Source organism: Lacticaseibacillus yichunensis (assembly GCF_003946405.1).
Lineage (GTDB): Bacteria > Bacillota > Bacilli > Lactobacillales > Lactobacillaceae > Lacticaseibacillus > Lacticaseibacillus yichunensis.
The window spans coordinates 1-53,886 of record NZ_RHOG01000015.1; the positions used below are offsets into that span (position 1 = coordinate 1).

General features: G+C 56.0%; 48 protein-coding genes, 1 tRNA gene and 2 pseudogenes. 40 read left to right on the top strand and 11 right to left on the bottom strand.

The window, feature by feature from the left end; genetic code table 11:
- Positions 1-186: 186 nt before the first annotated feature.
- Complete coding sequence (locus EKM95_RS05935; protein WP_125696932.1) at positions 187-387, top strand: cold-shock protein; 201 nt, start codon at positions 187-189, stop codon at positions 385-387.
- Positions 388-490: 103 nt separating this feature from the next.
- Here EKM95_RS05935 and EKM95_RS05940 read toward each other — a convergent pair whose 3' ends face one another.
- Complete coding sequence (locus EKM95_RS05940) at positions 491-1,465, bottom strand: Gfo/Idh/MocA family protein (RefSeq protein ID WP_125696933.1); 975 nt, start codon at positions 1,463-1,465, stop codon at positions 491-493.
- Positions 1,466-1,575: 110 nt separating this feature from the next.
- Between EKM95_RS05940 and EKM95_RS05945 the strand changes: the two genes are divergently transcribed.
- From EKM95_RS05945 to purB, 7 genes and pseudogenes are all read left to right on the top strand, one after another.
- Positions 1,576-2,079 (top strand): hypothetical protein, encoded by a 504-nt coding sequence (locus EKM95_RS05945; RefSeq protein ID WP_125696934.1) that lies wholly within the window; start codon positions 1,576-1,578, stop codon positions 2,077-2,079.
- A gap of 72 nt (positions 2,080-2,151) precedes the next feature.
- Positions 2,152-2,778, top strand: coding sequence for a glycoside hydrolase family 73 protein (locus EKM95_RS05950; protein ID WP_125696935.1), 627 nt, complete (start codon positions 2,152-2,154; stop codon positions 2,776-2,778).
- A gap of 91 nt (positions 2,779-2,869) precedes the next feature.
- Positions 2,870-3,550 (top strand): hydrolase, encoded by a 681-nt coding sequence (locus EKM95_RS05955; RefSeq protein ID WP_125696936.1) that lies wholly within the window; start codon positions 2,870-2,872, stop codon positions 3,548-3,550.
- A 191-nt stretch (positions 3,551-3,741) separates the two neighbouring features.
- Positions 3,742-4,317 (top strand): xanthine phosphoribosyltransferase, encoded by a 576-nt coding sequence (locus EKM95_RS05960; protein ID WP_125696937.1) that lies wholly within the window; start codon positions 3,742-3,744, stop codon positions 4,315-4,317.
- A gap of 12 nt (positions 4,318-4,329) precedes the next feature.
- Positions 4,330-5,655 (top strand): annotated as a pseudogene (locus EKM95_RS05965) (nucleobase:cation symporter-2 family protein); the annotation flags it as partial.
- A 142-nt stretch (positions 5,656-5,797) separates the two neighbouring features.
- On the top strand, positions 5,798-6,913 hold the full coding sequence (locus tag EKM95_RS05970) for an ATP-grasp domain-containing protein (protein ID WP_125696939.1): 1,116 nt from the start codon (positions 5,798-5,800) through the stop codon (positions 6,911-6,913).
- 320 nt (positions 6,914-7,233) lie between these two features.
- Positions 7,234-8,532, top strand: a complete 1,299-nt coding sequence (gene purB, locus EKM95_RS05975; protein ID WP_125696940.1) for an adenylosuccinate lyase — start codon at positions 7,234-7,236, stop codon at positions 8,530-8,532.
- An 88-nt stretch (positions 8,533-8,620) separates the two neighbouring features.
- On the opposite strand, the gene EKM95_RS05980 is transcribed toward purB, so the two are convergent.
- The gene (locus tag EKM95_RS05980; RefSeq protein WP_125696941.1) at positions 8,621-9,340 is read right to left on the bottom strand and encodes an RNase H family protein; all 720 of its coding nucleotides are present in this window, start codon (positions 9,338-9,340) and stop codon (positions 8,621-8,623) included.
- Positions 9,341-9,765: 425 nt separating this feature from the next.
- On the opposite strand from EKM95_RS05980, the gene EKM95_RS05985 reads away from it, so the two are divergent.
- From EKM95_RS05985 to EKM95_RS06035, 12 genes are all read left to right on the top strand, one after another.
- Complete coding sequence (locus EKM95_RS05985; RefSeq protein WP_125696942.1) at positions 9,766-9,996, top strand: DUF1858 domain-containing protein; 231 nt, start codon at positions 9,766-9,768, stop codon at positions 9,994-9,996.
- A complete protein-coding gene (locus tag EKM95_RS11985) occupies positions 9,989-10,741 on the top strand; it encodes a DUF438 domain-containing protein (protein ID WP_379897158.1) in 753 nt (250 codons plus the stop codon). Before EKM95_RS05985 ends, EKM95_RS11985 begins: the two co-directional genes overlap by 8 nt.
- 93 nt (positions 10,742-10,834) lie before the next feature.
- Positions 10,835-11,542 (top strand): PAS domain-containing protein, encoded by a 708-nt coding sequence (locus EKM95_RS11990; RefSeq protein ID WP_379897157.1) that lies wholly within the window; start codon positions 10,835-10,837, stop codon positions 11,540-11,542.
- A gap of 431 nt (positions 11,543-11,973) precedes the next feature.
- On the top strand, positions 11,974-14,244 hold the full coding sequence (gene pcrA, locus EKM95_RS05995) for a DNA helicase PcrA (protein ID WP_125696943.1): 2,271 nt from the start codon (positions 11,974-11,976) through the stop codon (positions 14,242-14,244).
- Between the two features lie 12 nt (positions 14,245-14,256).
- Positions 14,257-16,278 (top strand): NAD-dependent DNA ligase LigA, encoded by a 2,022-nt coding sequence (gene ligA, locus EKM95_RS06000; protein ID WP_125696944.1) that lies wholly within the window; start codon positions 14,257-14,259, stop codon positions 16,276-16,278.
- 9 nt (positions 16,279-16,287) lie between these two features.
- On the top strand, positions 16,288-17,442 hold the full coding sequence (locus tag EKM95_RS06005) for a CamS family sex pheromone protein (RefSeq protein WP_125696945.1): 1,155 nt from the start codon (positions 16,288-16,290) through the stop codon (positions 17,440-17,442).
- Positions 17,443-17,540: 98 nt separating this feature from the next.
- Positions 17,541-17,837, top strand: coding sequence for an Asp-tRNA(Asn)/Glu-tRNA(Gln) amidotransferase subunit GatC (gene gatC, locus EKM95_RS06010; RefSeq protein ID WP_125696946.1), 297 nt, complete (start codon positions 17,541-17,543; stop codon positions 17,835-17,837).
- Positions 17,838-17,839: 2 nt separating this feature from the next.
- A complete protein-coding gene (gatA, locus tag EKM95_RS06015; protein WP_125696947.1) occupies positions 17,840-19,291 on the top strand; it encodes an Asp-tRNA(Asn)/Glu-tRNA(Gln) amidotransferase subunit GatA in 1,452 nt (483 codons plus the stop codon).
- Complete coding sequence (gene gatB, locus EKM95_RS06020) at positions 19,291-20,721, top strand: Asp-tRNA(Asn)/Glu-tRNA(Gln) amidotransferase subunit GatB (protein WP_125696948.1); 1,431 nt, start codon at positions 19,291-19,293, stop codon at positions 20,719-20,721. Before gatA ends, gatB begins: the two co-directional genes overlap by 1 nt.
- Positions 20,722-20,737: 16 nt before the next feature.
- Complete coding sequence (locus EKM95_RS06025; protein ID WP_125696949.1) at positions 20,738-21,745, top strand: diacylglycerol kinase; 1,008 nt, start codon at positions 20,738-20,740, stop codon at positions 21,743-21,745.
- A gap of 501 nt (positions 21,746-22,246) precedes the next feature.
- Positions 22,247-23,623 (top strand): 23S rRNA (uracil(1939)-C(5))-methyltransferase RlmD, encoded by a 1,377-nt coding sequence (gene rlmD, locus EKM95_RS06030; RefSeq protein WP_125696950.1) that lies wholly within the window; start codon positions 22,247-22,249, stop codon positions 23,621-23,623.
- Between the two features lie 38 nt (positions 23,624-23,661).
- Positions 23,662-24,078 carry a UPF0158 family protein gene (locus tag EKM95_RS06035; RefSeq protein ID WP_125696951.1) on the top strand — a complete coding sequence of 139 codons (417 nt, stop codon included), beginning with the start codon at positions 23,662-23,664 and terminating at the stop codon, positions 24,076-24,078.
- A gap of 82 nt (positions 24,079-24,160) precedes the next feature.
- Here EKM95_RS06035 and EKM95_RS06040 read toward each other — a convergent pair whose 3' ends face one another.
- The gene (locus EKM95_RS06040) at positions 24,161-25,084 is read right to left on the bottom strand and encodes an SPFH domain-containing protein (protein WP_125696952.1); all 924 of its coding nucleotides are present in this window, start codon (positions 25,082-25,084) and stop codon (positions 24,161-24,163) included.
- A 27-nt stretch (positions 25,085-25,111) separates the two neighbouring features.
- Positions 25,112-25,303 carry a hypothetical protein gene (locus EKM95_RS06045; RefSeq protein WP_125696953.1) on the bottom strand — a complete coding sequence of 64 codons (192 nt, stop codon included), beginning with the start codon at positions 25,301-25,303 and terminating at the stop codon, positions 25,112-25,114.
- Between the two features lie 382 nt (positions 25,304-25,685).
- Here EKM95_RS06045 and EKM95_RS06050 point away from each other — a divergent pair, with 382 nt between their 5' ends.
- The gene (locus EKM95_RS06050) at positions 25,686-26,432 is read left to right on the top strand and encodes a GH25 family lysozyme (RefSeq protein WP_164510108.1); all 747 of its coding nucleotides are present in this window, start codon (positions 25,686-25,688) and stop codon (positions 26,430-26,432) included.
- Between the two features lie 66 nt (positions 26,433-26,498).
- Complete coding sequence (locus EKM95_RS06055; RefSeq protein ID WP_125696955.1) at positions 26,499-26,861, top strand: YxeA family protein; 363 nt, start codon at positions 26,499-26,501, stop codon at positions 26,859-26,861.
- Between the two features lie 69 nt (positions 26,862-26,930).
- On the opposite strand, the gene EKM95_RS06060 is transcribed toward EKM95_RS06055, so the two are convergent.
- A complete protein-coding gene (locus tag EKM95_RS06060) occupies positions 26,931-27,323 on the bottom strand; it encodes a DUF4828 domain-containing protein (protein ID WP_125696956.1) in 393 nt (130 codons plus the stop codon).
- Between the two features lie 135 nt (positions 27,324-27,458).
- Here EKM95_RS06060 and EKM95_RS06065 point away from each other — a divergent pair, with 135 nt between their 5' ends.
- Together EKM95_RS06065 and EKM95_RS06070 are read left to right on the top strand one after the other, a co-directional pair.
- On the top strand, positions 27,459-28,436 hold the full coding sequence (locus EKM95_RS06065; RefSeq protein WP_225423196.1) for a Gfo/Idh/MocA family protein: 978 nt from the start codon (positions 27,459-27,461) through the stop codon (positions 28,434-28,436).
- 9 nt (positions 28,437-28,445) lie between these two features.
- Positions 28,446-29,762, top strand: coding sequence for a DEAD/DEAH box helicase (locus EKM95_RS06070; protein ID WP_125696958.1), 1,317 nt, complete (start codon positions 28,446-28,448; stop codon positions 29,760-29,762).
- A 4-nt stretch (positions 29,763-29,766) separates the two neighbouring features.
- Here EKM95_RS06070 and EKM95_RS06075 read toward each other — a convergent pair whose 3' ends face one another.
- Positions 29,767-30,078 carry a DUF2316 family protein gene (locus tag EKM95_RS06075; protein WP_125696959.1) on the bottom strand — a complete coding sequence of 104 codons (312 nt, stop codon included), beginning with the start codon at positions 30,076-30,078 and terminating at the stop codon, positions 29,767-29,769.
- A 152-nt stretch (positions 30,079-30,230) separates the two neighbouring features.
- Here EKM95_RS06075 and EKM95_RS06080 point away from each other — a divergent pair, with 152 nt between their 5' ends.
- From EKM95_RS06080 to EKM95_RS06095, 4 genes are all read left to right on the top strand, one after another.
- Positions 30,231-30,665: a DUF3284 domain-containing protein gene (locus EKM95_RS06080; protein ID WP_125696960.1), complete on the top strand. Its 435-nt coding sequence runs from the start codon at positions 30,231-30,233 to the stop codon at positions 30,663-30,665.
- 63 nt (positions 30,666-30,728) lie between these two features.
- A tRNA-Arg gene (locus tag EKM95_RS06085) sits at positions 30,729-30,802 on the top strand.
- A gap of 66 nt (positions 30,803-30,868) precedes the next feature.
- On the top strand, positions 30,869-31,552 hold the full coding sequence (locus EKM95_RS06090; RefSeq protein ID WP_125696961.1) for a hypothetical protein: 684 nt from the start codon (positions 30,869-30,871) through the stop codon (positions 31,550-31,552).
- 728 nt (positions 31,553-32,280) lie between these two features.
- Positions 32,281-34,608 carry an ABC transporter ATP-binding protein/permease gene (locus tag EKM95_RS06095; protein WP_125696962.1) on the top strand — a complete coding sequence of 776 codons (2,328 nt, stop codon included), beginning with the start codon at positions 32,281-32,283 and terminating at the stop codon, positions 34,606-34,608.
- A gap of 107 nt (positions 34,609-34,715) precedes the next feature.
- Here EKM95_RS06095 and EKM95_RS06100 read toward each other — a convergent pair whose 3' ends face one another.
- Positions 34,716-35,948, bottom strand: a complete 1,233-nt coding sequence (locus EKM95_RS06100) for an aminopeptidase (RefSeq protein WP_125696963.1) — start codon at positions 35,946-35,948, stop codon at positions 34,716-34,718.
- Positions 35,949-36,377: 429 nt separating this feature from the next.
- Here EKM95_RS06100 and EKM95_RS06105 point away from each other — a divergent pair, with 429 nt between their 5' ends.
- The 4 genes from EKM95_RS06105 to EKM95_RS06120 all read left to right on the top strand — a co-directional run bounded on the left by EKM95_RS06105 (position 36,378) and on the right by EKM95_RS06120 (position 42,407).
- Positions 36,378-36,977 (top strand): TetR/AcrR family transcriptional regulator, encoded by a 600-nt coding sequence (locus tag EKM95_RS06105; protein ID WP_125696964.1) that lies wholly within the window; start codon positions 36,378-36,380, stop codon positions 36,975-36,977.
- A gap of 393 nt (positions 36,978-37,370) precedes the next feature.
- A complete protein-coding gene (locus EKM95_RS06110) occupies positions 37,371-38,744 on the top strand; it encodes a DUF2252 domain-containing protein (protein ID WP_225423198.1) in 1,374 nt (457 codons plus the stop codon).
- 155 nt (positions 38,745-38,899) lie between these two features.
- A complete protein-coding gene (locus EKM95_RS06115; protein ID WP_125696965.1) occupies positions 38,900-40,612 on the top strand; it encodes an ABC transporter ATP-binding protein in 1,713 nt (570 codons plus the stop codon).
- A gap of 1 nt (position 40,613) precedes the next feature.
- Complete coding sequence (locus EKM95_RS06120; RefSeq protein WP_125696966.1) at positions 40,614-42,407, top strand: ABC transporter ATP-binding protein; 1,794 nt, start codon at positions 40,614-40,616, stop codon at positions 42,405-42,407.
- Positions 42,408-42,451: 44 nt separating this feature from the next.
- On the opposite strand, the gene mgsA is transcribed toward EKM95_RS06120, so the two are convergent.
- Positions 42,452-42,880 carry a methylglyoxal synthase gene (mgsA, locus tag EKM95_RS06125; protein WP_125696967.1) on the bottom strand — a complete coding sequence of 143 codons (429 nt, stop codon included), beginning with the start codon at positions 42,878-42,880 and terminating at the stop codon, positions 42,452-42,454.
- Between the two features lie 641 nt (positions 42,881-43,521).
- Between mgsA and EKM95_RS06130 the strand changes: the two genes are divergently transcribed.
- The 4 genes from EKM95_RS06130 to EKM95_RS06145 all read left to right on the top strand — a co-directional run bounded on the left by EKM95_RS06130 (position 43,522) and on the right by EKM95_RS06145 (position 47,235).
- Positions 43,522-43,881: a hypothetical protein gene (locus EKM95_RS06130; protein WP_125696968.1), complete on the top strand. Its 360-nt coding sequence runs from the start codon at positions 43,522-43,524 to the stop codon at positions 43,879-43,881.
- 95 nt (positions 43,882-43,976) lie between these two features.
- Entirely contained in the window at positions 43,977-45,143 is a 1,167-nt protein-coding gene (wecB, locus tag EKM95_RS06135) for a non-hydrolyzing UDP-N-acetylglucosamine 2-epimerase (RefSeq protein WP_125696969.1), read from the top strand.
- The gene (locus EKM95_RS06140) at positions 45,140-46,045 is read left to right on the top strand and encodes an isoaspartyl peptidase/L-asparaginase (protein ID WP_125696970.1); all 906 of its coding nucleotides are present in this window, start codon (positions 45,140-45,142) and stop codon (positions 46,043-46,045) included. The genes wecB and EKM95_RS06140 overlap by 4 nt, the downstream gene beginning before the upstream one ends.
- Before the next feature lie 131 nt (positions 46,046-46,176).
- On the top strand, positions 46,177-47,235 hold the full coding sequence (locus tag EKM95_RS06145) for a YihY/virulence factor BrkB family protein (protein WP_125696971.1): 1,059 nt from the start codon (positions 46,177-46,179) through the stop codon (positions 47,233-47,235).
- Between the two features lie 95 nt (positions 47,236-47,330).
- On the opposite strand, the gene EKM95_RS06150 is transcribed toward EKM95_RS06145, so the two are convergent.
- Complete coding sequence (locus tag EKM95_RS06150; protein WP_125696972.1) at positions 47,331-47,807, bottom strand: glutathione peroxidase; 477 nt, start codon at positions 47,805-47,807, stop codon at positions 47,331-47,333.
- A gap of 105 nt (positions 47,808-47,912) precedes the next feature.
- Entirely contained in the window at positions 47,913-48,371 is a 459-nt protein-coding gene (locus tag EKM95_RS06155) for a flavodoxin (protein WP_125696973.1), read from the bottom strand.
- 564 nt (positions 48,372-48,935) lie between these two features.
- Between EKM95_RS06155 and map the strand changes: the two genes are divergently transcribed.
- The 3 genes from map to EKM95_RS06170 all read left to right on the top strand — a co-directional run bounded on the left by map (position 48,936) and on the right by EKM95_RS06170 (position 51,952).
- The gene (gene map, locus EKM95_RS06160; protein ID WP_125696974.1) at positions 48,936-49,730 is read left to right on the top strand and encodes a type I methionyl aminopeptidase; all 795 of its coding nucleotides are present in this window, start codon (positions 48,936-48,938) and stop codon (positions 49,728-49,730) included.
- A gap of 386 nt (positions 49,731-50,116) precedes the next feature.
- On the top strand, positions 50,117-51,193 hold the full coding sequence (locus tag EKM95_RS06165; protein WP_125696975.1) for a phosphomevalonate kinase: 1,077 nt from the start codon (positions 50,117-50,119) through the stop codon (positions 51,191-51,193).
- Positions 51,194-51,379: 186 nt separating this feature from the next.
- Positions 51,380-51,952, top strand: a complete 573-nt coding sequence (locus tag EKM95_RS06170) for a TMEM175 family protein (protein WP_125696976.1) — start codon at positions 51,380-51,382, stop codon at positions 51,950-51,952.
- A gap of 154 nt (positions 51,953-52,106) precedes the next feature.
- Here the strand turns inward: EKM95_RS06170 and EKM95_RS06175 are convergent, their stop codons facing one another.
- Positions 52,107-52,931: an aldose epimerase family protein gene (locus EKM95_RS06175; RefSeq protein ID WP_164510109.1), complete on the bottom strand. Its 825-nt coding sequence runs from the start codon at positions 52,929-52,931 to the stop codon at positions 52,107-52,109.
- A 441-nt stretch (positions 52,932-53,372) separates the two neighbouring features.
- On the opposite strand from EKM95_RS06175, the pseudogene EKM95_RS06180 reads away from it, so the two are divergent.
- Positions 53,373-53,886 (top strand): annotated as a pseudogene (locus tag EKM95_RS06180) (RNA-guided endonuclease InsQ/TnpB family protein); the annotation flags it as partial.

Sequence of the window (53,886 nt, forward strand, 5' to 3'; positions counted from 1 at the left end):
GACGGGCAAACCTATCGTTTCCGGTACAAATTTACTACCAGCACCAAGAATATGGTGGCCTAGTTGAACAGCCACTAAGTACTTTTTGGCGGGTCATGGTCTGATCGTTCCGAGAGCGTTCTCCCATAGGCACCAATCAGAAAATGCAATTATTAATATGCGCACTGCGCAAGGAGGATGTTTCTAATGGAACATGGGACAGTAAAGTGGTTTAACGCTGATAAAGGGTATGGTTTTATCACACGTGAGGATGGCAGCGATGTCTTCGTTCATTTCTCAGCGATCCAGGGCGACGGCTACAAGACGCTTGATGAAGGCCAATCTGTGACTTTCGAAGTTGAGCAGGGTGACCGCGGCGCACAAGCTGTGAACGTTAACAAAGACTAATTGATACGAAATGGCATCGCACACTCGACTTCGGGTGCGCGATGCCATTTTGATTCCGCAAAAATCGGGATGATTCAAGGTCATGAGCAGGTGAGGATTTCACTCATAGATCCGTTTCATCCGGATAGGTCACGCCCCATGCTCGGCGCGCCGCGGTGATGATAGTCATTGTGTCGCGGGTCCAGCGCAGTGTCGGGTCGCTGCCGGTCGTCACCGCGCTGGCCATGTCTTCGATCTCGTAGACAAAGGCCAGACTGTTGTCGCCGGCTTCGATCTGCTGGGTCTTGCCATCCAGGCCGGTGAAGATTGCGGTGGTGGCCCGGCCGTAATCGGTGATCGTCAGATAGCCATTTTCATAAGCGACCACGCCGCGGTTCGGCAGATTGGTCTGAAGCGCCAGAGCAATCTGAGCCTGTTCCTGATGCGCAGTGGTCAGCAGCAGGCTCGAGCGGTCATCGACGCCGGTAGCGGTGGGCACCATTTGCGTGGCGAGGAGGGTCGGCGACTCGGTCATGAAGCGCCGGGCAAAACTCAGCGCATAGATCCCGATATCCAGCATGGCCCCGCCGGCGAGTTGCGGATTGAGCAGGCGGTCTTCTGGGTCATTGGGAACATGGGTGCCGAATGCGACCTGAATCATTTTTGGCCGGCCAAGTTGGTGCGCGGCTTTGAATTCATCCAGCGTCTGATACAGCGGCATGTGATAAATGGTCTGCGCCTCCATCAAGATCAGACGGTGTTGGGCGGCCAGCAGCACCAAGTCATCCAGCTGGGCCTCGTTGAGGGTGATCGCTTTTTCGGCAAGGACATGCTTGCCTGCGTTCAGCGCCGCCTTGATATTGTCATAATGAAAATTGTGCGTTGTCGCGACATACACGATGTCGATCGCCGGGTCAGCCAACAGACTCGCGTAATCTGGATAGGCGTGCGCCACATGGTGTTTGGCCGCAAATGCCGCGGCCCGGCCGTCGTCCTTGTGCGCGGCGACGCCATAAAGCTGTTGACTGGCCGGAAAGACCTCGGCAAAATAGTCGGCGATCCGACCCGTTCCAATAATGCCCCATTTATAACTTGTCATGATCAAACGCTCCTTTGTTTTCGTCCCGTCTATCGTAGCACGCCCGCAACCGCTTGCGGCACTATTTTCTTCAGGCGCGCTTCTGCTACAATATAGAGGAGGTGAGGAAGATGAATGATCAAACATTAGTTGAACTAGCCATCTTAACGACCCAGCAGCAATACGGCGCCAGCAGCACTTATCTGACCGATACGCTGTACATCCCAGTGGGCGCGGTGCTGCGCGGCCATGCCCAGCTGACAGCCAAGCAGCGCGAGAAGTTACGCTTCCTATTTACTGATTACGAGTGGATGCTCGCGCAAAAAATCGCGGTGCTAGCCGCCAGTGACCCGGATATCCGCAATGTGGCGTGGCGCTATCAGGATGCAAAATTGCAGATCGCTAAAAAGTGGCTGACATCGCCGCTTTTGGCCACGAGCTATTCAAAACAGCCCCGCGCCAACGGTACTGTCAGCGTGCACCTGCAGCTGCGCCTGCAATATGGCGACCACGGCTTGGAGGATATCCTGGACTTCGTGGTGTCCAGCCAAGAAGCCAAGCAATTGCAAAACGACAAACTCGATCTGCTGACCTGGACGAACCAGCAGATCGCGGATAATGCGAGTAGTAAATAATTAGCCGCCAGCGCGAAGCCTGAACGCCGGCCAAAGAACTTGCACCAAACCAAAACGGAAAGAGGCGAGACAATGGCGCGGAAGAGTCATCGGAGACATAAATTGAAACTGCCGCGCGTGATCTGGATCTTCTTGCTTCTTTTCATCGCGGCGATTGGGGTGGTGGGCGGCCAGATTTTGAGTCAGCGCGCACAGATTGCCGATGAGGCTCGCGCGCAGTCAGAAGCCACGGCCAAGCAAGAGGCATTTATTTCGCGACTTGCCCCATATGCGCAAGAGCTCCAGCAGGTCTATGGCGTTTTGCCCAGTATCACGTTAGCCCAGGCGATTCTTGAATCAAATTGGGGCACCAGTACCTTGGCGGCCAACTACCATAATCTTTTTGGCATCAAAGGCACCGATCCGGCGACCAGCCGCATCATGACGACCAAGGAATATCAAAATGATCAGTGGGTCACGGTCCGCGCACGCTTTCGTGTGTATGCCAGTGACCAGGAGTCGATGAAAGATCATGCCTTGCTGTTGGTGAATGGCACCGATTGGAATGCAAAGCAGTATGCGGCGGTCTTGGCGGCCAAAGACTATGTCACGGCGGCCAAGGCGCTGCAGACGGCTGGCTACGCGACGGATCCGGATTATCCCAGTAAGTTGATCGCGCTGATTCAGCAGTGGCATCTCGCGCAGTACGACGGTAATTGAGGCGCAACATTGCCTCAGCGCTGGCTGGTGGACAACTGCAGGTCCAATTTTTCCCACAACACCACGACATCGTAAAACAGGAGGCGATCTGATGACAGTTCCGGAGATCATGACTACACTGCGGCAAGACATTGTGCGCGTGCCGAAGATCATGCATGAAGCGCCTGGCCTCAAGGTGCTTGGCCATACAATTCACACGCTGTTGTTCAGCACCGATGTCGCCCTGATTCGCAACACAGATGCCGATGGGGTGATCGCCGTTTATCCGTTCACGCCGCATCCAGCAATCATTCAGGCGATCTGCCAGGTCGCCGACATTCCGGTTTTTGCCGGGATCGGCGGGGGCTTGACCTCGGGCAAGCGCTCGGCAGATATTGGGCTGCTGGCGGAGGCGAATGGCGCGATCGGCATGGTCGTCAACGCGCCGACGACGCTGCGGACCGTTCAGATGATCAAAAAAACGGTCGATTCGCCGCTGGTGCTCAGCGTCGTGGCCGTCAACCAGGAGATCGATGCGTATCTTGAGGCTGGCGTCGCGTTAGTCAATGTGTCGGGCGGCCCGCACACACCCGAAATCGTGGCGCGTTTGCGGCGGCAATATCCGGACTTGCCGATCATTGCGACTGGCGGGCCGACGGATGACTCGATTCGCGCGACGCTGGCGGCTGGCGCAAATGTCCTGACGTACACGCCGCCGACCAATGGGGAACTGTTTCGCCACAAGATGGACCGGTATCGCGAGCAGATTGCCAATGACTCAAAATCCGAATGATCGAAGATTCGCAGCGATGCGGATCTTTTTTTGATTCGCCGGTCAAAACAGGCGGCCGCGCGACTTTCGCTGGAAAATGCCAGAAAATGGTCACGTAAAAAGTCACACATTCACGCTGTTTCGTATTGTTCGAGTGCGTGATTAATGGTAGAATTTGTGAAACTCGAATCTTGAAAAGGGATGTGGCAACGGTGAAGTTATTGGAAGACCGGATCGAAAAGGATGGGCGCGTATTAGGTGAAGATGTCTTAAAGGTGGACAGTTTTCTCAATCATCAGATCGACCCAGATCTGATGGTCGCCTTGGGCAATGAATTCTACGCCCGTTTTAAGGATGAACCGATCACGAAGATCTTGACGGTGGAAAGTTCCGGCATCGCCCCGGCGCTGGCGGCAGGCATGGCGTTTCATGTGCCAGTCGTGTTCGCGCGCAAGCACAAGAGCCTCACGCTCAAGGACAACTTATACACTTCAGAGGTCTATTCGTTCACGAAGAAGACCGCCAACCAGATCGCGATCGCTGAGAAATTTCTTTCCAGCGATGACAAAGTGCTGATCGTCGATGATTTTCTCGCCAATGGCCAGGCTGTTGAAGGCTTGATCGATATTATCGGCCAGGCTGGCGCCACGCTTGAAGGCGTTGGCATCGTCATTGAAAAAACGTTCCAGAAGGGTCGCCAGCTCCTCGATGACCGGCACATCCGGGTGGAGTCACTGGCGCGCATCGCAGCGTTTGAAAACGGCCACGTCGTTTTCGCCCAAGACTAAAGAGGAGGAGTCATGCAAAAATCTGCGGATATCTCGAATCCAAAAGCCGCTGTGCTGGGCCTCCAGCACTTGCTTGCCATGTATTCCGGCTCTGTGCTCGTGCCGATTCTGATCGGTAACGGACTGAATTTTAATGCGGAGCAGATGACGTATCTGGTCTCTATCGATATTTTCATGTGTGGGGTCGCCACGGCCCTTCAGGTATTCGCAAATAAGTTCTTTGGCATCGGCCTGCCAGTCGTCCTTGGCTGTGCGGTCCAGGCGGTCACGCCGCTGATCATGATCGGCCAAAAATATCAGATTCAAACAATGTATGGCGCAATCATCGCCGCTGGGATCTTCGTCTTTTTGATCAGCGGGGTCTTCGCGAAAATTCGGCGGCTGTTTCCGCCATTGGTCACTGGGACGTTGATCACGGTGATCGGGTTGTCGCTGATTCCAGTCGCTTTTCAAAATCTTGGCGGCGGGGATACAGCCGCGAAAAGTTATGGCAGTCTGGCCAACCTGGGTATCGGTGTGTTCACCGTGCTGTTGATTCTCGCCCTCAATGTCTGGGGCCGCGGCTTCATTCGCTCGATCGCGATCTTGATCGGGCTTGTCGCAGGCACGTTGCTCGCAGCGGCCTTTGGAATGGTCAGCTTGACGCCTGTTGCCGAAGCGAGCTGGTTCCATGTGCCAACGCCATTTTATTTTGGCACGCCACATTTTGAGCTCAGCTCGATCGTGACGATGATCTTGATCTCCTTGGTTTCGATGGTCGAAAGCACCGGCGTCTTTTTTGCCCTCGGCGATGTCGTCGGGCGTAAGATCGGCGAAGAGGACTTGAAAAAGGGTTACCGTGCGGAAGGGCTGGCGGTCCTTCTTGGCGGGATCTTTAACACCTTCCCATACACCACATTCTCGCAAAACGTTGGCCTTGTGCAGCTGTCCGGCATCAAGACGCGCAAGCCGGTCATTTACTCAGCAGGCTTTCTGATTCTGCTGGGGCTTTTGCCAAAGGTCGGCGCGCTGGCAACAATCATTCCGTCGCCGGTGCTGGGCGGCGCGATGCTGGTGATGTTCGGCATGGTGGCGGTCCAGGGCATTCGGATGTTGCAACAAGTCGATTTTCATAATGATAAAAATCTGTTGGTTGCCGCGATTTCGATTGGCCTCGGCCTGGGCGTCACAGTGCAGCCAGACATCGTGCAGTTTTTGCCGAAAACGCTGCAACTGTTCCTGTCATCTGGCATTTTGATGGCCAGCCTCAGCGCGGTGGTCCTCAATTGGTTGTTCAATAATAAGGAACCACAGCCTGAGCTTGAGACGGCAGACGGGCTGAACGAACGCGACGACGAGGACGGGGCAGGCGCCGGGGCGACTGAACGCGTTGCGGGCGCCGCGGCACAGGTCGCGCTGCTCGCCGAGACGCCGGATGCGGCGCATCAGGATGTCCCGCAACACACGGAAGACACTAAAGAGCAGTAAAGGAGCGATTTGCGTGGCACAATTCATCGAACCCGGAAGCGTCGTTGGCATCATCGGTGGGGGTGTGTTGGGGTACCGGTTGGCGCTGGCTGCCCGGCGGCTCGGCATGCACACGGTGGTGCTGGCGGGGCAGGGAGATGTCGCGCTTCAAGCCGCCGACATGAGTTTGGCTGGCGAGATCAACAACGAAGAGAACTTGAAGCGCTTGGCCAGTTTGGCGACGGTGATCACGTACGCCGATGAGACGATCGATGGAACCTTGCTCAGTCGCGTGGCGCGGCCGGAGCAGTTGCCATCCGGGACCGACATTTTGGCTGTCACCCAGGACCGTTATCTTGAAAAAGTGTACCTGGATGACTTGAACATGAACATTTTGCCCTATGCCCAGGTGGTCACCCCAAACGATATCGCCAAGGCCGTCGAAACGGTTGGCTTCCCTGCATTGCTCAAGCCGATTCAAAAAGGGGTCGGCGTCGATCAACAATTGCGATTGACACAGCCGCAAGATGTAGAACGGGCAGCTCAGCTCTTGCAGCAGCGGCCTTACATTGTCGAGGCGTGGCTCGATCAGCCGGAAGAGTTCTCCGTGCTGGTGGCCAAGGTCGATGATCAGGTCACTGTCTTGCCCGTGGTGCAGAATTTCTTCGACCATCACCAGTTGACCGCCTCGTTGGTTCCGCCGGCGTGCGACGACGCGGTTCAACAGGAGATTCAACGCGTGGCCGGGGTTTTGGCGAAAAAAATGGCCTACAACGGTGTCTTCGGCGTGGAGCTATTTTTGACGAAAAATAGGACGCTTTATGTGAAGCGTCTGTATCCTGGCCCACAATTGTTCGGGGATGTCCTCGAGCACACGACGGGATATTCGCCTTATGAGCTCCATCTCCGCGCGCTGCTGGGATGGCCGCTGCCAACGCCCGTTGTGACGCGACCAGGCGCCTTATTGCCCCTGCGGCTGGGTGATCGAACCGCCGCAATGACGCAGGTGCAGATCAAACCGGACTGGCAATTCCATTTCTTCCCAGAAGGCGCGTCGCTGATCGGGGAGATCGCGGTGTTCGGCGAGTTGGCCGAGCTCAACAGTAGCATCAACGCCACGGAACATTTTCATATCGGCACTGGAAACTAGGGCACTTGCGAAATGGCGGGACCATCCCGCGGGTTGCCACACCCTGATAGTTGGGTTCCAGCCCGCATGGCGAGGCCATCTAACCGACTCGTGCACTCGATGGCCGAGTGCGCCATCAAGCACCCGAGCCAGGTTAGCTGGCTCGCCATCCCGCGGGTTGCCACACCCTGATAGTTGGGTTTCAGCCCGCATGGCGAGGCCATCTAACCGACTCGTGCACTCGATGGCCGAGTGCGCCACCAAGCACTCGAGCTTGGTTAGCTGGCTCGCCATCCCGCGGGCTTCCACACCCTGTCTTATAATAGGAGGAGAACACACCAATGATCGATCGATACAGTCGGCCAGAGATGGCCAGTGTTTGGACTGAAGAGAACCGTTACAAGGCATGGCTCGAGGTCGAGATTTTAGCGGCAGAGGCCTGGTCGACGCTCGGCGAGATTCCAGAAGCGGATGTCAAAGCCTTGCGGAAAAACGCGTCATTCACCGTCGATCGCATTCACGAGATCGAGGCCGTGACGCGCCATGACGTGGTGGCCTTTACCCGGACCGTCTCCGAGAGCCTTGGCGATGAGAAAAAATGGGTTCATTTTGGCCTGACGTCAACGGATGTTGTTGATACGGCGCAAGGCGCTGTTCTCAAGCAGGCAAACGCGATTTTACGCGGGGACATTGAGGCGTTGCTGACGGTGCTGGCGCGAGTGGCCAAACAGTACAAGCACACGGTCATGATGGGCCGGACCCATGGCGTGCATGCCGAGCCCACAACCTTTGGCCTGGTCGTTGCGACCTGGTACTCCGAGATGAAACGCGATCTGGCGCGCTTCAATGAGGCGGCCGCGGATGTTGAAGCTGGGAAGATCTCTGGGGCGGTCGGCACCTTTGCCAACACGCCGCCAGCTGTCGAAGCCTATGTGTGCGAACATCTCGGCCTGCGCGCCCAAGAGATCTCGACGCAGGTGTTGCCGCGCGATCTGCACGCCCATTACATTGAGATCCTTGGCCTGATCGCGACGTCGATCGAACGCTTTGCGCTTGAGGTACGCCACTTGCAACGGACCGAAGTGCATGAAGTCGAGGAACACTTCAATCCTGGGCAAAAAGGTAGTTCCGCGATGCCGCATAAGCGTAACCCGATCAGCTCGGAAAACGTGACCGGCTTGGCGCGTGTCATTCGCGGATATATCACCCCGGCGCTGGAAGACGTCAGCCTCTGGCACGAGCGCGACATTTCCCACAGCTCCGCGGAACGGATGATTTTGCCGGATGCGACCGGCCTGCTGGATTATATTTTGCACCGCTTCACGGGCATCATTGACACGTTGGATGTTTTTCCCGACACCATGCTTGCGAATATGCAAAAGACGCACGGCTTGATTTTCAGTCAGCGTGTGATGCTCAAACTCATCGAGACCGGCCTCAGTCGCGAGGCTGCCTACGACCTTGTGCAACCAAAGACGGCTCAAGCCTGGGATGAGCACCGCGATTTTCGCCAGTTACTGGAAGCGGATCCGGCTGTCACGGATCGCCTCACGAAGGCTACGCTGGATGATGCCTTCGATTATCATTATCACCTTCGCCATGTCGATGAGATCTTTGACCGGATTGGGCTTGGCGACTGATTCCGCTGATCGACGACGCCAGTGGACGCAAAGAGGGGTCGGAACGATTTTCGTTCCGGCCCCTCTTGATGTATTCAAAGCTTGGTCCTTACAGTGACATGTAGCTGGTTGGCAGGCTCGTTGTGATTGGCAGATCTGCGGGCCAGGTGGTCGTCAACGTCGGGTTGGGGTGCATCTCACTGGAAACCGCGTTGCGCGCCATTTGGTCGGCCCATTCGTTGAATTTGACCCCGGTGTGGCCCCCGACGTTATGGAAATGGACATCGATGCCAGATGCCGCTTGTGGCAGCAATTTTGCATATTCAATGGAAACGGGACTATTTTGGCCCCAGCCATAAGGGGTCGCAACGGTGCCGACATAATCATGCACGAGGTCAACGCGGTCATAGCCGTTCGCCTTCGCCCACTGAATGGCGATCAGCGCGGCATTCAGCTCGCCGGTGATCTGGTTGGAGGTAGAAAATGTGGTGTTGGTGATGGAAAATGCCTGAATCGCGACGCCATCTTTGACCAAGATCACGCCGGAGCCGGAGTTGGCCACGCCTTTTGTGAAGGAGCCATCGATGAATGCGAACAGCCCTTTGGTGTGGTCAAAAGGACTGAAGAATTCTTTCAGCTGAGGACTGTTGACGAACTTGTCGGCCTCGGCTTTTTGCGACTGCGTGAAGCTTTGGATGATCGTGTTGTTCTTGCCATCGCGACTCGTTGCCTTTAATGCCTTGATCTTCGCCTGACGTGCCGGGTTGCTTGGAAAAAGTCCGGTGAAGTTCTCCCCAGCCAGTGCATAGTAAAATGGTTTCTGTGCCATTGTGTGACCTCCCAGAATTTAACTTGTTTGATGGGTCAATTATACCTGATATTAACTATTTTTCGAGGATTTTGAACAGTGTCTGCGCGTGCCGCTTTTTTCTTATATCTAGCCTAGTTGCTCGACCATCCCGCGCACCTGCGCACCTTAATCGGGCTCCGGTGCGCATGAGTGAGACGTCTAACTGTGCTGTGCACTCGGTGGCCAAGTGCGCCACCAAGCACCCAGCCCAAGTTAGCCGTTCACTCATCCCGCGCACCTGCGCACCTTTAACTGGGCTCCGGTGCGCATGGCGGAAGCATCTAGGCAACTCGTGCACTCGATGGCCAAATACGCCATCAAGCGCACGAGCCGACCTAGCTGTTCCACCATCCCGCGCACCTGCGCACCTTGTTTGTTATACTATGGTGAAGGAGCTGATGGTGATGACGAAGATCAGTTTACAGACGCCGGTGCGCGAACTTGTTCAAGCGCATCCGGAGGTCGTGCCGGTGATGGTCAAGATGGGCCTGTCCGGGGTGACCGATCCGGCCCTACTCAACACGGTGGGCCGGTTCATGACACTTGAAAAGGGTGCCCGCATGAAGCACATCGCGCTGGCTGACTTACTGGCGGCGCTGACTGCGGCAGGATTTGAGGTGGAAAATAATGACTGAGACACATGCGACTGATAGGCAAAAAAAAATCGTGGAAATTCTTCAGATGCTGCACCAAGGCGGCAGTTTTGAGGACGCGAAAAAGATCTTCGACGAGACATTTGACGGCGTGGATGTTGCCGAGATCACAGGCGCAGAGCGAGAACTGATTGCCAGCGGCCTGAACCCGATGGAGATTCAAAACCTCTGTAATGTCCACGCGGCTGTTTTTCGCGGCAAGATCAATGACCATGCAAAAACGCCGATGGAAGAGACCCCAAGCCATCCCGTTCAAGTGATGAAGCTTGAAAACGTGGTGTTGGAGAGCCTTCTGAACGATGAGCTTTTACCGAGCCTGAAAAAATGGCAACAACAAGACCCCGCACAACCGGCCGGCCCAGATGATGCGATCTTACTCGCCCGGATCAATAACGCGCTGGCTGATCTAACAACCATCAATAAGCATTATCAGCGGAAAGAGAATCTGATTTTCCCGTTGATGGACAAATATGGCATCACCGCGCCGCCCAAGGTCATGTGGGGCGTTGATGACGAGATTCGCGGCTGGATCAAAGACGCCCAACAACTCGCTTCCGCACCGGTCATCCCGGATCGCTATGCAGTCGAGGCGGCGATTCAAAAAGCGGCCAAAGAAGTCGACGAGATGGTCTTCAAAGAAGAGGAGATCATGTTGCCGATGGTGCTTGAAGTCTTCACTCCAAGCGACTGGGGCATGATCGCCAAAGAATCGGACCCGATCGGCTAAACCCTGATCCCAGACCCGCTGCCGTGGCAGCCGACCGCAGAGGAGCTGGCCCAACAACCAAAACCATCCGCGCTGGCCAAGGAGCTCAACGAAATGGCCCAGCAATTGGCCGATAGCCAGCAATTGGGCTCTGCACGGCAAAATCAGACCTCAGAGCGCGATGTGATCAATGCCATTCACCAGGATACCCCGATGCCGGTGGCGCCGCCTGAAGTGATGGCAAAATTGCAGGCGGCCAAGGCCGCAGACGCTGGCGCAATGACCACTCGTGCGCCACTTGCGGCCGGGGACAGCAACGCCCCGCGCATCAACGTCGCCCGGCCAGCCCAGCAACCAGCCGCCCTAGCCAGCGATGCGACATCTGGCACAGAGGAAGGCCGCATCGCAATCGATGGCATCAACCCAGCCAAGATTCTCTTGCCGACTGGGAGCTTTGACTTGGATCAGCTGACCAACGTCTTGCGCCTTTTGCCGCTGGACCTGACATTTGTCGACAACACCGACACTGTGCGCTGGTTCTCAGACTCTGGCAGTCGCGTCTTTCCGCGCACCACAGCCGTGATCGGGCGCTTGGTGCAGAACTGCCATCCGCCAAAGTCTGTGGACAAAGTCGAAAAGATTCTCGCTGATTTTCACAGTGGCAAGGAGACTCACGCCGATTTTTGGATCGACATGCACGGTAAAATGGTTTACATCCGCTATTTTGCTATCACCGACCCAAGCGGCCACTATCTCGGCTGTCTCGAAGTCACGCAAGACATCACAGGCATCCGCGCCCTAGAAGGCGAAAAACGCTTGTAGCAACGAACGGCTTCACAGAGTGCGATAATCTGTGAGGCCGTTTTGCTGTATAAGTTGTGTAAAGCTAGACCGGTTTCTCGCAAGGTTTTGGTTGACCAGGGAGGAAAATCACGTTCTTAAGAATAGTCAAGGTGCGCGTTGTGCATTATTGGGAGGCGGCATCTAAGTTAATGTGGACTGATTGGGCTGAATATAAGGGTAGGCTTTGGCCAGAAATGGCTCAGCCCCTCGTCGTTGTAAGCTTTATGACCGCGACCTCTGCGGGCATAAAGTTACTTGTCCGCACTACTCCGGTCGCCGGCCGTTTATGGCCAGAGCATACCCGGGGCGTTACAGTTTAGTCCAGTCCACCACGCTGGCTCGCTACCGACCAAGTGCGGTTTCTGGTACAATGGGAAGGACTCAAACGCGTTTTAGAAAGGACGTTATCAATGCCAGCACCGATGCTTAAAGGAATGAACGACAAACAAACAGAAGCGGTCCTCGCCACTGAAGGACCGGTCCTCATCATGGCAGGAGCTGGCTCCGGGAAGACGCGGGTGCTGACTCACCGCATCGCTTATTTAATAGAAGAAAAAAACATTAACCCATGGCGCATCTTGGCTATCACCTTTACCAATAAGGCGGCACGCGAAATGAAAGAACGTGTCGGCAAGCTTCTCGATGCCGAGCTTGCCCAAGACGTGTGGGTCTCGACCTTCCATGCGCTCTGCGTGCGAATCTTACGGCGCGATATTGAAAAACTCGGCATGAGCCGCAGCTTCACCATCGCCGATCCCGCCGAACAGCGCACGTTGGTCAAACATATTCTGAAGGATCTGAATCTCGACCCGAAGCGTTTTGATCCAAAGGCCTTGCTCAGCGCGATCTCCAATGCGAAAAATGACCTGCTGACCCCAGAGGACTATGCAAAAACGGCGTCCTCGCCTTTTGCCCAAACGGCGGCCATCGTCTACAAAGAATATCAAAAACGGCTCCGCGGCGACCAAGCCATGGATTTTGATGACCTGATCATGCAGACGATCGTGTTGTTCCAGCAAGACCCAGAGACGCTGAAGTTTTACCAAAACAAATTTCAATACATTCACGTCGATGAGTATCAGGACACCAACGAAGCCCAGTATCAGCTGGTGCACCTGCTGGCCGACCAGTGGCAGAATCTGTGCGTCGTCGGGGATGCCGACCAGAGTATCTACGGCTGGCGTGGCGCGAACATGCAGAACATCCTGGACTTCAAGAAGGATTACCCCAAGGCGCAGGTGATCTTGCTGGAGCAGAATTATCGTTCGACCAAGACCATCTTGGGCGCGGCCAATGATGTGATCAAAAACAACACCAAGCGCCAGGTCAAAACGCTGTGGACGGAAAATAAATCCGGTGAAAAGATCACCTATTATCGGGCCCAAAGCGAAATGGATGAGGCTTATTTTGTCATCCGCAACATTGAAAAACAGATGCGGGAGCACCATCGGCGATTTGGCGACTTCGCCATTTTGTATCGGACCAATGCCCAGTCTCGCACGATTGAGGAAGCGTTCATCAAGAGTAGCATTCCTTACAAGATCGTTGGCGGCCACCGGTTCTACGATCGCAAAGAGATCAAGGATGCGCTCGCGTATTTTCGCCTGGTGGTCAATCCGGACGACGACATGAGTTTCAATCGCATCGTCAATGAGCCCAAACGCGGCATCGGCAATGGCAGTCTGGAAAAATTGCAGGAATTTGCCAACCAGAATAACTGGTCGCTGCTCACCGCCGCGCAAAACGCCGAGCTGTCGAATATTGGTGGCCGCGGGCGCCAGGCACTCAGTGATTTTGGCTTCATCATCAAGCAATTGCAGGCAAAAAAAGAGGCCGGCAGTGTTACGGACTTGATGCAGGCGATCTTGACGGATACCGGGTATCTTCCGGCGCTGCAGATGCAAACGGAAAGTGTCGAGGCCGAGACCCGCGTCGACAACTTGAACGAATTGTTGTCGGTGACGCAAAATTTTGACAGCCGTTATGAGCCTGAAGACGAAGACAGCGATATCGATGCGGACTTTTTGGCCGAGTTGTCGTTGCTATCGGACCAAGACGAGATCGAAGAGGAAGCCCAAGAGGTCACCATGATGACGCTGCATGCGGCGAAAGGGCTGGAGTATCCCGTGGTGTTCCTCGTTGGCATGGAAGAGGGCATCTTCCCGCTGAGTCGCGCGGCCATGAATGAAAGTGACCTCGAGGAAGAGCGTCGCCTGGCGTATGTCGGTATTACCCGAGCCAAGGACAAGCTGTTTTTGACCAACGCTTATGCCCGCATGTTGTATGGTCAGCGGCAAAACAATCCGGAGAGTCGCTTCATCGCGGAGATCGACGAGGGCCTGCTGGAAACGGCCGGCAGTGCGGCGGCTCCGCGGACTGGGGTACCGTTCGTTGATCGGACGCGCGAAGCCGTGACTCCGGTGTATGGGGTGCATAGCCGCGAAACGGTCAAGACGCGCGGCGCCAAGACCGTGGTCACCCATTCGGTCGCACCGCAAACGCATGCCGGGCAAACCAGCTGGGCGGTTGGTGACAAGGTGGCGCACCGCAAGTGGGGAGAAGGCACCGTGGTCCGGGTGGCTGGGACAGGCGACGACCAGGAACTGGACATCGCGTTTAAGGCGCAAGGCATCAAACGGCTGTTGGCCGCCTTTGCGCCGATCGTGAAGGCCGAATCTTAGGAGGAACGAGCGATGGCAGAGCAAGCAAAAAATGATCACGAAGTCGCAGCCGCCAAAGTGCGCGACCTTGTCACTCAGCTCAATGGCTGGCGCACGCAATATTACGATCAGGACGCGCCAACGGTAGAGGATCATGTTTACGATGAGACCTACCGCCAGTTGCAGGATCTTGAAGCAGCTTATCCGGACCTGATCACGCCTGAGTCGCCGACCCAGGCCGTGGGCGGCACCCCAAGCGGCGATCTGCCAAAGGTCCCGCATCCGATTCCGATGTTGTCCATGGGGGATGTGTTTTCCCTGACCGAGTTGAAGGATTGGGCGCAGCGGCTGGAAGCTGGCGTGGACACCCCGGTGGCGTATAATGTCGAGCTCAAGATCGATGGCCTTTCCCTGTCGCTTGTGTATGAGCAGGGCCGCCTGGTGCAGGGCTCGACGCGCGGCAATGGCCGCATCGGCGAAGATGTCACGGCGAATGTACGGACCATCGCATCGGTGCCCCAAACCCTGCCGGAGCCACTGGACATCGAGGTGCGCGGGGAATGCTACATGCCCAAGGCCGCGTTTGCCACGCTCAACGCCCAACGGGAAGCCGACGGGGCGCCGACCTTTGCCAATCCGCGTAACGCTGCGGCCGGGTCACTTCGGCAACTCGATTCCAAGGTGACCGCCAGTCGGCAACTTGACACTTTCATGTATACGGTGATCGACCCAGAACGCTTTGGCATCGCCACCCAGCACGAGGCGCTCGCGTTTATGGCCAGGCTGGGTTTCGCCACGAATCCGACCGCAATCGTTGCCGAAGATCTGAACACGATCGACGATTACATTACAGCCCAAACCGCCGACCGCGACAGTTTGGCTTATGGTATCGATGGTATTGTCGTGAAGGTCAATGACCTCGCGCTCCAGGAAGAATTGGGCAACACGGTGAAGGTGCCGCGCTGGGAGATCGCGTATAAATTTCCCGCTGAGATCGCCAAAACCGTGGTGCGCGATATCGAATGGACGATTGGGCGCACGGGGGTCGTCACCCCAACAGCCGTGATGGATCCCGTTGCGCTGGCAGGGACGACGGTCAGCCGCGCGACGTTGCACAACGCCGACTTGATCGCTGCCAAGGACATTCGCATTGGCGACACCGTGCTGCTTTACAAGGCCGGCGACATCATTCCTGAAGTGTCGGAAGTGGTGCTTGCGGACCGGCCAGCGGCAAGCGTGCCGGCTGCGGCGCCGACCCACTGTCCGTCTTGCGGGGAGCCGCTCGTTCATTTGGATGAGGAAGTGGCGCTGCGCTGCGTCAATCCGCGCTGCCCGGCGCAGGTGCAGGAACAGCTGACCCATTTTGCCTCGCGCAATGCGATGAATATCGACGGCCTCGGTCCGAAGATCATCGGCCAATTGCTGGCAAAAAAGATGGTCGAAGATGTGGCGGATCTTTATCAATTGACCGAACCGCAATTGTTGACACTTGAAAAATTTAAAGAAAAGTCCGTTAATAATTTGTTAAAGGCCATCGATGCGAGTCGGCAAAACTCCCTTGAACGGCTACTATTTGGGTTAGGGATTCGCCATGTTGGCAGCAAAGCCGCGCAGTTGTTGGCGGCACAGTTCGGCGACATGCCAACACTGATGGCGGCCGACGAAGCGACGATCGCCGACGTGCCAAACATCGGGCCAACGATCGCGGCAGCCCTGGTGACCTATTTTGCCAGTGCCGGCGCCCAGCAGTTGATCGCCGAATTGACCGCGGCCGGGGTGAACATGGCTTACACGTCAGGCGCTGTGACGCCAATCGCGATGGATAGTTTCGTGGCTGGAAAAACAGTGGTGATCACTGGCAAGTTTTCGGCGTTCAGCCGGCCAGACCTGACGAAGCGGCTCGAGTCGTTGGGCGCCAAGGTGACTGGGTCAGTCTCCAAGAAGACGGATCTGGTGGTGGCCGGTGACGACGCCGGCTCCAAGTTGGCCAAGGCACAGACGCTGTTAGTGCCTGTGATGAATGAGACAGAATTGATGCAGAACCTGGAAAAGTGAGGCTTATTGATGAAGCGTTTTTGGATGGCGGTGACGCTACTTTTGACCGCTGGCGTGCTTGGCGCGTGCAGCAATCTTGGATTCAATGATTCAAGTGAAAGCACGGCGAGCTCTGGCACGAAAACAGCGACCTACCAAACGACAGGAACCGTGGACTCCGGCATGTACCAAGGGGTGATCAAAAACGGGCGCTACCAGACCAGCAAAACGCGCGGGCTGGCCACGTCGACGAACACCCAAAGCGGGACCTATAACATCAAGAGCATGGAAAACGGGCTGCTCGATCTGGCCAAAAAACAATTTTCCACGTCGAAGTATGTCTTCCAAGAAGGCCAGCTGATCACCGAAGCAACTGCGGAAAACTGGCTGGGCCGGAAAAGTAAGGACAACGCCAATGGCCTCAATCCGGCCAGCAATGGCAAGCTCGATGAGGACACCCGTGCGCCGATCTACCTGCAAACGTTGCTTGAACAGGATTTTATGACCCAAAGCGGCAGCAAGCTCCAGCTCGGCGGGATCGCGATCGCGCTGGGCATGAACGAATACGATTACTACCAGAAGGTCAAATACGGCGCGACGTACACCACGCATATTAGCGATGCCAAGCTCGTCTCAGAAGGCGAAAGCATGGCGGCTGAGATCGTGGCGCGGCTCCGGCGACTGTCAGGGGTCGGCAAAAACGTCCCGATTCTCGTCACACTGTATAAAAATGCCGGATCAGACGCCCTGGTCGGCGGGACCTTTTTCCGCTCGGTCTTGTCCACGAGTGGCAGTGACCTCGGCAAATGGTCGACCATCGATCAGCAAAATGAGACACTGCCGACCGTGAACAATGCAAAGCCGCTCGACAGCAATGTCTCGACTGATTTCTCGGATTTTTCCGAACAGATTGAGAATTTCTTCCCGACGCTGGCCGGGGTCACGGCTCAGGCGCATTATCAGGATGGGTCGTTGGCTGGGCTCAACATCTCGATCAACACCCAGTTTTACAGTGAAACCGAGATCATGAGTTTCACCCAGTATGTCGCGACCACCGCGCAGAAATATTTGCCTGATGGCGCGAAGATCGAGATCACGATCGCCTCGACGGCTGGGACTCAGGCACTGATCACACGTGAGGCAGGCGCCAAGGGATTTTACACCCATGTGTTTGGAAGCTATTGATTTATGTTAAACTCATAATGGTTTCGCGCAGAAACAGGGCTTGCCGTCATGCGCGGCGGCCCTGTTTTGCCAATTTAAGCGAAGAAAGTAGGGAGCACATGATCACCAAAGATAGTGTGGCACATGTTGCCGATCTTGCCCGCCTCAGTTTCACGGACGACGAGCTTGAGCAATACACCAGTCAGCTCGACGAGATCTTGAACATGGTCGACCAACTGGCAGAAGTTGACACGGAAGGCGTGGCGACCACCACGCAAAGCGTCCATCTGGAAAATGTGATGCGCGCGGATGTCGCCGTAGCCCAGGCCGACTTGACGCCGATTCTGGCCAATGTTCCGACGCATAAGGGAACACTGATTCAGGTGCCGGCAATCATCGACAAGGAGGAGGACTAAGCGTGGATTTTTTCAAAAATGATCTTTCTGCACTGCATGATCAGCTCGCAAGCGGCGAACTGACGGCTTCCACCTTGACGGATGAGACGCTGGCGGCCATTCACGCGCACGATGACGTCGATGCGTTTTTGGCGCTGAACGATGACGCGGCAAAGGCCCAAGCCAAGGCGCTGGACGAAGCCGGCACCTTTGCGAGCCCGCTGGCTGGTCTGCCGATCGCAATCAAGGATAATATCGTCACCAAGGGCCTGACCACCACGGCCTCCTCGAAAATTCTGGGGAATTTTGTGCCACCTTATGACGCCACGGTGATTGAAAAACTCAATGCCGCCGGGGCAATCAATGTCGGCAAGACCAACCTCGATGAATTTGCCATGGGCTCGTCCACCGAAAATTCGGCCTTCAAGGTCACCAAGAACGCCTGGGATCACACCAAGGTGCCGGGTGGTTCGTCAGGTGGCTCAGCGGCAGCCGTTGCCTCTGGCCTGGTACCCGCTGCCTTGGGTTCCGATACAGGTGGCTCGATTCGCCAGCCCGCGGCGTTCAATGGCATCTTCGGCTTCAAGCCAACATACGGCCGCGTGTCGCGCTGGGGGCTGATTGCTTTTTCATCAAGCCTGGACCAGATCGGCACGTTGACCCGCACGGTGAAGGACTCCGCGCTGGTGCTCAATGTGATCGCCGGCCATGATGACAAAGACGCCACCACCGCCGAACAGCCGGTTCCGGATTTCACGGCCAAGATCGGCCAAAGCATCAAAGGCATGAAGATCGCCTTGCCGACCGAATATCTCGGCGAAGGTGTTGATCCGCAGGTGGCCGACCAGATTCGTAAGGCCGCCGATCAGTTGCGCAGCCTGGGGGCAACGGTGGATGAAGTGTCCTTGCCGCACACGAAATATGCGGTGCCGACGTATTACATCATCGCAAGTTCTGAGGCCAGCTCGAACCTCCAGCGTTTTGATGGCATTCGGTATGGGTTCCGCGCCGAAGATGTCAAAAATCTGAAGGATGTTTATGTGCGCTCGCGCTCTGAAGGCTTTGGCCCAGAAGTGAAGCGCCGTATCATGTTGGGGACCTTCAGTCTGTCCGCCGGCTTCTATGACGCCTACTTCAAAAAAGCCGCGCAGGTGCGGACGTTGATCACGAATGATTTTGCCAAGGTATTTGAAAATTACGATCTGATCATCGGCCCGACCACGCCGACCACGGCCTTTACGATCGGGGAAAAAGTGACAGATCCGCTGACCATGTACATGAACGATATTTTGACGATTCCGGCGAACCTCGCTGGGCTGCCGGCTGCGTCTGTTCCTGCCGGGTTTGTTGACGGGATGCCAGTGGGGCTGCACATGATCGGCAAGCATTTTGACGAGCAGACGATTTATCAAGTCGCCGCCGCCTTTGAAGCTGCGAATGATTATGTCGCTCAGATTCCGGGAGGTGCGCGTTAATGAATTTTGAAACGACCATCGGACTAGAAGTCCATGTGGAATTGAAGACCAAGTCGAAGATGTTTTCGCCGTCGCCGGTCAGCTATGGCGCCGAGCCCAACGTCAATACAAATGTGATCGATTGGGGCTACCCGGGCGTTTTGCCGAGCATCAACCAGGGCGCTTACAGCCTGGGGATCATGGTGGCCTTAGCGCTGCATGCCGACATCGCGCACTGGACGCATTTTGACCGGAAGAACTATTTTTACCCGGATAATCCAAAAGCTTACCAGATCACCCAAAGTGAGCAACCACTGGCCACGAATGGCTGGATCGAGATCGAAGTTGATGGCAAGAAGAAAAAGATCGGCATCGCGGAGCTTCATGTCGAGGAAGATGCGGGGAAAAACCAGCATGAAGATGATGGCTACTCCTATGTCGATCTGAACCGGCAGGGCACACCTTTGGTCGAGATCGTCTCAAAGCCAGACATCGCCAGTCCGGAAGAAGCCTATCAGTATCTTGAACAGCTACGCCAGCTCGTGCAATTCACCGGCGCCTCTGACGTCAAGATGGAGGAAGGCTCGATGCGGGTGGACACCAATCTGTCTGTTCGTCCCGTTGGCCAGGATCATTTTGGCACGAAGACGGAGATCAAGAACCTGAACTCCTTCAACCATGTGCGCGATGGGCTCGCTTATGAGCAGCAGCGCCAGATTCAGACGCTGATGGCTGGCGGCGCGATTCGCCAGGAGACCCGGCGCTGGGATGTGGACAAGAAGGAAACGATCCTGATGCGTGTCAAGGAAGGGGCGGATGATTACCGCTACTTCCCTGAGCCGGACCTGCCGCCGATTCATGTCACTCAGACCTGGATCGAAAAGGTCGCCGCGCAATTGCCAGAGGCTGCGGCCAAGCGCCGTGAGCGGTATGTGAGTCAGTGGAATATTCCCGCCTATGATGCCGGGGTGCTCACACTGACCAAGGAAATGGCCGACTTTTTCGAAGCAACTGTTGCCTTGGGGGCTGATCCAAAATTGGCCTCAAACTGGCTGATGGGTGAGGTCTCCGGTTATCTGAACGCCAATCATTTGGAACTGGCGCAAGTGGCCCTGACCCCGGCGCATTTGGCGAAAATGATTGCGTTGATTCAAGATGGCACCATTTCCAGCAAGATCGCGAAAAAAGTCTTCCAGGAGATCATCGCCAACGACACGGATCCGGAGCAATGGGTCAACGATCAAGGGCTCATTCAGCTGTCCGACCCGGCAAAATTGACCCCGGTCATCGACGGCGTGCTCGATGCCAACCAGCAGAGCATTGATGATTTCAAGGATGGCAAGGATCGTGCGATCGGCTTTTTGGTCGGCCAGATCATGAAGCAGACGCATGGCAAGGCTAATCCAAAAGTGGTCAATCAGCTGTTGATGGCTGAGATCAAGAAACGCTAACGGAGGGCACCTGACGATGACACAGCGTGCACGTTTGATCTATAATCCGACAGCCGGCAACGAGGGCATGACTCGTTACGTGGCTGAGATCTTGAATGTGCTGGAAAGTGCCGGCTATGAAGCCAGCGCCTTTCAGACAACGCCGGAACCATTTTCGGCCAAAAAAGAGGCGTCCCGGGCGACCGAAGACGGGTTTGACCTCGTGGTTGCGGCAGGCGGCGACGGCACCATTAATGAAGTCGTCAATGGCATCGCGCCGCATCAACGGCGGCCGAAAATGGCCATCATTCCGGCTGGGACGACGAACGACTATGCCCGCGCCTTGAAAATTCCGCGGGAAGATCCGGTCGCGGCGGCGAAGGTCGTCGCATCCGGCAAAACGCTACGGATGGACATTGGCCAGGCTAATGATACCTACTTCATGAACATCGCAGCTGGCGGGCTGCTCACCGAGCTGACCTATGCCGTACCATCAGAATTCAAATCGATCTTCGGCTATTTTGCCTATGTCATGAAAGGCGCAGAAATGTTGCCAGCGGTGCGGCGCTTCCCGTTGCACTTGGAATACGACGAAGGCACCTATGACGGCCCGGCAAGCATGTTTTTGCTGGCGATGACCAACAGCATCGGCGGATTCGAGCAGATCGTCCCGGATTCCGCGCTGGGCGATGGCAAGTTCTCCCTGATCGTGGTAAAGACCGCGAACATGGCCGACATTCTGGTCCTGATGGGAAAAGTGTTGACCGGTGGCCGGCATGTCGATGATCCGAATATCATCTACACCAAAACGCGTGTGCTCAAAGCCGCGCGCGGGGATGGCGATGAAATGAAGATCAACTTGGATGGCGAATACGGCGGCTCGGCTCCGATGACCTTCACCAACCTGAAGCAGCACATCGAGATGTACGCCAACGTGGACGAAATTCCAGCGGCGGCGCTCGGTGGCGCAGCGGATCACGTCAAAGAAGTCGAAACAATTGCCCATCAAGACATCGACGGCGATGGCAAGATCGGCATCAAATAGCACACGGAAAAGCGGCGAAGCGATTCGCTGCTTTTTTGATTCTGGGCGGAAGGACTCGATGTAGACTTCGACAAGACCAGTGCACATCTTTCCTGTTGCATGAAGTCAAACTAGAGTCCGTATAATCTATGTTGGCAACTTGGCCGTTAATGGTGTTGAGCTGTGACAAAAGAACCTGCAGAATGTGCAAGGGGGGGGCGAGATCTTGGCCGAAGTTGATACGATGAACTACGTGAGGGTGGACTATGGCCAGAAATGGCTCAGCCCCCTCGTCGGTGTTAGCGGCTCTGCCGCTTACACCGAAAGTGAGCTTTAAGACCGCGCACTTTGCGGGCTTAAAGTCACTTGGGAGCGTTCCAGCCATTTCTGGCCATAGCCCACCCGGGCTTTATTACAGACTTGCAAAGCAACACTGCTGTCGAGTCTTCGCCCTCTAGCGTCGTACACGCAATTCTGGTACACTGGACGGGACTTTAGGCAGACTAATTAGGAGGCAGCAACGTGCAGACACCGGTGCAAAAAAATCAGGAACTGACCGTGACGATCGCGGATCTCACATATGAAGGCATGGGCGTCGCCAAGATCGACGGCTACCCCTTATTCATCGAGGACGCCTTGCCCGGCGAAGAAGCACGCATTCATGTGTTGAAGGTGCAAAAACAGTACGGCTTTGCCAAAATGGTGACGCTACTCAAGGCGTCGCCGGACCGTGTGGCACCGGTGGATGCGGCGCTCACGCAAACGGGCATCGCGCCGCTTCAACACTTGGCGTACCCCGCTCAACTCCAATTCAAGCAACGCCAGATCGAGCTGCTCTATCACAAGGCTCATTTGGATGATATTCCGGTATTGCCGACGCTGGGTATGGCGGACCCGACCCATTACCGCAACAAGGCACAGATTCCGGTGCGCGAGATCAACGGGGTGCTGGAGACTGGTTTTTATAAGCGGCGCTCACATGAATTGGTCCCGATGACCGATTTTTACATTCAGGACCCATTGATCGACCAGGCTGTCGTCGTCGTGCGTGACCTACTGCGACAATACGGGGTGTCTGGCTATGATGAAGCGCGTGATCACGGGTTGGTGCGTCACATCATGGTGCGGCGCGCCCGCGCAACCGGCGAGATGATGGTCGTCTTGATCACTCGCAACTGGGCGGTGCCGCATCTGGCCGAGCTCGTGGCTGGTATCACAGAGGCCTTGCCGCAGGTCGTTTCGGTGATGCAGGACCTCAATGCCAAGCGCACGAACGTGATCATGGGCAATGAGGTCAAAGTGTTAGCCGGCCGCGACTATATTGAAGATGAGCTGTTGGGACACCGATTCCGAATTTCCGCGCTCAGTTTTTACCAGGTCAATCCCCAGCAGACCGCAGTCTTGTATCAGACCGCGATCGATGCAGCGGCGCTGACAGGGGATGAGGTCGTGATCGATGCGTATTCCGGTATCGGGACGATCTCGATCGCGCTGGCCGAGCACGCGCGGCGCGTTGAAGGGGTTGAGATCGTGCCAGCTGCCGTCGCTGATGCGCGTCTGAATGCCAGTCTTAACGGGCTCACCAACGTCCAATTCACCGTTGGCAAAGCCGAAGAGGTGATGCAGACCTGGCAGGCGCAGGGCATGAAGGCGGATGTGTTGATGGTGGATCCGCCGCGTAAAGGCCTTGCACCAGAATTTTTGGCGGCTGTGGGTCAGATCCTGCCGCCAAAAATGGTGTATATTTCCTGCAATCCGGCGACGCTGGCCCGTGACTTGGTCGAGCTCCGCAGTTTTGGCTACACGGCGCGCAGCACCCAGCCGGTGGATATGTTCCCGCAAACGACACACATTGAATCCGTCACCGTTTTGACGCTGAGTGATCAGGCCGCGGAGTAGGGGAAAATTGTTTACTGAAGAACAAAGGAGTGGGTCACATGGTTCAAGTTGCGATTCAGGATATTGTGGATGCCATCGGGATGACCGGCACCGAGGATCAATATTATCTTGATCTGGGTACCGGCGACCTGCTATTTTATTCAGACATGGCCGCGGATGAAGATGATGTTCAAGAGCGGCTCGAGGCGGGGGATGACCAGTTATTGCCATTGCCTGATCTGTATGAGATCAACGATTATGCGACAATGTCGGCCTTTGTCGACAGGCAGGACGATCCGATCAATGCCGAGTTGGCCCGTGCGATTCAGGGCCGCGGGGCGTTTCGCCGGTTCAAGGATGAGGTCATCCGCCTCGGCGTTGCTCAAACCTGGTATGCGTTTGAAGCGGCCGCGCACGATGAGCTTGCCGTGGCCTGGTGCAACGAGAACCATGTGACCTTCACCGAAAAATCGTGATCATGACAAAATAAAAAGCCGGTGCGATGCCGCTGCAAGTTTTCGCTTGCAGCTGACACATCGCGCCGGTTTTTGCGTGGCCTTATTTCTTTTGATTGGTGGTTGCGGCCAGCACTTGGCCAACTGCTGGCAAACTGCCCAGCGAATCGACGGCGGTGCTTGGCAAAACAACGGTGTTGCTGGTTCCTTTGGCGAGGGCCTCAAGTGCTTCAACGTTCTTGTACTTGAGGTACCGATCGCCGTTGTTTTCAAGACCGGCATTGATCGAGTTGATCTGATCCTTGATGGCGTCGGCGATCAGGCGCTGACTTTCAGCGCGGCCCTGGGCTTCCAGAATCTGGGTCTGTTTATTGGCCTCAGCCTCGAGAATCGCGGATTGCTTTTCACCTTCCGCTTTGGCGATGGCGGCCTGCTTGAGCCCTTCAGCCTCCATGATGTTGGCTTCCTTTTCACGGGAGGCGCGCAGTAGTTTGTTCATCGATTCCTGAATTGTCTTATCGACCTGAATCGAATCGATGTTGACGCGATCGACATTCAGCCCATAGCCGGCCGTGGTCGTCGCAATCTGTTGAAAAAGTGTCTGGTTGATGTTCTCGGTGCCGTTGAGCACATCGTTGAGGTCCATGTTCCCGATGATGCCACGCAGATTGGCGCGGGTGTCCTGGACCATGGAGAGAACGGAATCCTTGTTTTGATAAACATACGCATTGACGTCGGTGATGTGATATTTCAATGTTTCGGAAATCCGCACCACCACGTTGTCCTTCGTGATCACTTCCTGCTCGTCGACCTTCAGTGGAATCTGCTTCATGTTGACGATCTCGGTGATGCGATAGACCAATGGCGGCACGACATGAAACCCAGGTTGCAGGGTCTGAACGTATTTACCCAAGCGCTCGACGATACCGACTTCCCCAGTGTGGATGATCGCGACGCTGGAAAACAGAATGACCAGCAGCGCAATGACAACGATCACAATGACAATACCAATGATGAGACCTGTCATGTCAAATCCCTCCTCGAAGACAATTTCTCAGTACTTCAACTGACGATCCGAGCGGCGCACTTCAAGGCCGAGTCGACCCACGGCCACAATCACGACCTGATCGCCGGGCCGCGCATCGTCCAGAACGTGAAAATGGTAATGGATGCCAAACAGCACGACAGCTTGCACGGGTGGTTCTGGTAGGATGAAAATACTGCCGATCAGCCGTTCATCAAGCATGGCCGCCCCTCCTTTATGAATGCGCTTCGTCAACACAATCATACGCCAAAACGTCGGAAAAAACAGGGTGCGGAGCCGAGCGGTTAGGGGCGGGCAGGTAGTCCGGCCTGGGCGGTTGATGGCTCACTTGGCCATCGGGCGACCAGGACGACTACATGTCCCGCCCCTGCTCGGCGAAGCCCAACTTCAAACAGGGTGCGGAGCCGAGCGGTTAGGGGTGGGTAGGTAGTGCAGCCTGGGAGATTTCCGTCTGAGGTGACGATGCTTCTGACGTTTTTCCTTCAGAATGATAAGTCCGCATCCCAATTTCGGCGGAAAGGCTGGTTTTCCGCCGATAGTTCGCTACACTAACAGAAGAGACTTCGCGAAAGGAGGGACCGAGATGCCGCGCAAACAAGTCAAACCGATCTACGCCGATACTTACCAGCGGCATCACCGCCGCCTGGTGCTCGCGGGCATCGCGGCCGTTGTGCTGGCTGCCGCGCTGGTGCTGGTCGTGGTGTTCGTGCACCTGCAGAAGCCGCCTGCCTTGCGCGACAATCCCGTCCAAGGCGTCGTTCTGAGTCAAGATGACGCGACGCAGGATTTCTCAGCCTTGAAGAAAGCGGGGCTACGTTTCGCTTATCTCAAAACGACAGAAGGTGCGAGCTATTTTGACGATCGCTTCTCTGCCAATTATGACCAGAGCCGAGGCGGGCAATTAGCAATCGGGGTGTACCATCAATTCAGTTTTGACAGCACGCCCGCCGCACAAGCGCAACATTTCATCGCAAAAGTCGGCAGTGACATCGGCACCTTACCCATTGGCATCGCGCTAAGTTATCACGGGGATTATGCCGAAGACCCGCCAGCTGCCGCCTCTTTTCAGCGCGATCTGACCACCTTCATCAACCTACTTCAGGCGCATTACAACCGGGCTGTGGTCCTAATGGGCAGCGCGCAAGTTCTCAAGGCAGTGCAGGCTGTGGCCCCAACTGCCGGACGGTGGGTGACGGCATCCGCCAAGCCCGCCCACGCGCAGTATTGGCAATATGGCAGTGGCACAGTCGCTGGCCAGACGCTGACCCGGGTCGCATTTCTCGGGACTGCCACCAGTTTTGCCAATCAATCTAACAAAACTGTTCGCTGAGTGTTCGCCAAAGCCATGGCATCGCCGCCGAATTGTTGGCATACTAAGCGGTGAGGTGAGTTCAATATGAAAAAATTTCTGATCGGGCTAGTCGTGCTCGTGGTTCTGGTCTTCGGCGGGTTGAAACTATACAGTGTCACGAATTATGGCGGCACGTCGTATTACACCCAGATCACGACGGACGGCAAGAAGATCACGCAAAAAGACGACAACGGCGCGACCTACACCGATTATGAGTACACCCTGGTCGGCTATGACGAAAATGGGGCACCGCGGACGCTGAATTTCAACGCGAACAAGGCCCGACCTTTGAAGAAAAACGCCTATCTCAAGCTGGTCTACAACGAGAAAAAAGGCGTCACCAGCTGGGAAGCAGTCGATGACGTCGATGTGCCAAAACAGGCAATGACCAAACTCGAACAGGAGTAACGAAAAAAAGTGGGAGAAATGGTTGGCGCAATTGCGCTGACATCTCTTCCACTTTTTGTCTGTTGATTTTTACCCGCGTTCATCCGGGTTGTCTTCATCATCGGCCGGCCGGGGGACATTTGGATTAAAGATCGCATAGGTCGCATCTTCCGCTTCATCATACACAGACTCCGGCCCGTGTGCGCCGTTGGTAATGATCAGCTCATAGCCGTAATGGTCGAGGAATGTCAGCTTGGCCGTTGTGATGCCGGTGACCTGACCAGGCAGGGAGCGGCCATCGATCTGAATGTCCAGCTCAGGGGAGACACTGAGCTGATGGCTTTTGTTGGTCAGCTCATCTAAAAACGCATACTTGCCCGTATAGTGACCGGCCAGCGTCAACGCTGGGTTCGGTGCCGCTTTTGGCTTTTTCCGCAGCGCCTGGCTCAGGCCACTGGCGAGTCGATGGAAGCCCAATGCCATTTTCGTCCCTCCTCGTTTCGTTCCCCATCATGATAGCACGAAGCAATGGGAGGCGGGTAGGTTGGCCTGCTTTCTCAAGCAATTACTGTTAAAATGAAAAGTAATTGCAACAATTGTCATAAAAGGAGCGACGTTATGAAACTCGGTGTGATCGGCACCAACTGGATCTCAGAACAATTTGTCGCCGCGGCAACGGCCAGCGGTTTATATCAGCTCACGGCTGTGTATTCCCGGCGGCTCGAGACGGCGGAAAAATTCATCGCCAAAACGGCGCCGGCGCGAGCCTATGTGGACATGGGGGCGTTTCTTGCCGCGGATTTTGACGTTCTTTACATCGCCAGCCCCAACAGCCTTCATGCCGCGCAGACCATCGCCGGCCTGAACGCGGGCAAGCATGTGATCTGTGAAAAACCAATGGTCGCAGATCTAGGGGAGCTTGCGGCCCTTGAAAAAGCGCGCGCAACTCACCCAACGCTGCTGGTCTTTGAAGCGGCGCGGCATCTGTATGATCCAAATTTTGCGGTCATCAAAGATTATGCCCAAAATCAGCCGATCAGTGGGGCAACCTTGTCCTATGTGAAATATTCGTCGCGTTATGACGCGTACCTGGCCGGCGAGCAGCCGAATGTTTTTTCACCCGCATTTGCCGGTGGGGCACTGATGGATCTTGGGGTCTATCTGATCTATGCAGCTGTGGCCTGGTTTGGTGTGCCAAACGCCGCGCAGTATTTGCCACACCTGTTGGCCAGCGGCGTCGATGGCGATGGGGTGGTGCGCTTTGCGTATGATGATTTTGCCGTGACAATGCTGTGCGGTAAGACCACGAATTCGTATGCGCCAAGTGAGATCTATTCCGGGCGGGCCACGCTGAGTTTCGACAGTCCCGGGGAATTGAATTCACTGGCCCTGATCGATGGGGCGCGCCAGGATCTGACGCAGCCCAAGGACGACAACCCGATGGCCGATGAAGTGCGGGTGTTCGCCCAAGTCATCGCGGCCGGCGACCAAGCATTTGCTCAGCGCCAATTCGATTTGGCGACGCAGGTCCATACCCTGATGTGGCAGTTGCGCCAGCAGGCCGGGATTCATTTTCCAAGCGACCCGGTCAACTAGGAGGAGAACATGACAATTTCAGAGATCTTTCAGCCGTTGTGGCAGGCAGCCGGCTTTCAGGCCCCAACCCCGATTCAAGAGGCGGTCTATGCGCCGCTGAAAAATGATGAGAACATCGTCGGCCTCGCCCCGACTGGCTCAGGCAAAACATTGGCATTTGGCCTACCACTACTGGAAAAATTGGTTCCAGGCGATGGCCTTCAGCTACTGATCTTGGCGCCTTCGCAGGAACTGGCGGTGCAGACGCGCGATGTGCTGCGGCCTTATGCCAAGGTGGCTGGGCTGACAGTGCAAAGTGTGACCGGGTCGGCGAATGTGAAGCGCCAACTGGAACAACTCAAAGCCAAGCCGGAAGTGATCGTCGGTACCGCTGGTCGGCTATTGGAACTGGTCTCAAGTGGCCGGCTAAAGCTCAGCGGCCTGCAGACGATCGTCATCGATGAGGCGGATGAATTGCTGCGCGACCCTGGCCTTGATCAGGTTCGCGAACTTGCGATGGCCGCGCCGGCGGAAGTCCAGCTGGCCTTTTTCTCAGCCACGGCGAGTCAGATGATCAACAGCATTCCGCAGTGGTTTGGCCAAGAGGTGCAAGTGATCGATGTCCGCGACATCGACCACACCCAAGGCGCCGTGCAGCATCTTTTCATCCAAACGGACAACGCCCACCGCGCGCTGTGGTTGCGGCGCCTCGCCCATCTGGATCACTTCCAGGCACTCGTGTTTTTCAACCAAAACGCGGTGATGGAAAGCGTCGCGCGCACATTGCGGCATCAGGCCGTGAAATTCGCCATGCTGTCGCGCAATGACCGCTCGATCGTGCGGGCGCAGGCGCTGACGGCATTGCGCAAGGGCAAGATCACGTTGCTTTTGGTGACCGATCTGGCTGGGCGTGGGCTCGACATTCCGAAGCTGCCTGCGGTGATCAATTACCAGGCGCCAAGTCGCAAGGAAGCCTACATTCACCGCGCCGGGCGCACCGGCCGAATGGGTGTGCCGGGGACGGTGATCACGCTGGGCGATGACCACGACCGCCGTGATCTGCAGCGCCTCTTGCCGCATTACGATATTCAGCGGGGCTATTTGGTCGATGGCAAATTGTCGACGGACGCGCCGGAAAACGAGACGCCTGTTGCAAGTGTGACACCAGCGAAAACGGAAACCGCAACGCCGCGCCTGCAGTCGACACATCAGTTGGCCCAGACCGCAAGTGAGGCGACCGAGCAAACTGCCCGGCCTGCACAGATGCCAAAGCCACGCACACCGCATAAAAAAAATCGGCTGCGCGACCGAAAGAACAAAGGGAAGCACAAGCCGAAATCGAAATAATTGGTTAGCGGTCGCCGGCACTCATTTGGCGGGCATCGATCGCCGCACTATTGAGGAACCAGTGGCGGTGCCAGTCGCCGCTCAAGGCTGTGAAGGGCACCGGCGTTTGACCGGCTGCGGCCACCTTTTCCAATAGGTAGTTGCGCATGATCCACGGATCTTCAAGTGAGGTCTGGGTCAGCGTCATGATGTGATCGAACTTTGCCGCTGAGATCCGGAGGTCGGCGCAGACCTGCGCTTGGGTCAGCCCGGTTTTGGCAAAATTCTCCGCGAGTTCGCGTTGGGTTGCGGCCTTTTGTTCAGGTGTTAAGGACATGATTTTGCTTCCTTTCAAAAGTCCCGGCTGTGGAAACGGTTTTACTTTCGCAAAGGGGACGTGTAGAGTTATCACTAAAGCGGCGTTCAGTGTAACACAAGCCGCCACTTCACACCGTGTTTTTTCCCGGTGTGTCATAAGGGGGAACCATAATGGTCATTGAAACGGATGTTGACGTTCCAGTTGCATTTTTCTATCAGCGCGTGATCGCGTCTGTTCTGTACGATATCAAGCAGGCGACTGGCCAGGATGTGCCGGCGTCAAAGCTTCAGGGTTATTCTTACGGCAAGAGTTTTGGCAAAAACAAGAGCGGCCGTATTGTGATCACCAAGAACATCCTGAACAAGGGCTATGCGTTTGAGACGCGGACGGCCAGCGGGACTTACTCGGTCGATTATGACATTCAGGAAACGCAAGCCGGCACGACGCATGTGGTCTATAACGAGACCAGTGAGTTTAACAGCGCCAGTCAAAACGCCAATCAGGGCATCATGGCCTTTGTCTTTGGCCGCCGCCGCAAGCGCCAATTCAAACTGATGATGGACCAAATCGCCGCCAGTTATCGGGACGGGTCGGTCGGGGCGTAAAACAAAGTGAAAGGGCGGTTCACATTGACAGCCTTTTCACTTTTTGGCAAAATGGGTAAGTTCGCACTCTTAGCTCAGCAGGATAGAGCGACCGCCTCCTAAGCGGTAGGTCATCGGTTCGATTCCGATAGAGTGCAGTCGTGGTCGTGACACTGGCAAAGGTCAGTTGTCGCGGCCTTTTTGATTTAAACGGAGGTGAGTGGATGTCTGTTTGGCAGAGTTTACTTGAAACAGCTGGCGCAAGCTTTGCGATTCTTGTGGGCGCGACGGTTGGATTGTCCTGGCTCAACGGCCTTTTGGTGCAACACATTGTGAACCGGCGCGGCAAAGCCTCTAGTCAGCTTTGGGTCATGAAACCTGGGTTGCTCGTGCATGAGAGTCTGCACGCGCTGGTCGGCAAATTATTCGGTCTACACATTGCCGAGTATTCCTTGCGTCCAGATGCAAGTGGCCGAACCGCGGGACATGTGACGTTCACGTATTCAAAAAAAACGTTGTGGCAACGGCTGGGCCTGAGCGTTGCCGCCAGCGCCCCGCTGTGGGGTATTTCTGCGATCCTAGTGCTGAGTGGCAAATGGATCTTGTGGCCGGGTCAGCCGTGGCGGACGATCAGTGTCGCCACAATTTCCGCGCCTTGGTGGCAGATTCTGCTTTGGGTGGGGGTGGCGTTGCTGCTTAGCTTTGGGGCAAATCTGTCGCCGCAGGATCTACGAGGGGCGGCGAAAGGATTGCCGTTTCTCCTGATCGCATTGATCGCGATGTTTGCACTTGGCTGGTGGCTCGTGCCTGCGTTGTTGCTCGGCTGGCGGCAAGTTAACCTTGTGGCGTGTGGCGTTGTCTTGCTGCTTGGGTGTTTTGCCGGACTGGCTGCGGTGATCACGCGGTAAGAACAACCGGCTTTTCGGCTTGTTCTCATCACGCCATCCCGCGTACCTGCGCACCCCTAAGCGCTCGGCTGCGCACCCTTTTCAGTCGGGCTCCGCCGAGCAGGGGTGGGACATCTAACTGTCTTGTGCACTCGAGGCGAAGACCGCCTCAAGCACCCAAGCCAAGTTAGCTGCCCACCCCTAAGCGCTCGGCTGCGCACCCTTTTCAGTCGGGCTCCGCCGAGCAGGGGTGGGACATCTAACTGTCTTGTGCACTCGAGGCGAAGACCGCCTCAAGCACCCAAGCCAAGTTAGCTGCCCACCCCTAAGCGCTCGGCTGCGCACCCTTTTCAGTCGGGCTCCGCCGAGCAGGGGTGGGACATCTAACTGTCTTGTGCACTCGAGGCGAAGACCGCCTCAAGCACCCAAGCCAAGTTAGCTGCCCACCCCAAAACCACTCGGCTGCGCACCCTTTTTCTATGACATTGAATCTAAATAGGTCCTTGGCCTGAGGTGACAGGGGCGCGGCTGTGCGATGATCGTACCCATGTGACAAAGCGTCGCTCAGGCGGCGTTCGCGGCGTCTTGGCGTAAGCCAGCGGTGTGCCTCGTTTCATTATTTTGCAGGCGAAGTGCCAAGACGCAACGTGCTACTATAAAAGAGATAACTGGCAAGATCGATCATTGCGACGGGGGAGTCCTGCTGTCGCCGCCCGACCACTGTCAATTTTTATGAAGGAAGTGCTCACGTGCTCGAACTTAAACACATCAAGAAATACTATCAAGTCGGCGACACGCTGACCAAGGCGCAAGACGATGTTTCCGTCGCGTTTCGCAAACAGGAATTCGTCGCGATTCTCGGGCCATCGGGTTCCGGGAAAACAACGATGCTCAACATCATCGGTGGGCTGGATCGCTATGATTCGGGAGACCTTTTGATCAAGGGCAAGTCGACCAAGGATTTTAAGGATGCCGATTGGGACGCCTACCGCAATAATTCGGTCGGCTTTATTTTCCAGTCGTATAACCTGATCTCTCATCTCTCGATCATTCAAAACGTCGAGATGGGGATGACCTTGTCCGGCGTCGCCAGTGCGGAAAAGCGTCAGCGCGCCGAAGACGCCTTGATCCGCGTCGGCCTCAAGGATCACATGCACAAACAGCCGAGCCAGCTTTCTGGGGGCCAGATGCAGCGGGTGGCCATTGCCCGTGCAATCGCAAATGACCCTGAGATTCTGTTGGCCGATGAACCGACCGGCGCGCTGGATTCCGAGACGTCGGAAGAGATCATGCAGCTGATCAAGGAATTGTCCAAAGAGCGGCTGGTCATCATGGTCACGCATAATCCGGACCTCGCGCATAAATATGCCGACCGGGTGATCGAGTTTGCCGATGGGAGCATTCAGCACGACTCCCATCCCCATGTCGAAGGCACCAAGTCCGACCAGTTCAACCTCAAGCGCACCAAGATGAGCTACTTCACCGCGCTTAATCTGTCGTTCAACAACATTCGGACGAAAAAAGGGCGCACGTTCCTCACTGTTTTTGCCTCGAGCATTGGGATCATCGGCATCGCCGTCGTTCTGGCGCTGTCCAACGGCTTCCAAAAGCAGATCAACCAGACCCAATCTGAGGCGATGGCCTCTATGCCAGTGACGATCTCGCAGGTCGGCTCCGATAACACGGCGATGACAGGGACGTCGCAGAAGAGTTTTTCCAAGGCTGACCAAGTGACAGCCAAGACGTCGGCGGCGGATAAAGCCCAGCATGTCAATAAGCTGTCCGATGCCTATCTGGACTATGTGGAAAAAATGCCGGCGAAGGATGCCAAAAACATCGCGGTCTCATATGGCACCGGGATGAACCTGATGCGCGAAGTCGATGGCAAATACAAAACGGTCTCGTTTTCCAACAGCAATCCGGACAGCACGACCTTCAACGCGTCTGCCATGTTGGCCAGCACCACGGGCGTTGGCGGCAGCATTTACCCGATCGATCGCGATGGCAAGCAGAGTTTTCTGAAGACTTACTATAAGACGATCGCCGGCAAGTATCCGACTAAGGCGACCGATTTGGTGCTGGTGGTCAACAAGGACAACAGCATTAATATCAACGCGCTGAAGAACCTTGGCTTTAACGTCAAGGAAAACGAGCACTTCGATTACGATCAGCTGGTTGGCACCCAGATCAAACTGGTGGCCAACGACGACTACTACACCAAGTTGCCGACGGGGACCTACATCCCTTCCCAAAAGCTCGATGACTTGGCCGCAAAGCCGAAGACTCAGACGCTGACCATCACTGGCATCGTGCGCGTGAAGTCGAAAAACTCGGATGGCCTGCTGGCGGCGGGTGTGGCTTACAGCAGCAAGCTCACCGAAATGGTCTTGAATGAAAATAAAGACTCGGCGATCGTCACGGCGCAAAAGGCCAGCGCGACCAACGTGATGACTGGCCAGACGATGGATGCCTCGACGAAGGCAAGCGTCCTCACAGTCCTTGGTGGAAGCAGTACCCCGGCCTCCATTCAGATCTATCCGACGACCTTCAAGCTCAAGGACAAGGTGCTCAGCTACCTCGACAAGTGGAACAAGGGTAAGGACAAGGCGGATAAAGTCATCTACACCGACTTGGCCGGAACCGTTTCCGACATGACAGGCGGGTTGATGGACGCAATCACCTATGTGCTGGTGGCCTTTGCCGGTATCAGCTTGGTCACCTCGATGATCATGATCGCGATCATTACTTACACCAGTGTGCTGGAGCGGACTAAAGAGATCGGTGTGCTCAAGGCCTTGGGTGCGCGGAAGAAGGACATCACCCGCGTATTCGATGCAGAGACCTTCATCCTCGGCTTTGGCGCCGGACTATTCGGGATCTTCGTCGCGTGGTTGTTGACCTTCCCAATCAATATCGTGCTTGAAAATGTGACCGGCCTCGCCGGTGTGGCGGTGCTTAATCCCGTCCATGCCATCGTGCTCGTCATTATCAGTACCATCTTGACCCTGCTGGGCGGCCATGTGCCGGCCCGCATGGCGGCTAAGAAAGACGCAGCCGTGGCGTTGCGCGCCGAATAACGCCTGCAATGAAAAATCGCTCATCCAACCGCAAGTTGCGGAAGATGAGCGATTTTTTCGTGGGACGGACATTTGTCAGGTGCGCTTTTTTTGAAAAATAGCTGGCATTAGGCCCAGTCGCCATTACGGAAAACAGGAACGACGGTGCCGTCCGCCTTGATGCCATCGATGTTCATTTCCGCTGACCCCATCATGAAATCGACGTGGGTATCACTGCGGTTGAGGCCGTGCGCGGTGAGCGCCGCATCATCCATGCTGGTGCCACCTTTCACTGAAAATGGATAGGCAGAGCCAAGGGCCATATGATCGGAGGCATTTTCGTCATAAAGCGTGTTGAAAAAGATCAGGCCGGACTGAGAGATCGACGATGGGTCCGGCACCAGCGAGATCTCACCCAAGGAGCGCGCGCCACGAATGGCAAGGAGATGTTGCAACACCGCATCGCCTTGGTCCGCATGAGCGGCAACGACCTGCCCCTTTTCAAAGGTGAAGTGCATGCCCTGCAGAATCGTGCCGGCGTATGACAACGGCTTGGTCGAGGCAACGGTGCCATCGATGCGACGGTTGTCCGGGGCGGTGAAGACTTCCTCGGTCGGCATGTTGGCCATGAACGCCTCACCATGATTATTTTGCGTGCCGCCGCCAGCCCAGACATGGTCTTTCGGCAAGCCGACCGTCAGATCTGTGCCTGGGGCTTGATAATGAAGGCGGTCAAATTGCTGCGCGTTGAGCCAGTCCGCCTTGGCATGCAATTTGGCGTTGTGGGCCTGCCACGCAGCCTCGGGATCATCTTGGTCGATACGCGTGGTCTTAAAGATTGCTTGCCACAGGGCGGTCGTTGCGTCTTCGGCGGACAGTTCCGGAAAGACTTTTTGTGCCCATTTTGGCGAAGCCGCCCCGATGATCGTCCAGGAGATATCATTGTTGGAGATCGCGTTGATCAGCGGGGCGTAGACTTTCTGGAAAGCGTCCTGGTAGCCAGCGATGCGTTCGGCGGGCAGGCCCGCTAAATTGTCCGGATCGGCCGAGATCACGGTGATGCGCTTGGCTTGATGGGCGAGCCAATACTCAAACTGGACGCCGATGTGCGGTGGAATGTTGAAAAGACGCTCCTCGGTCATGTGGGCCATGTCCAGTCGCTTGAGCGTGTCGTCTTGCCACTGCACCTGAACCTCGGCAGCCCCGCGGTCATATGCGGCTGTCACGATGCGACGTGCCAGGTCGGCCTGGTCAACGGCGACCTGCACGTACACCGTGTCGCCCGGCTTCACCTTCACCCCAACATCGACAGCCAATTCGGCATAGCTTTGAAGCGCTTGGTCAAAAGTTTTCTCTGTCATACTCTCCCAACTTTCTATTTGTTTGCTTAACTGTACCATAGAAAGGGTGCTCCGCCGACTGGAAAAGGGTGCGCAGGTGCGCGGGATGGTGGGGGTAGAAAGCAAACTGCCAATTGCCAGCGACAATCCTTGATCACCTCTACAAAACGCGCAGTAGCCGGCTTGAACCATTCACGGCGCGAATGTATCGAATATAACGAATATATTGTGAGACCCTGAGGCAAATGGCCCGTAGTCCTTGTTATACAAGCTCTTCGGGCAATGGGTGAAGATAAACTTCATAATTCGTGGTATTTAATGATTGCGTTTCCGCTAGACTTTGGTAAAATAACGTTAAAAGTTGCTGTAAATGTAAAGAGTCGGTGTAAAGACAGGACGCGGTCGGCAACTGCTGTCGTCTAGTGTAAGCAACGAAAGTGGGGGAACACTTTGGCACGGAAGAAAACGATCACCAAGGATCAGATTCTGACGGCTGCATATGATCTGGTTGTTGAAGAAGGATTCAAGAGCTTTACTGCGCGGAATATTGCGCGGGCCATGAATTGTTCGACGCAACCGATCTACCTTGAATTCACCTCGATGGGCGAACTCAAGCAAGCTGTCATGGACGAGATCAAATCAACGCTTCGCACGAAAATGGCGCGGCGTTTCACCCAGGATCCAATCGTCGATCTGGGATTGTCCTATATTAATTTTGCGCTGGAAAATCGGCCGCTGTACCGGGCCGTTTTCGTCGAGGACCACTTCGGCGTTGACGAGATGCGCGAATACGCACTTGGCACCGCGATGGAGCGCCTGCAAACATATGCACCGGCGCAACATCTCAGCGACGAGCAGCAGCGCAACACCATCTCCGGGCTGTGGATCGTCGCGACCGGCATTGCCAATCTGATGGCGCCGGGCTTCATCGACATCACGCGCGAGCAGATGATCGATATTCTCAAAGCGGTCATTCACGACTTTATCGTCAACGGCCGTTTCTCCGACAAGGCAACAATCGTGGATCTTTCCACGACCTTGGCCGGCTGAGCCGAAAATTGAATGTGGGAACTGGCCATTGGCTGGTTCTTTTTTGTTTCTCTGGAAAAGCTGGACCACCATCCCGCGCCCCTGCGCACCATAGTTGGGCTGCGCCGAGCAGGGATGCGACGCCTAACTGGTCCCGTCACTCGGGGCCAAAGTACAGCCCCAAGCGCCAGGCCCAAGTTAGCCGCTCACCCCAAAGCGCTCGGCTCTGCACCGTAGTTGGACTGCGCCGAGCAGGTCTGAGACAGATAGTCGTCCCAGTCGTTCGATGGCCAAGTGCGCCATCAACCGCCCAGGCCGGACTATTTGCTCAGACCTAAGCGCTCGGCTCCGCACCCTGTCTTTTTCCTTGCGCCATCGTATTTGTTGTTGTAGCGTAGCCATGAGGTGACCCGTATGAAAAAGACGATGCTTCAGCAGCTTTTGCGCGATCAAAGCGTGATGAAAAACGACACCGCACTGGATGCGCTCAAGGCGCAGGGCAAGGCGCTGCGGGACACTGTTCCAGCGGCGACACTCGGCGAGCGGACAAGCACGGGGCGTGATCCGGTGGCCTACATAGAGGCGATCGAACAAAATCTGATTCAGGAACTCATGCCGCAGCGTCATGGCAAAATGGCAGCGAGTCCGGCTGCGTTTTTCCGTGGCACCGCCGAATTGATGGCGTATGACCTGAGCCGTGAGCCGCAATCGGGTATTCGCGTGCTCAGCGATGGGGATGCCCATCTGCAGAACTTCGGTTTCTATGCGTCGCCTGAGCGCAACTTACTGTTTGATCTCAACGATTTTGACGAAGCTGCGCCGAACTCATTTGAATTCGATCTCAAGCGCTTGGCCACCAGTGTTTATTTGCTGGGCGCCCAGCGGCATTTCGATGAAGCGCCGATGGATGAACTCGTGCAAAATTTGGTGCGGACGTATCGCAAGGCACTGAAGCACGCCTTTAAGGAAGGGGCGCTTGAACGTTTTTACGCCTCGTCCAATGTTGAGCAGTTGCTGGCGGCGTTGCCGGATGAAGACGATGTCGAATTCGTGAAACGCGTGATGGCCAAGGCGCAAAAGCAGACGAATGAATCGGTCGTCGCCAAATACACCGAGCGGGCCACGGCCACGCGCCTTCGCTTTAAGGATGCGGCGCCGCGGTCGGTGCATGTGGAGCCGGGGCGGGAGATTGCGTTGATGCGCGGGTACCTGGATTATCAAAAGACCACGCGTGCGGATATCACGTTGCTGCTGGGCCAATATCATGTCTCTGATATTATTCGCCACAGTGTTGGCATTGGCAGCTTTGGAACCTATTGCTACCTGATCTTGCTCACTGGGCTGGGCGGCAGTCACCTGGTCCTGCAGGTCAAAGAGGCGCTGCCACGGCGGCGCGAGCTCGCGCCAAACAATCTGGCGGTCACGCTGGATCGCGAAGTCAGTGAGGGCCAGCGCATCATCGCGGCCCAGCAGATCTTGCAAAAGGCATCTGATCCATTTTTAGGCTGGTTCAACTTGGATGGAAAGAGCTTTTACGTTCGCCAGTTCCGGGACATGAAGGAATCCATCAACCTCGACCGGCTGGAATGGGGGCAGTTCGAAGCCTATTGCCGGATCTGTGCGTACCTGTTGGCAATGGCGCATGCGCAAAGTCCGACCGCCGCGGTGGCTGATGGGTATCTCAACCGCGACGCCGATGTCGCCATCCAAAGCTGGGCGAAGGACTACCTGCACCAGGTGGTCGATGACTACGCCGCGTTTGTGGCAAAATACGGCGCGGATCAGTGACCGGCGCAGGCCAGCCATTTTTCAAGCAATTTACTTGTGTCACCCGAAAATGAGTTTTACAATTATCAACAATAACTGAACGCGTCACGGCTCCTTAGACCAAACTAGGTAGGGGAGTAGTGACGCGTTTTTTTTCGAAATAAGGATGTGAGTCAATGTTTACGATCGTGATGCAACACTTGCGCGGCAAGGCCCGCCTCGCATTTTTTGCCGCGCCGTTGATCATGTTGGGCGAAGTCTTCTGCGACCTGCAGCAACCCACCCTGATGTCTCAGATCATCGACAATGGGTTGGCCAAAGGGGACATGGGCTATGTGGTCCGACTATCCGGGCTGATGCTGCTGTTTGCGCTGCTCGGCTTGCTGTGCGGCGCAGGCTCCGGCGTGTTCGGCACCATCGCGTCGCTGAAAATGGGCGAAGCGCTGCGCAGTCACATGCTCCAAGTCGCCTTGGAAAATCGGGACCCGGCTGGGTTGAAGCCGGCGACTTTGATCACGCGCATCACTAACGATGTCACCCAGATGCAAAACTTGGTGATGATGGTGACCCGCGGCATGGTGCGTTCGCCGATGCTCTTGTTTGGAGGCATCGTCATGTCTGTCATCGTGTGCCCGAACTTGGCGCCAATCTTGCTGATCGCGATGCCGCTGCTGGTGATCTTCATGCTGATCATCGTGCGCCGCAGCATTCCGCTGTACACGAAGATGCAGCAAGCCGTTGACCGGGTGAACCTGGTGATGCGGGAAAATCTGCAAGGCGCCAAGACCATCAAGGCCTATGTGCTGGAAGATCACCAAAAGGCCCAGTTCGACGACGACAACGTCAACTTGCAGGACACGAGCTTACGCGCGGCCATGGCGACGGTTCCGCTTGCACCGGTTATTCAGTTGGTGCTGAACCTCGGCGTTGTGGCGGCGCTGGCCTATGGTGGCAATCTGACCATCGCGGGGACGATCAGCGACGGCCAGATCATCGCATTTGTCAATTACATGATCCAGATCACGAACGCGATGGTCCAGACTGTCAACATCATCACCGCCTTTTCCCGCGCAATCACCAGTGCGACTCGGGTGCAGGCGGTCCTGGCTGAAACACCTGCGCCGCAGGAATTGCCCGAGACGCCGGCCGCGCCGCAAGACAGCAGTATCGCCTTCAAGAACGTCACATTTGGCTACCAGCAAAGTGAGCCGATCTTGGATCAATTGACCTTCACGGTGCCGGCAGGGGGCTGGCTTGGCATTATTGGCGCGACCGGGAGTGGCAAATCCTCTGTGATCAATCTCCTGACGCGCACGAATGACGCTTACACCGGGTCGATCACGATCGGTGGCGCGGATATCCAGCAGATGCCGCTGGCGGCGGTGCATCGGGAAGTCGCGGTGGCCTTGCAGGACTCGTTGCTATTTTCCGGCACGATCAAAAGCAATCTCGTCTACGGCGCACCGGCTGCGACCCCCTCGCAGCTTCAAGTCGCCGCAGACATTGCGGCGGCCACTGAGTTCATCGCCCCGCGTGACCTCGGCTTTGACGCACCGGTTGAACAACTCGGGAAAAATTTTTCCGGCGGTCAGCGCCAGCGGTTGAACATTGCCCGGGCGGTGGTGCCGGATGCGCCGATTCTGGTAATGGACGATGCTACCTCTGCCGTGGATCAGGTCACCAATGCCGCGATCAAAGAGAACCTAGCCAAGGCGCGGCGGAATAAGACCACGGTGATCATTTCCCAGCGCGTGACCAACGTGATGGATTGTGATCAGATCATCGTGCTGGATGGCGGACGCATTGCCGCGCGGGGCACGCACCAGGAGCTGTTGACCCGCTCGCCATTTTACGCGCAGCTTGTGCAGACGCAGTTAGGAGGCGAGTAGCATGGACATGAGACGACATGGCCCGCGCAACATTCATCAGGAAAAAGTCGTCCTGGTCGATTGGAAACAGACGGTCCGCCGCGTGTGGGGATATTTGGAAGGCGGCCGGACAAAATTAGTGATCGTGTTTGCGCTGACGCTTCTGACGACCCTGGTCACCATTCTCGGCACGCGGCTGAACGGCATCGTGATCGATCAATACATTGCCAAGGGGTTGGTGAAGACGCTGATGCTGGTCTGCGCCGGCATGGCCGTGATCTACGCGATATCGGCGGTCTGCACGTATTTTCAAAATGCTTTGATCATCGGCGTTGCCCAGCGCACGTCGACGCGGATCCGGCGCGATGTGTTTGCCAACATGCAGCGCCTGCCGATGCGGTATTTTGACACCCATGACAACGGCGACATCATGAGCCGGCTGACAAATGATGTCGACAATATTAATACGGCGTTGATGCAGACCTTCGTCCAGCTGTTCACCGGCATCATCAGCGTCGTTGGGGTAGGGATGGCGATGATCTTACTGTCGCCGCTTTTGACCTTGATTGCCCTGGCCGCCTCTTTTGTCACGTTCTTGTTCACCCGCGCGGTCTCACATGTGACGCAAAAGGCGTTTGCCACGCAACAAGAGAAGCTTGGCAGCTTGAACACGCAGATCGAGGAATCCGTGTCCGGTAAACAGGTCGTGCAGCTCTTTGACCATCTCGACGAAACGATGGCGACGTTTGATCAGACCAATGCGCAGTACACCGCGGCGGCCATTAAGGCGCAGACTTTTTCTAGCATGATCGGCCCGTTTTTCAACATGACCAACAACATTGCGTACCTCCTGATCACCGCGGCGGGCGCAATTTCCATCATCACGGGCAACACCGCGGTGACGGTCGGCGTGATCTTCACCTTCCTGATCTACCTGCGCAACTTCACCGGCCCAATCAACAACGTGCTGGATCTGATCAACACCTTGCAACTGTCGCTAGCTTCGGCGGAGCGCGTCTTCGCGTTGATCGATGAAAAACCGGAAGTGGATGCCCCAGATGCGGTCGCCATGCCGCAAACGACTGGGCATGTCCGCTTCGATGATGTCTCGTTTGCCTATGACACACGGCCGATCTTGACCGATGTCAGCTTGACCGCCGAACCTGGGCAGGTCGTCGCGTTGGTCGGGCCGACTGGGGCCGGCAAGACGACGATCATGAATCTGTTGACGAATCTGTATCCACTGCAAAAAGGGCGGGTGCTGCTGGATGGCGTGGATGTTGCGCACATTCGGCGGGCGGATCTGCGGCGCCTCGTCACCGTGGTGCAACAGGAACCCTATCTCTTTTCCCTGTCGATCAAGGAAAATATTCGGCTGGGGCGGCCTAGCGCGACGGATGAAGACGTGATTCAAGCCGCAAAAAATGCCGGGGCGGATTCCTTCATCAGCCAGTTGCCAGACGGATACGACACTGAGCTCAGCGAAAATGCGGCCAGTTTGTCGCAAGGCCAGCGTCAGCTCTTGAGCATTGCGCGCGCCTTCACCGCCGCCGCGCCGGTCCTGGTGCTGGATGAGGCGACCGCGTCGATCGACTCCAACACCGAAGCCGCGGTGCAACGCGCCATGACCGCCTTGATGGCCGACAAGACCAGCTTCGTGATCGCCCACCGGCTGTCGACCATTCGCCGCGCGGATCAGATCTTGGTGATCGACGGCGGACGCGTGATCGAGCGAGGCACACATGACGCCTTGCTCAAGCAAAATGGGTTTTACGCGAAGCTCTACTACAGCCAATTTGATACCGCTTCGGCGTAAAAAAATCAGGCGCACCCGGGTCTTTCGGATGTGCCTGACTTTTTTTATTCTGTATAGTGGTCATGCTTTGTTTCGTCACCGGAGACCAGCGAGCGGAAATTCAGAAAACCCGCATTCAGTCCGCGCAGGAGGACTTCCGCGGAGCCGAGATTGGTGGCCAGCGGCACATTGTACACATCGGCAAGTCTGATCAGCGCATTCACATCAGGCTCATGCGGCTGGGCGGTCAGCGGATCACGCAAAAAGATCACGAGGTCCAATTGATTCTGGGCGATCAACGCCCCAATCTCCTGGTCGCCGCCCAGCGGCCCGGAATTGAACGCGTGCACCCGCAGTCCCGTCTCCTCAGCGACCAATTGCCCTGTATGCCCGGTCGCAAACAACTCGTGTCCCTGCAAAAAAGGCTGGTACGCCCGCACCAGCTGGCGCATCATCGGCTTCTTCTCATCATGCGCGATCAACGCGATCTTCATCCTTATCACCTCGCTTCTATTATACAGGACAATCTGAGCGGAAAGGGCGGGGAGAGACTGGCAGCTTCCTCTCATCGAACTTCTGAAATCAGTTTGCGGAAGCGCACGGGTGCGCTCCGGCCAGAAATGGCTGGCGACCGGAGTAGAGCGGACAAACGACTTTGAGCCCGCATTGCTGGTGGAGGAATTGGATTAGTTCGAACGCTAAACTCTGAATTTGCGCGTCGTGTTCGTCAGAGTCATGATTGTTCCCTATTAAAATTGCGTCACCCTCTTAACTGGCCAGGCATAGGTTGATAGTCGTTCGAAACCAAAGATAGGCTTTTGACCGACAGCTCGGCAACTAGAATGGTAAATTCAGATGTTCTATATGAGGGTGGGCTGCGGCCAGAAATGGCTCAGCCCCCTCGTCGTTGTTGGCGGCTCTGCCGCCTACAACGAAAGTGAGCTTTAAGACCGTGGACTTTACGGGCTTAAAGTCACTTGGGAGCGTTCCAGCCATTTCTGGCCGCGGACCACCCGGGGCTTACGTGACGTCAGCACTTTGAACAAAAAAATTTGCCAAGGTGTTAGCGAGTCAAAATCTTTGCCTTTTTTGCCAAACGGGGTTAACCTTTGCAGCAAACAGGGAGGTGGCTGAAATGGCGCTTGAGACGATCTTGCAGGCAATGGCGGACAACGCAGTGAAAGTGGACAGCAACGATCCGGCTGTGATCGCGCTGGTCTTTGCGCTGTCCGACTACTGGCCAGTCGCGCGGCCAATCAACCATTTGGCGGCCAAAATGACTCCGGAGCAGTTTCGCGCCGCGGTGGCAAGGCAACTACTGGATCCGGCAAACCAGAACATCGAATTGACCCTTAAGCCGACGCATGCGTTGCTGGGCCGCTATTTTGGCGAAGACATGACGGCGGTCCGCGCGCTATTTTTCGCAAGTGCGCCGTATCGCATTCGCCTCCTTGCGCCGACGCACCTCGTCTTCATCAAGAAGGCGCTGCCCTGAGCCGCGCAAGAATTCGCCGCTACAGGTAAAAATCGCGTCGAGCTCGCCCCGCCATCTCTGCTATACTGAAATCAAACGAAGAACGGGGTGGCAATGTGCAAAAAATCAAAGTGATGACCGTGTTTGGCACGCGGCCGGAAGCAATCAAGATGGCGCCGGTCGTGCTCGCGCTGAAAAAAGATCCGGCGCATTTTGAAACGGTGGTCACGGTCACCGCGCAGCATCGCGAGATGCTCGACCAGGTGCTGGCGATCTTTCACATCACGCCGGGCCATGATCTGAATATCATGAAGCAGCGCCAGACGCTTGATGGCATCACCAGCAATGTGCTCACCGAGCTGGGCGGCGTGATCGATGCGGAAAAGCCGGACATCATTTTGGTCCACGGCGACACGACCACCACGTTTGCGGCCAGCGTCGCAGCGTTTTATCATCACGTCGCGGTCGGGCATGTGGAAGCTGGGCTGCGCACCTGGAACAAGAACAGTCCGTATCCCGAGGAAATGAATCGCCAGCTGACTGATGTCCTGGCCGATCTGTATTTTGCGCCGACGGATCAAAGCCGGGCGAATCTTTTGCAGGAAAATCATCCCGCGGACCGTATTTTCGTGACGGGCAACACCGCCATTGATGCGCTGAAGGAAACGGTGCGGCCGGATTATCACCATGCAGTGCTCGACATGGTCGATCCGGCTAAGCGATTGATTTTGGTGACGATGCACCGGCGCGAGAACCTCGGCACCCCGATGCGGCGAGTCCTGACGGCGATGCGGGCGGTGATCGAGGCCCATCCGGATACCGAGATGATCTATCCGGTCCACCTCAATCCCGCGGTGCAACAGGTCGCGCATGAGGTGCTGGACGGGTCGCCGCGCATTCATCTGATCGACCCGCTGGATGTGCTGGACTTTCACAACCTGGCGGCTCGCAGCAATTTCATCATGACCGATTCCGGCGGTGTGCAGGAAGAGGCGCCATCGCTTGGCAAGCCGGTGCTGGTGCTGCGCGACACCACGGAGCGGCCGGAAGGAGTCACGGCTGGTACGCTGAAACTGGTGGGCACCGAGCCGGCCACGGTGACCGCGGCGATGACGCAATTGCTCGATGATCCGGCCGAGTATCAGCGCATGGCCAGCGCGAAAAATCCATACGGGGATGGCCACGCGACCGCCCGTATTTTGCAGGCCGTGCAGTATTATTTTGAGCAAGTACCAGAGGCGCCGCAGCCATTTCGCGGCGGGGTAAAGGGGGAGCAGGCATGACATACGCAATGATCGGCACATGGGCGATGGCGCTGGGTGGCGTGCAGCGCGCCGCAGCGACACTGGCCGCTGATGGCACCGCGGGGGATGCGGTGGAGACCGCGATTCAGGTGATCGAAGACGATCCATCGTTGACCTCGGTCGGCTATGGTGGCCTGCCGAATGAACAGGGCATGGTCCAGCTGGATGGGGCCTACATGAACGGGGACAATTTTCAGATCGGTGCCGTCGCCGGTGTGGAAGATGTCGCAAGCCCGATCGCGTTGGCTCGGCTACTGGCCAAGGAGCGGGTCAATAATTTTCTCGTCGGCACCGGCGCTGAGGCTTATGCGGATCAGCACGGCTTGGCGCGGAAAAACATGCTGACAAGTGGCGCCAAGTCCGCTTGGCAAAAACGGCAGGTGGAAGTTGGCCAAGGCGGGCGGCTGACGCCATATGACGGCCATGACACAGTCGGCATGATCGCCCTGGATGCGCGCGGCCACATCCGCGTTGGCACCTCGACATCCGGGCTATTCATGAAGCACGCCGGGCGGGTCGGCGATTCCCCGCAGCCCGGCAATGGCTTTTACGCCGACAGCGCGGTGGGGGCGGCCGCCGCAACAGGCCTGGGCGAGGATCTGATGAAGCGGCCGCTGTGCTTTGAGATCGTGTCGCTGATGGCGCAGGGGATGCCGGTGCAAGCCGCGATGGACAAGGCCGTTTACACCTTCATCGATCAGCTTCAGGCGCGCAATGGGGCCGTGGGCGAATTTTCCTATATCGCGCTGGATCATCAGGGCAACTTCGGCGTGGCAACAAATGTTGAGTTCCAGTACGCGGTCTTCAGCGATCGCGTGGCGCCGCGGCTGTATCTTGCGACGCCGGGCAACGACCACCATGTCACCATCACGCCGGCATAAATCATTTTCAGACAACGGGGGCGCAGCGATGCGTCCTTTTTTCTTTGGTCAGGCTGGCAAAAACGGCTGGCGACTGAATTCTAGGCCCCGCTTTGATATAATTAACTTAATTAGGGGAAAGGAGCGGGCGTATGGCCAAGAAAAAGGCAAATCGGCACGCAAAAAAAACCGTTCAACGGTTGACGCCGGCGCAACAGGCGGCAATCAAGGACGGCCGCGTGCCGCTGGCTGACATGAAGCTGCCGCGCAAAGTCAAGTTCCGTGAATTTCTGAAAATGGCGTTCACGCGCATCAATGACGCGCAGATCGGGGCCGCGTCAGCGAGTTTGGCCTATTATGCACTGCTTTCACTTTTTCCCATGCTGATCACAGTGGGGAACTTGCTACCAGTATTCGGGCTGAGTTACGAAAATATCAGCGGCTATCTCACGCAGGTGGTGCCAAGCGATATCATGAAATGGATCGACCCGATCATCTCAAACCTGCTCAACAGCACCAGCGGCGGCATCCTTTCGATCGGGGCCGTCGCCACGTTGTGGGCGGCGGGGCTCGGCATCAGCGGGCTGAAAAATGCGATGAACCGCGCGTATGGGGTGACCTCGTCCTCGAATTACCTGATCCAGCGGCTGCTGGCGATGGTGTCGATGTTCGTCTTGATCTTCCTGCTGGGCTCCGTCATGATCGCGTTTGCGTTTGGCCGCCAGTTCCTGGAATGGCTGGGGCCAATCGTCGGTCTGTCGGATGCCTGGCTGAACACCTTCAATGCGTTGCGTTGGCCCGTCACGGTGGCGGCGTTGTTGATCGTGATCTTGTTCATCGATTACTTTTTGCCAAACGTTCGCGTGAAGTTCCGGACGATCTTGCCGGGCACCGCGTTCACCTCGGTAGGCTGGTTGCTGTTGGCGCAGGCGTTTTCCTGGTACATGAAGCAGTTCGGCACCCGGTATAACTCCTATGGGACGATTGGGACGTTGATCGTGTTATTGCTGTGGTTGAATTTTTCGGCGATGATGCTGCTGATCGGCGTGGTGCTCAACGCCGTGATCGCAGAATACTTCACAGGTGAGTTGCATCGTAGCCGCGGCAAGGTCCATGACTTTGTGCGCAAACGCGCAACACATTTTCGCACCCAGCGCGATGCCCGCGCGGCCGAACATGAAGTCGAAGAAACAACATCGCTCAACGAATAAAAGAAGCCTGTCGCATGCGGGTTAGAGATCTCATGCGACAGGCTTTTCGATTCGGTTGCGTGAGGGCGTCTAACTGCTGTGGGTGCCGCGCTTGGTTAGTTTGCGAGCAGCTTGGCGATGTCTGGGGCGATCTTATCCGGCGTGGTCTTCGGCGCGTAACGCTTGACCACATTGCCGTTTTGGTCGACCAGAAACTTGGTGAAATTCCACTTGATCGCCTTGCCAAGCGCACCCGGCGCGGCGTCCTTGAGCTCGTCGAACAGCGGCAGGGCATCGTCGCCGTTGACGCTGACCATGCTGTGCATCGGGAAGGTCACGCCATACGTGGTGCGACAGGCCTCCGCTGCGGCTTGCCCGTCTGCCAACTCTTGATGGAATTGATCGGACGGAAAGCCCAGCACGACCAGCCCTTGGTCCTTGTATTCCTGATATAGCGCTTCAAGCCCGGCAAACTGCGGAGAAAAGCCACACTTGGTCGCGGTGTTCACGATCAGAAGCGGATGACCCGCATATTTGGCAAGCGTATAGTCCGTGCCATCTTCGAGCGTCACTTGTTCATCATAGATCGACATCTCTTTCGCCTTCTTTCTGTCTTTATTATACACTTTCGTTTTGTAAGCGTGATAGTTGTCAGCGCTAGACAAAAATAGACCGCCGCAGCGATCTTTTTTGCCCAATTACATGGCAGCTTGTTTGTCGACCAAGTCCTTCGTGAATTTTTCAAGTGCGGTGATGTCATCGGCTTCTGGGGCGAGGTCAATCTTGACGTTCGTCGCGCCTTGCGTGGCACCGGTCTCGGCAAACGCCTTGGCGAAGTCGTCGACACTTGTCGCAAAGGCGTCGTAGAATTTATCGCCACTGCCGCAGCAGCCGTACACTTTGCCGGTCAGGTCCAACTCTTTGAGATCCTCGTAAAAATCGACCGCTTCGTCGGGCAAGACGCCGTCGCCAACATCCGAATACGTGTAAGTTGCGACGACGCAGATATCCGCATCCTCAAAATCCTCGGCGACGGCCTGCGAAACTTCGGTGACCGTGGTGTCGACGCCATATTTTTGCAATTCGTCCTCAACGATGCCGGCGATCTCTTCGTTGTTGCCGGTCATGCTGGCATAGACGATCTTTGCCACTACCATGTGCTAACTTCCTTCCATCCTTGCGTTTTGTCCTAAGCATTATAGCAGACAAGCGGCGGGAAAAGAAAGGGTGCGGAGGTGCGCGTTTAGGGGTGGGCAGGTAGTGCGGGCTAGGCGGTTGATGGCGCACTTGGCCATCGAGCGACCGGGCCGACTACATGTCCCACCCCTGCTCGGCGGAGCCCAACTAGAAAGGGTGCGGAGGTGCGCGGGATGGTGGGGCAGCTAGCTTGGCTCGGGTGCTTGGTGGCGTGCTTAGCCACCGAGTGCACGAGACAGTTAGATGTCCCCACCATGCGCACCGGAGCCCGACTAGAAAGGGTGCGGAGCCGAGCGTTTAGGGGTGGGCAGGTAGTGCGGGCTGGGCGGTTGATGGCGCACTTGGCCATCGAGCGACCGGGCCGACTACATGCCCCCCCTGCTCGGCGGAGCCCAATTAGAAAGGGTGCGGAGGTGCGCGGGATGGTGCCCCGCCTCGCCACCCTGTTTTCAGTTGCATCTTGTGTTACACTAAGTTTTGAAAATATTGAAGCAGAATGCCATTTTAAATAGGAGATGCGAATTTTGATCACATTAAAGTCGCCGCGTGAAATTGAGGGCATGGCAAAGTCCGGCGCAATCTTGGCCGGGATGCATAAGGCCGTCGCAGAGATCATCAAACCAGGGGTGTCGAGCTGGGAGATTGAAAAAGTCGGCCGTGAATATATTGAAAGTCACGGGGCGATTCCCGCGGAACTTGGTTTTGAGGGGTACAAATACGCCACCTGCGTCTCGATCAACGATGAAGTGGCGCATGCGGTGCCGCGCAAGGGTCTGTTTTTAAAGGAAGGCGACATCGTGGCGGTTGATACCGTCGTCGACTTCAACGGCTACTTCAGCGACTCCTGCTGGACATACGCGGTCGGTCAGATCTCTGAAGAGAAACAGAAACTGATGGATGTCACCAAGAAGGCGCTGTATCTTGGCATCGATCAGGCCGTTGTCGGCAACCGGCTCGGCGATATCGGGTATGCGATTCAGCACTATACCGAAGATGAAAATGGGTACGGGGATGTCCGCGACCTGATCGGCCATGGCATTCAGCCCACGATGCACGAAGCGCCAAACGTGCCGCATTATGGCGAGCCCGGCCACGGCCTGCGTTTGAAGGCGGGCATGACCATCACGATCGAGCCGATGATCACCACCGGCACTTGGAAGATCAAGGCCAAGCAGGTGCCAAATGATGATTGGGAATATTATGTGACCGCCGATGGTTCTCCGTGCGCCCAGTACGAGCACACGCTGGTCATCACCGATGACGGCCCAAAGATCTTGACCAGTCAGGATCCGGAGTTTGACGCAAAATATCTCCTGTAAAAGAGGCGGGTCATCCCAGCGATGACCCGTTTTGTGTGTCAGGGTGTGGAGGACCGCGGGATGGTCGAGTAGCTAGATTGGCTTGGGCGCTTGAGGCGGTCTTTGCCTCGAGTGCACGAGCCAACTAGATACCTCGACCATGCGGGCCGGAACCCAACTACAAAAGGTGCGGCGACCCGCGGGATGGCGGGGCAGCTAGTTCAGGCTGGAATCTTTCCCGTGTCGACGAGAAAATCCAAAAAAGTTGCACGAAAGCCGTTCGTTCTCTAGAATAGAAAAGGCTTTTCTTCAAAAAGAGTAACGCTTTTCGCGAGTTCGCCCCGCGGCTTGCGGGCAAGCGTATACTTCAGCATGGAGTTAATCAAAAAGTGAAGGGTTCTGATGGATTGGTAACAGCACAGGCGCCAGGCAAATTATATGTGGCTGGTGAATATGCAGTCGTTGAAACGGGGTACCCCGCGATCATCGTCGCAGTGGATCAGTTTGTGACCGTGAACGTGACGGCCGCAGCCGATGCCTATGGGAGCATCGTCTCCAAGCAATACCAGGAGAACTCCCTTTTTTGGCAGCGCAATGGCGACGAGATGGTCTTCGACAACCGCGATAATCCGTTTCACTATATTCTCTCGGCAATCAAGCTCACCGAGACCTACGCCCGCGAGCAGGGGAAAGACCTTGCGCTGTATCGGCTGGACATCGATTCAGACCTCGATTCGACCGATGGCAAAAAATACGGCTTGGGCAGTTCTGCGGCGGTCACCGTGGCCACGGTCAAAGCGCTGAACCTGTTTTACCAATTGAACATGACCCCGGACATGATCTACAAACTCGCCGCGATCGCCCATCTGGACATCCAGGGCAACGGCAGCTTGGGCGACATCGCCGCGTCTGTATATGGCGGGTGGATCGCCTATCGCAGTTTCGATAAATCCTGGCTGGCGGCACAGCGCCGCAATTATTCACTGAGTCAACTGATCACGATGGATTGGCCGGAGCTTTCGATCGAGTTGTTGACGGCTCCGGCCGCCTTGAAGTTGGTGATCGGCTGGACCGGCTCGCCGGCTTCGACCAGCCAGCTCGTCGACAAGATCGCAATCGCCAAGGCTGAAAAACGGGCGCAGTACACCCAGTTCTTGGAGGCAAGCCGCGAGACCATCGAAAGTCTCATTCAGGGCTTCCGCGACAAGGCGCTAGAAAAAATTCAGGCGGGCATTCGCGACAATCGCCGACTGCTCAATGAGCTTGCGGCCTTTTCCGGCGTCGCCATCGAAACGCCGAAGCTGACGACCATGTGTGATCTGGCTGAATCAGTTGGCGGGGCCGCCAAGTCCTCTGGGGCAGGCGGCGGCGACTGCGGCATCGTCTTGTTGGATGAACAGATCGAGACCGCCCCGCTGTTTGATCAGTGGCGGGAACAGGCCATCGAACCGTTGACATTTCAGGTCCATGAGTTGGCAAAATAAAGCGAGATAATAGATACACCTGGGCATGCATCGTGGCCTGGGTGTGTTTTTTCTCCGGCAGCAGGTTTTCCTCAGCCGAAAAATAGGCCCCAGCAAGATTGCAGGACGCAGGATGATTTTTCCCGAAATGTGATGCGCGACTGGCTGGCTAAGTATGCGACTATCGCTCTGACAGGAGGGTGCGCGATGAACAGGGGCAGGCTAGAGGCGTTTACGGATGCGGTGATCGCGATCGCGGCGACCATCATGGTGCTGGAGCTGCGGCCGCCAAAATCAGTCAGCTTGCGCGGCTTGGCGGCGGATTGGCCGATCATGGTCGCTTATGTTTTCAGCTTCACGATGATCTATGTGGTTTGGTATTCCCACCACAATCTTTTCAACAAGGCAAAGATCATCTCGACCAGGACGTACCTTTTCAACGGTTTGTGGTTGTTCAGCCTGACCTTAGTGCCGGCCAGCACTGCCTGGGTGGGGCAACACGCCGACAAAACGCTGCCGGAAGTCGTTTACCTTGGGGTGCTCTTGCTGTGGTCGCTGGCGTTTCAGCTGATGGACGAGTCGGTGATCAAGGACAATCCCGGCATTAGTCGTGATGTCTCGAACAATGTGGCGGCGCGGCTGTGGCTCTATGGCGGGTATGTTGCCGGCATTTTGGTCGCGCTGGTGTGGCCGATCGGGGCGCTGCTCATCGTCGGCGGCATTAGTCTCGGATTGACGGGGCAATTGTTGCGCACCAAGCCGACGCCGGTGAATAAGTGAAATAGGGTCGTGTCGAGATAAAAATAGCCCGCTGCGTTTTTTGCGCAGGGGGCTTCTTTTGACAACGCTTCAAAAAATTTGTCGATCTTGGTTGCAACGATGGCTCGCGACACTGCGAATAGCCGTCCTCTGTGACACTTTTTTCCAAAAACTATTACAGCGTGCTGGCCAAGGTGATCACGGTGCGCTGGCGCCACGGCTCGCCCGGCTGAAGGTGCAAGGCCCCGTCATCGGGTGCAACGAGTGGCCGCAAGCCCGCGGCGATGTGGGGCTGGCCGACGATGCCGTTGAAGTTGTCCACGGCGCTGATCTGCGGATACGAGCTGACGCAAAGGCCAGGCGCATCAGTCTCAAGGGCGAGTTGCCAAAGCGGCGCAGTCAGGGTGGCTGTCGTTTCCTTCGTCAGGCGGTCAACCACCGGCATCTCAACGGTTTTGGCGCCGAGGGTCAGCCGTTGGTCCATGATCGTCTGGGCCGGGTCACCAGTCAAGGCAAACGCGAGGTCGATCGTCGGCCGCAGTGCGACTGGTTCGCTGGTCTCGATCCACCAGTCGATCGTCCAATGATTGTCGTTGTCCAAGGTGTGTGCGATCTTCACCTCGCGCGCGCCGGGCAGGCCATCTGCGCCGTCCGGCAAGCGCAGGCTCATGATCAAGGTCGCGCTGTCGCCGTGGCGCTGCAGGTCGCCTTGCCAATTGAAATTTTGCCAGCCATTGTGGGGATGCGAGGTGGCATCTTGCAGGTCCGGTCCCAAGACGGCGCCAAATGTGCCCGGCCGCTCCAAATAATCCTGTAAGGTGACATAGCCCAACAACAGATTGGGGTTGCCGCCCGGATGATGTGGACTGGGTAGGCGCAACCGCTGGACTCTGGCGCCAAAGGTGATGAAACTGAGCGACATTTCGCGATCATTTTCGATCGTGTACTGGGTGATCTCCTGTTTGCCGACGCGCGCAAACAGCTTCGTGGATAATTGCATGCAACCGCTTCCCTTCATTTTTTTTTTTGGGGCGAGAACCCTCTGACTGTTGTCAGAGGAGGTAAGCCCGCTGTCGCTGATGTTAGTCAGCCTTTTTGCTTGGGCGTCCCGCCTTCTCCCTTCTGTTTTTGGATTTTAAAGATAATTAGTGGCTGTTTCTCTGGACATATCACCAGGTGTCTCAATCCAATAGCTATGGAGACCCATAGTGGTGAAAGATTTACGCTGGCCCTTAACGTATGAATTAAATAATCTTAAAAAATATATACAGTGCCCGTATTTACCTATAAAGATAATTATTTGGACAGATAGACTCGCCAGATTCTACCATTCCATTGTATAATTTAGGCGTAAGGAGGTGAAACTATATGACTAAGAAAATGGCCGACTTAACCATATTACTATGGCTTAAAGATGCGCCTCTTTCCTTCGTCTGAACAGATGCGGATCATTGACAACAACATTAACGCCAGCCGTTTTGCTTACAATGAGATGGTGGCGATCGACAAAGAACTCTACTTGCTTCAACAAGTTCAGATACCGATCTCGATCGTTCAAGACCGTATTGCTTATCTAAAACGACGCAGGAACAACACTCAACTGCTGTTTGCCATTCACCCTTGGTTGGCCGGCACAGGTATTGGCACCGATGTGATCGACCAAGCCAGGAGAGCTTATCAAGCGGCGTGGCACATGTTTCGTCAAGTCCACCAGGCTGGTGTCCCCGTCTTCCACCGCAAGAGCTATGATGGCAGTTATCAGTTGCCTACTCGATACACCAAGACCGAAGCGGGTCTAACGAGCGGCTCCAACCGATTTCTCGATACCAAGCACGTTACGATCAGCGGACTGGGAAAGCTCCGCGTTTCGGGTTCACGAAAGCGCTTGTTCAGTCATGCCGATAGTATCCGTGTCGGCACTATCACAGTGCGCCGTGACGCGACTGGTCGTTACT

What these genes read in the sequence shown, in the direction of transcription:
- EKM95_RS05935 (WP_125696932.1), top strand. Translation starts at nt 187, where the DNA reads ATGGAACATGGGACAGTAAAGTGGTTTAACGCTGATAAAGGGTATGGT.
- EKM95_RS05940 (WP_125696933.1), bottom strand. Translation starts at nt 1,465, where the DNA reads ATGACAAGTTATAAATGGGGCATTATTGGAACGGGTCGGATCGCCGAC.
- EKM95_RS05945 (WP_125696934.1), top strand. Translation starts at nt 1,576, where the DNA reads ATGAATGATCAAACATTAGTTGAACTAGCCATCTTAACGACCCAGCAG.
- EKM95_RS05950 (WP_125696935.1), top strand. Translation starts at nt 2,152, where the DNA reads ATGGCGCGGAAGAGTCATCGGAGACATAAATTGAAACTGCCGCGCGTG.
- EKM95_RS05955 (WP_125696936.1), top strand. Translation starts at nt 2,870, where the DNA reads ATGACAGTTCCGGAGATCATGACTACACTGCGGCAAGACATTGTGCGC.
- purB (WP_125696940.1), top strand. Translation starts at nt 7,234, where the DNA reads ATGATCGATCGATACAGTCGGCCAGAGATGGCCAGTGTTTGGACTGAA.
- EKM95_RS05980 (WP_125696941.1), bottom strand. Translation starts at nt 9,340, where the DNA reads ATGGCACAGAAACCATTTTACTATGCACTGGCTGGGGAGAACTTCACC.
- EKM95_RS05985 (WP_125696942.1), top strand. Translation starts at nt 9,766, where the DNA reads ATGACGAAGATCAGTTTACAGACGCCGGTGCGCGAACTTGTTCAAGCG.
- EKM95_RS11985 (WP_379897158.1), top strand. Translation starts at nt 9,989, where the DNA reads ATGACTGAGACACATGCGACTGATAGGCAAAAAAAAATCGTGGAAATT.
- EKM95_RS11990 (WP_379897157.1), top strand. Translation starts at nt 10,835, where the DNA reads ATGGCCCAGCAATTGGCCGATAGCCAGCAATTGGGCTCTGCACGGCAA.
- pcrA (WP_125696943.1), top strand. Translation starts at nt 11,974, where the DNA reads ATGCCAGCACCGATGCTTAAAGGAATGAACGACAAACAAACAGAAGCG.
- ligA (WP_125696944.1), top strand. Translation starts at nt 14,257, where the DNA reads ATGGCAGAGCAAGCAAAAAATGATCACGAAGTCGCAGCCGCCAAAGTG.
- EKM95_RS06005 (WP_125696945.1), top strand. Translation starts at nt 16,288, where the DNA reads ATGAAGCGTTTTTGGATGGCGGTGACGCTACTTTTGACCGCTGGCGTG.
- gatC (WP_125696946.1), top strand. Translation starts at nt 17,541, where the DNA reads ATGATCACCAAAGATAGTGTGGCACATGTTGCCGATCTTGCCCGCCTC.
- gatB (WP_125696948.1), top strand. Translation starts at nt 19,291, where the DNA reads ATGAATTTTGAAACGACCATCGGACTAGAAGTCCATGTGGAATTGAAG.
- EKM95_RS06025 (WP_125696949.1), top strand. Translation starts at nt 20,738, where the DNA reads ATGACACAGCGTGCACGTTTGATCTATAATCCGACAGCCGGCAACGAG.
- EKM95_RS06035 (WP_125696951.1), top strand. Translation starts at nt 23,662, where the DNA reads ATGGTTCAAGTTGCGATTCAGGATATTGTGGATGCCATCGGGATGACC.
- EKM95_RS06040 (WP_125696952.1), bottom strand. Translation starts at nt 25,084, where the DNA reads ATGACAGGTCTCATCATTGGTATTGTCATTGTGATCGTTGTCATTGCG.
- EKM95_RS06045 (WP_125696953.1), bottom strand. Translation starts at nt 25,303, where the DNA reads ATGCTTGATGAACGGCTGATCGGCAGTATTTTCATCCTACCAGAACCA.
- EKM95_RS06050 (WP_164510108.1), top strand. Translation starts at nt 25,686, where the DNA reads ATGCCGCGCAAACAAGTCAAACCGATCTACGCCGATACTTACCAGCGG.
- EKM95_RS06055 (WP_125696955.1), top strand. Translation starts at nt 26,499, where the DNA reads ATGAAAAAATTTCTGATCGGGCTAGTCGTGCTCGTGGTTCTGGTCTTC.
- EKM95_RS06060 (WP_125696956.1), bottom strand. Translation starts at nt 27,323, where the DNA reads ATGGCATTGGGCTTCCATCGACTCGCCAGTGGCCTGAGCCAGGCGCTG.
- EKM95_RS06065 (WP_225423196.1), top strand. Translation starts at nt 27,459, where the DNA reads ATGAAACTCGGTGTGATCGGCACCAACTGGATCTCAGAACAATTTGTC.
- EKM95_RS06070 (WP_125696958.1), top strand. Translation starts at nt 28,446, where the DNA reads ATGACAATTTCAGAGATCTTTCAGCCGTTGTGGCAGGCAGCCGGCTTT.
- EKM95_RS06075 (WP_125696959.1), bottom strand. Translation starts at nt 30,078, where the DNA reads ATGTCCTTAACACCTGAACAAAAGGCCGCAACCCAACGCGAACTCGCG.
- EKM95_RS06080 (WP_125696960.1), top strand. Translation starts at nt 30,231, where the DNA reads ATGGTCATTGAAACGGATGTTGACGTTCCAGTTGCATTTTTCTATCAG.
- EKM95_RS06090 (WP_125696961.1), top strand. Translation starts at nt 30,869, where the DNA reads ATGTCTGTTTGGCAGAGTTTACTTGAAACAGCTGGCGCAAGCTTTGCG.
- EKM95_RS06100 (WP_125696963.1), bottom strand. Translation starts at nt 35,948, where the DNA reads ATGACAGAGAAAACTTTTGACCAAGCGCTTCAAAGCTATGCCGAATTG.
- EKM95_RS06110 (WP_225423198.1), top strand. Translation starts at nt 37,371, where the DNA reads ATGAAAAAGACGATGCTTCAGCAGCTTTTGCGCGATCAAAGCGTGATG.
- EKM95_RS06115 (WP_125696965.1), top strand. Translation starts at nt 38,900, where the DNA reads ATGTTTACGATCGTGATGCAACACTTGCGCGGCAAGGCCCGCCTCGCA.
- EKM95_RS06120 (WP_125696966.1), top strand. Translation starts at nt 40,614, where the DNA reads ATGGACATGAGACGACATGGCCCGCGCAACATTCATCAGGAAAAAGTC.
- mgsA (WP_125696967.1), bottom strand. Translation starts at nt 42,880, where the DNA reads ATGAAGATCGCGTTGATCGCGCATGATGAGAAGAAGCCGATGATGCGC.
- EKM95_RS06130 (WP_125696968.1), top strand. Translation starts at nt 43,522, where the DNA reads ATGGCGCTTGAGACGATCTTGCAGGCAATGGCGGACAACGCAGTGAAA.
- EKM95_RS06140 (WP_125696970.1), top strand. Translation starts at nt 45,140, where the DNA reads ATGACATACGCAATGATCGGCACATGGGCGATGGCGCTGGGTGGCGTG.
- EKM95_RS06145 (WP_125696971.1), top strand. Translation starts at nt 46,177, where the DNA reads ATGGCCAAGAAAAAGGCAAATCGGCACGCAAAAAAAACCGTTCAACGG.
- EKM95_RS06150 (WP_125696972.1), bottom strand. Translation starts at nt 47,807, where the DNA reads ATGTCGATCTATGATGAACAAGTGACGCTCGAAGATGGCACGGACTAT.
- EKM95_RS06155 (WP_125696973.1), bottom strand. Translation starts at nt 48,371, where the DNA reads ATGGTAGTGGCAAAGATCGTCTATGCCAGCATGACCGGCAACAACGAA.
- EKM95_RS06170 (WP_125696976.1), top strand. Translation starts at nt 51,380, where the DNA reads ATGAACAGGGGCAGGCTAGAGGCGTTTACGGATGCGGTGATCGCGATC.
- EKM95_RS06175 (WP_164510109.1), bottom strand. Translation starts at nt 52,931, where the DNA reads ATGCAATTATCCACGAAGCTGTTTGCGCGCGTCGGCAAACAGGAGATC.